The organism is Eubacterium sp. AM05-23, from assembly GCF_003477535.1.
GTDB lineage: Bacteria > Bacillota > Clostridia > Eubacteriales > Eubacteriaceae > Eubacterium > Eubacterium maltosivorans.
Genome location: NZ_QUDF01000015.1, coordinates 56,298 through 113,968 on the forward strand (window position 1 = coordinate 56,298; position 57,671 = coordinate 113,968).

The following is a 57,671-nucleotide window of genomic DNA, read 5'->3' on the forward strand; positions in this document are numbered from 1 at the left end:
CTCTATGTTAAAAAGAACAGCCCGTTGGTACAGACATTGCTGGGAGTGTACCGCGACATTACCGGTGACAGGACAGAGCCCATGGCTATCGGAGGCGGTACCTACGCCCGGGCCTTTAACAACGCTGTGGCCTTTGGAGTACTGTTCCCTGGTGAACCAGATATGTGCCATCAGGTGGATGAATACTGGAGTGTAAAGGATATGATGGTGAACCTTCAGATCATTGCTGGTGCGCTTGCGGCTCTTGGTGTATCGAAAAGAGGCATGTAATGAAGGATGAATCAGCATTTAAGCCCTTTATTCCTGCGGACCGAGTTATGCCGGAGTTTACAGCTACTTCCATTATCCTCGGCTTGATACTGGCAGTGGTTTTTGGAGCTGCCAATGCATACCTGGGTCTGCGCGTTGGCCTGACCATCTCGGCGTCTATTCCCGCGGCGGTTATCTCCATGGGGGTTATCCGCCTCATTCTCAAAAAAGATTCTATCCTGGAAAATAACATTGTGCAGACCATTGGGTCGGCTGGCGAATCAGTGGCTTCGGGCGCTATCTTTACGCTGCCCGCTTTGTTTATGTGGAGCCAGGAATGGGGAATCGCCAGTCCCTCTCTGGTTGAGATTGCCCTTATCGCTGTCTGCGGTGGCTTTCTGGGGATATTGTTTATGATTCCGCTGCGCAGGGCTTTGATTGTCAAAGAGCATGGCGTTCTGCCATACCCCGAAGGCACCGCCTGCGCCGAGGTATTACTGGCCGGTGAGGAGGGAGGCTCTAAAGCCTCCATTGTCTTTGCGGGTCTTGGCATCGCGGGCGTCTATAAATTTATCACAGATGGCCTGAAGCTGTTTCCCTCAGAAGTATCGTGGGAGATCAAAGGGTATAAGGGAGCGGCCTTTGGCTGTGACGTGCTGCCCGCGCTTTTGGGCGTCGGTTATATCTGCGGCCCGAAGATCGCGTCTTATATGTTTTCAGGCGGCGTTTTAAGCTGGCTGGTCATCATGCCCCTTATCAGTATGTTCGCCGGTGACGCGGTGATCTTCCCAGGGACTGTGCCAATTTCGACACTGGACTCCTTTGGTATCTGGAGCAATTATGTCCGTTATATCGGTGCTGGTGCGGTGGCAGCGGGAGGAATCATCAGCCTGGTGAAATCCCTGCCTCTCATCGTCAGCACTTTTAAGCAGGCCATGAAAAGCTATTCTGGAAACAGCGGTCCGGAGATGCAGATCCGAACAGATCGGGATTTAAATATGAAGCTGGTCGCAGCTATGGTTTTAGTGATCATTTTAGTAATCTGGCTGGTGCCCGCTATCCCGGTTGATATTTTTGGCGCGCTAATCATTACGGTTTTTGGCTTTTTCTTTGCAACGGTTGCTTCACGGATCGTTGGTCTGGTTGGCAGCAGCAACAATCCGGTTTCGGGGATGACCATTGCCACACTGCTTATCGCTACAGTTATCTTTAAAGCCATTGGGATGACCGGGCAGCCAGGGATGACTGGCGCCATTGCAGTAGGCTCGATCATTGCCATTATCGCAGCGATTTCCGGCGATACCTCGCAGGATTTAAAAACTGGCTATATTGTGGGATCGACCCCTCAGAAACAGCAGATCGGTGAGCTGCTGGGTGTGATCATTTCCGCGCTGGCCATCGGCGGGATTCTTTACCTGCTCAACGCAGCCTGGGGCTACGGTTCTGCCGAGCTTCCCGCGCCACAGGCCGTTTTGATGAAAATGGTCGTGGAAGGCGTTATGGATGGAAACCTCCCCTGGACCCTTGTCTTTATCGGCGCGGGCATCGCAGTGGTGGTTGAAATTCTTGGGATTCCTGTTCTGCCTTTTGCTGTTGGGCTGTACCTGCCGGTACATTTAAACACAGCCATTATGGTGGGTGGCCTGGTGCGTCTTTTCTTTGAAAAAAAGAGAAAGGTGACCGAGAATCAGCGAAAGGAATTTTTAAATAAAGGCCTGCTCTACACCTCGGGCATGATTGCCGGGGAAGGTCTTGTGGGAATTTTGCTGGCGGTCTTTGCAGTGATCCCATTCGGCGCCGGCTATTTTGGCGATGTCCTGAACATTTCTGACCGCTTCTCGCTGGGGAGCATGGGCTCCATCGCCTTTTTTATCCTCCTGATTTTATCTGTCTTTAAGTTCTCAATCTGGAATAAGGATAAGAAAGCATCACAATAAAAAATGGATTGGAGGTGTTTGAAATAAAACACAGATATTCACATAAAAAAGAAAATTATCTGGACTATGTTCCATCACACAACACCGTATATACCTATACTAAAAACAAACGCGGCCTTATAACCATCCGTGTGCCAAATACCGGATGGATCAACCAGATGGCGCAGTGGTTTTTTGGTATGCCGAAGGTCAGCTCTATCCAGCTGGATGCCTACGGCAGCTATATCTGGGAGCAGATAGACGGCAAGAGAGATGTGCTGGCACTGGCCTGCCTAATGAAAGAACGCTTCGGGCAAAAGGCCGAGCCGCTCTATGAACGGCTGATTCGATTTCTTGAAACACTCAGGGAAAATAAATACATCCACCTGAACAAAGGTGGAGAAGAAATACAGGAGGCAGGCCATGCGTCGAAGCGGTGCTGCCATGAAGCCTGACAGGAATGAAAAAGAGTTGTTTTAAACAGCTCTTTTTTTGAGCGTTGGAATAAAAAGTTTGGTATAATAACAGTATGCTAAAGAAACAAGGTGAGCCTTAATGAACAACTTAGTAATTCATACCATCGAACCCTTTTGTCCGCCAGACGCGCGGATATTGATCTTAGGCACTATCCCATCGCCTAAATCCAGAGAGTTTGGTTTTTATTACGGACATCCTCAAAACCGATTCTGGCGGGTTTTGTCCGATATTTTAAATCAGCCCAAGCCAGAGACTAACGAGGAAAAGAAAGCCTTTTTAAAAAGAAATAACATCGCCCTCTGGGATGTGCTGGCCGCCTGTAATATCGACGGAGCCAGTGACAGCAGCATCAAAAATCCTGTTCCCAATGATTTCACAGAGGTTTTGGGCAGGGGAACGATAAAAGCCGTTTTTACTACCGGGGCAAAGGCGACGGCGCTTTATAAAAAATACTGTTACCCCACAACAGGCGTGCCTTCTATTTTATTGCCATCGACCAGCCCAGCCAACTGCCGGCTTAAATATGAAGATTTAAAACAGGCCTATCGTGTGATTTTAAAGCCGCTGAGGGGAGAAGTCTGATGGATGAAATAATCGTACAAACCTTTGAGGGCGTATGCAGTGATACATTCGAATATCTGACAGCGCCTGGAAATGTGCGTTGCTACCAAAAGGGCGACCACCTTTTCAGAGACCGCGAGACAACCCCTTATGTGTTTGTGATCTTATCGGGAAAGGCATCCCTTTATAAAATTGGAGAGAACGGGCAGAAGAAGGTCGCTTTTATTTTGGGCCCGGGTGAACTGATCAATGAGGATATCCACCCTGAGACTACGTCCTCTGTGAGCTGTGAAGCCTTTGAGAATCTGGAAGCTCTGTGCATTGAAAAAGCAGAGCTCAGAGAGTGGATGAAGAAGGATTTTGGACTGACAGAGATCGTACTGAACGCAGCCAACAGAAAGGTGCGGCGACTGTACAGGCAGCTGAAAAATACGACCGGCGTACTGAAGGTGGAAAGACGCGTAGCCGCCAAGCTGTGGAAGCTGGCCAATGATTACGGCGTGGACAGCCCGTATGGCCGCACCATTGATCTGGATATCAGCATTACCTATCTGGCCGATTTGATGGGCTCGCCGAGAGAAACGATCTCAAGGGCATTAAAGCTCTTAAATACACAAAAGCTAATCCGGCAGGATAAAGGCCGGATTACAGTGGTGGATATGAACGCTCTATCCGATTATTTTAAGCAATAGATGGCAGGCTTTGGCCTGCCTTTGCTGTCTTTTGGACTAAAAATCTGTCTGTTGGGCACTCGTTATTGCTTTTGCGGGCAAAAGGACTTATAATGAAATTACATCGAAGGGAGAAGAATGCATCATGCTAAGGGTAGCCATTTGTGACGATGAAAAAGAAATGCGGGAGACAATCTGCGGATTTTTAAGAAAGTATTCCAGTGTGGAGGCCGTGGAGTGTTTTGATTGCGGCGAGGCTTTTCTTCAGAAGCGGGGCCACTTTGACCTTGTGTTTTTGGACATTGACATGGATGACATAGATGGAATCGAGACTGGCCGCAGAATTCGCAAATGGGATAAGCAGATATACATTGTTTACGTAACCCATCTGCCCGATTATCAGAAATATGCTATGGGTGTGCATGCCTTTGGCTATCTTGAAAAGCCAGTTCATAAAAGTGATATTGAGGCGGCTTTACAGGAGGTGGAGGCATACAAGCGAGAAACAGAGCAGCCTGTATTTCTTGAATTTAAGACAGAGGAAGGGATTCTGCGTTTTGATGTGAAAGATATTTTTTATTTCGAGTACATAAACCGTAGAATACACATGTGTACCCAAAGAGGCGTTTTTTATCTGCGGCAAAAGATGGGTGAGGTTGCCGAATTGATGAAGCCCTATGATTTCAGCCAGCCTCACAAGAGCTTCTGCGTGAATCTTTTTCACGTCAAAGCCATCAAGGGCTATGATATCCAGATGACGAACAGCGACGTGGTACCGCTGTCACAAAAGAAATCCGCAGCGTTCAGGGAACAGCTTAATGTTTATCTGGAGCATTTGATCGGATAGGAGGGGAAAATGAGTGGAACGAGTCTGCTGATTTATGGAGGCTTTACCGTTATTTTTAATCTGTTTTCAGTTTTTATGACCTATGATTTTATGCAGCAGTTTATCGGTACCTTTGAGAGAAAAAGGATACTGGCAGCGATACTTTTTTTCCTTGAGGAGTTCATACTGGTTATTGTAAGCTGTATGAGCTACCCTACTTACAAAGCGATCGCATTAGTAATTTGCAACAGCCTGCTCGCTATATTTTTGTATCGAAAACGGTCCAAAATGGTTTTTTATTATGTTCTTCTATTCTCGGTGGTGATAGCGCTTCTGGAATGCTTGCTTTACTATGTTTTATTTTATACAATCACTTTTTTAAATTTGATTATGCGTGGTAATCCCTGGCAAAATGGATTGCTTATTTTATTAAATTTAACAGTCCTTTTTGTTGCTTATCAATTATTTGTAAGACATGTGAAAAAGGATATCGTCGATGTGACAAAGGGCGTTCGTATTTTTTATTTTGTACTTATTCCAATATTCAGCATTTTAAACATTTATTTAATGCTTTTTGTCTCAGCCTATGCTTTTGAGGATATAATGTATTTGCTCATTATATGTGATGTTGTTTTAATTTTTATTTTAAATCTTTATCTTTTTTCTTTATTGAGCAAAGTATCTGAAAATGTTGAAATAAGGGGAAAATTAGCTCTTTACGACCAGGCGTCCGATCTTCAGTATCGTTACTACCAGGAGATGGAGACAAAATTAGAGGATTCCAGAAAAACAGTCCATGATATGAAAAATCACCTCCAAGCCATGGAGCGGCTGTACCAGACCGGTGAGGCGGAAAAGGGCAAACGATATGGCGAAGATTTAAGGCAACTCTTAAACAGCTTCAGCCAGGATTACTATACAGATAACCGTGTCCTGAATATTGTGATCAACGACAAAGCAGAGCGTGGCAAAATGTCAGGGGTCCTGGTGGACTGCGCCTTAAACCAGATCGATCTGTCGTTTATGAAAGAGATGGATATCACGACGATTTTTGCCAATCTGTTGGATAACGCCATCGAGGCAGCCTGTGAATGCAATGCGCCATGGACAAGGCTGAGAGCCGACCATGTACGGGATTTCATTGTGATTTCTGTCGAGAACAGCATGAAAGCCAGCGCGCTTTTAAATGGAACTCGGCTGAAATCGAGTAAAAAAGGCCATCAGGGCTATGGCCTTGAAAACGTGAAACGCGCTCTGGAAAAGTACAATGGGCATCTGCGTATCGAGGCAGGCGGTAATACCTTTAAGGTAAGCCTGTTCATTCCAGTTCAAACGGAGGTGAAAAATGATGGTTGATCCAGGGATTATTGCCAGCTTGATTGTATTGATTTTTTTATGCTTCGCCATTCCCATCGGAGGATTTATTTACCTGAGTGTCAAGAAGAAGCATGTCGCAAAGCCATTCTTTATTGGTATGCTGGTTTTCTTTGTTTTTCAGATGGTGATCCGTCTGCCGATCATACAACTGGTGCTGCCTCAGACTGTATGGTTTATAGCAATGAGCCGCAATCCCTGGCTTTACGGCCTTTTTATGGGCGGAACAGCTGCCATTATAGAGGAATTGGGGCGTTATATTGCCGTTCGGTTTTTATTAAAAAAGAATCGACGCTATGCGGATGGTATTGCCTATGGTCTGGGGCATGGCGGTATAGAGGCTATGCTGCTCATCGGTGTGAATAATATCGCCAATCTTTTTGTTGTATTGAGCGGAAGTTCCTATATGGCTGCGCTTATTGCCGTGCAACTCAATTATGCGACGATCTATATAACTCTGTTCGAGAGAATTTTAGCGATAATCGTACAAATCGGACTTTCTATACTGGTTTTTTATGCTGTGCGATCAGAGCAGCTTCGCTATTTAATCTTCACATTGGTTATTCACACAATGATAGATGCGGCGATCGTTATCCTGCCAACTGCTTTTGAGGTGTCAGTATACTGGACAGAGGCGGTCGTATTTTTAGCAGCAGTTATCTTAATGGCTTGGATGGTAAAAATAAGACCGAGATTTAATCAGGAAGGAGCCTTTTTATAATAAAAAGAAAAAGCATTCTACTTGTTTTCTTATTTTTAGCACTTGTAGTCATGCTTTGTGGGTGTTCAGAAAATGAAAATCTCCAGGGACTGAACCCGGCATTTGACAAGGAGCTTTTGAAACAAAAGGCAGAGCAAGTGGTTGATGACTGGAACCGTCAAAATTTCGAAGCCATTACCAGTCAATCGGATGATTCGATAAAAGATGACTTGACACCGGAACTGTTAAAACAGGGACAAGATTCGATTTTAGAAAAGCTTGGTGCTTTTAAAAAAATAGAGAAAACAAAAATTGTAGCCAGAGAAAATGGACAGGCAACCATAACCATTGTTGCAGAATATGAAAAGAGTAAACTTCAGCATCTGGTAACCTATAATACGCATATGAAAATCACTGGTTATTGGATTCGTTAAAATGGATTGAGTGTCTAGGAGAGGAGAATTTATGATGAAAAAGAAAATGATTGCTGTTGGTTTGGTTGTTTTAATGCTTTTGACGGTACTATCGGCTTGTTCAGGGGGATCAGCCTCCGATCAGAAGCTTGACCCGGCTTTTAATGAGGATACCTTAAAGCAGGAAGCGGAAAAGGTTATCGATGAATGGAACAATCAGGATTTTGATGCCATGGCGGCTGAAACAGCCGATAATGTTAGGGATAAACTGACTGCTGATGTCCTGAAGGACGCTTGGAATCAAGCAATGCCAAAACTGGGGGAATTCAGCAGCGTCAAACAGACGGAAATAGCACCGAATGGCAAAAGTGCTTTGGTAGTAGCCGTGACGGAGTACGAAAATGGCAAAGCCCAGTTTACAATCGGTTTTGATCAAAACATGAAAATTGACAATTTTTTTATCAAATAACAAAGTCAGAGGAGAAGCCTGTGAATCTGACTCACCTTTGATGAAAATGGGAATCGAAAATAGAGGTATAATTTAAGACATCGTGATCATTGTCACGGTGTCTTTTTTGATTTCGTTATAAAATTAACGTAAAGAACGAGTTGATCCAAAGGAGGCTAATATGGGTTATCAAATCAAAACAGAGGATTTTGATGCGGTTTTAAAAGACCTGTCTCAGAATTACCGGATTTTTGCGCCGCGACTGTATGTGGGAGCCGGAGCTTTTTCGGACACAGACCGTGTGGAGTACGGTGAGATTGGCAGTGTCGGGGACATTGAATTTGACAAAAAAAGTGATTTTTCATTTAAGGAAGTACTGTTTCCTCAGTCAGAGGTGTTGTTTTACTTTACAGAGGATGAGGTAAAAACAGCCAGCGAGGATTCAAAAGGGAACATTATTTTCCTGAGAAGCTGCGATCTTCACGCCGTGCGCCGGTTTGACGAAATCTATTTAAAGAACGGTTTTGAGGATATCTATTACGCAAGACTGCGTAAAAAGACAAAATTTATACTCATGGGCTGCCCGCAGAGCTTTGAAAACTGCTTCTGTGTGGATATGGGGACTAATACCTGCGATACCTATGACGCGTACGTGAAGGCAGACGAAGACTTCGTATTTGTGGACAGCAGTTGGGAAGAACTGAACGAAAGACTGGAGGGCAAATCCAGAGAGGTTTCGGTTACTCCGGAGTTCGCTCAGAAAAACCTCGTGCATGTAAAAATCCCGAAGGACATTGAATTAAAGAATGTGCTGGGACTGCCAATGTGGGAAGAATACAACAGCCGCTGTATTGCCTGCGGACGCTGTAACTTTGTCTGCCCAACCTGTACCTGCTTTACCATGCAGGACATCTTCTACCAGGAAAACGGCAAAGTCGGTGAACGCCGCCGTGTGTGGGCTTCCTGCCATGTGGACGGCTATACCGATATGGCCGGCGGACACTGCTTTAGAAACAGCAAGGCAGAGCGGATGCGCTTTAAGGTCATGCATAAGGTGAACGATTATAAAAAACGCTTTGGCTACCATATGTGTGTTGGCTGTGGACGCTGTGATGACATCTGCCCGGAATATATTTCGTTTTCGGGCTGCATCAACAAGCTAAGCGATGCGGTAAAAGAAAAGGAGGCCGGCAATGAAGAATGAGTATATCCCATTTTTATCAGAAATTGTAGAAGTGATTAAACACACCGAAATCGAATATACCTTTCGGATGCGCTATACCGGCGAGGTAAAGCCAGGCCAGTTTTTTGAGGTATCCCTTCCAAAATTTGGCGAAGCGCCCATTTCTGTCAGCGGTATTGGTGAAGACACCGTGGATTTAACGATCCGTAAGGTTGGGAAGGTCACTGGTGAGATTTTCAAAAACTATGTGGGCTCAAAACTCTTTTTAAGAGGCCCCTACGGAAACGGGTTTGACCTTGACGAATACCGAGGAAAGGATATCATTGTAGTCGCAGGGGGGACAGGTCTCTCACCTGTGCGCGGCGTGGTCGATTATTTTGCCGAACACCCCGGGGAAGCTGCCTCTGTAACGCTGATTGCAGGCTTTAAAACACCGTCGGATGTGCTTTTTAAGGATGATATTGAACGCTGGAAAAAGACCATCAACGTTGTGCTGACCGTAGACTGCGACAGTGACGACTACGTGTGTAATGTCGGTCTGGTCACGGAGTATATTCCTGGTCTTGTCCTTGGTGACAAGGACAACCTGGCGGTTATCGCGGTAGGGCCGCCGATTATGATGAAATTTACTGTGGCAGAATTTTTGAAGCGGGAAGTGCCTGAGGATAAAATCTGGATATCCCAGGAACGCAAGATGTGCTGCGGTCTGGGGAAATGCGGACACTGTAAGATTGACTCCACCTATATCTGCCTGGACGGTCCGGTTTTCAATTACAGTTTTGGCAAAAATCTTGTGGATTAGGAGGCTTTCATGGATATTAATACAAAAAAACTTAAAAAGAACGCTTTTCGCGTGTCAAAGCATCGCGGCGAAACCGCATCACGCGTGCGTGTGCCTGGCGGTTACCTGAATGCTGAGCTTCTTTCGCAGATTCAGGAGATTGCAGAGACCTACGGTAATGGGACTGTTCATCTGACCACCCGACAGGGCTTTGAGATTCCAGGGATTGACTTAAAGAATATGGATCAAGTCAATACCCTGCTCCAGCCGATTATTGAAAAGCTGGATATTAACCAGACAAATCCAGGGACTGGCTATCCATCTTCTGGAACACGTAATGTGTCGGCTTGCATCGGCAACAATGTTTGCCCATATGCCTGCTACAATACGACGAATTTTGCCAAAAAGATCGAGAAAGCTATTTTTCCAAACGATTTGCATTTCAAGGTTGCCCTGACAGGCTGCCCCAATGACTGCATGAAGGTACGCATGCACGACTTCGGGATTATGGGCATGACTGAGCCGCAGTACAATAAAGATAAATGTGTATCCTGTAACGCCTGTGTCAAGGCATGCGCCAGGAAATCCACGGGCGCGCTGCGCATGGAAAATTATAGGATCGTCCGTGACGAGAGCAAATGCATCGGCTGCGGTGAATGTGTGCTGGCCTGTCCCGTAGGCGCGTGGCGCAGAAGTGAAAAGAAATATTACCGCCTGACTATCATGGGCCGTACCGGCAAGAAAAATCCGCGCCTGGGCGAAGATTTTATTATCTGGGCCGATGAGGAAAGCATTATCAAGATTATTCTGAACACTTATGATTATGTGAAAGAATATATTGATCTGAACGCGCCGGGTGGAAAGGAACACATCGGCTATATCATCGACCGCACCGGGTTTGAGGAGTGGAAAAAGTGGGCCTTTAAGGATGTCGAGCTTCCTGAAAAAGCAGTGGTGCGTGACCGCGTATACTGGAATGGCGTAAAGTATGCCATTGATAATACAAAATAATCTAAAAAATTATGTGGTTTTGGGTGTAAATCTGTAAAAATGCTTTTCAAAAAGCGCAACAATCAATGGCTATGATGTAAGACCTTTTAACAGGCAATCATGGCCATTTTTTTGAAGAAATCGTCGTATAAAAGTATTAGATTAAAGAAAGTCTTATGACAGGTGTAAAAAGAAATGGGCGTTTTTACAATTATGAAAACAAGAGAAAAGTGGAGGTGACAGGAATTAGGAAAAGTTTAATCCTATGTTCTCTTATTGATCGATTTGGCAATATCCAATAAAAGCTCCTTTTGCTTGGAAGTCATTTTTTTATATTCTTCAGATAATTGAGCAATTAGGTAGTGGGGATTGTCTGAAGCGGCACCAGAGATTATAAAACCAATATCTAATTTTAAATAATCACAAATTTCTGCCAATACATCTAGAGTAGGATTCGCTTTACCATTTTCAATTTTTGATATGAATGGCACCGTAATCCCGATATCTTCACTCATTTTTTCTTGGGTAATTTTCAAATTTTTTCTCTGTGTCTTGATACGCTCACCAATATCAAAAAAATTAATGTTATTCATGATGGATACCTGCTTTCTATAAAAAGACTATATCTATTTCTATCCAAAAGGACTACTATGTTACAGATTAATGTTAAACTAAAAGCTGGTATTTTTTAGAGAATTATGTTATGATAAAGATAATTTTATAGCTCAAAGGAGGGACAAGAAATGGATGAAGAAAAGAAAGATATTAACGAGAATAAGGGGGTAAACGAAAACAGAGAATACTTAGATGAAAATGTTTTTCCAGATGATGGAAAAGAAAATTTAAAAGAACCTGTCCAAGAATTGAAAACAGTTAAACGATCAAAATCCAGAAAAAAGAACGGACTGCTCACAGCAACAGTTATTGGATTGATTGTTGTTTTGATTATTTTTATCTTTGCAGCAGTAGTTTCTTATGTCGGCGAGCAAGAGTTCCAGCAAAGGTACCAGCAGGTATACAATGAATCGTTGGAGAATGTAAATCAAGGAAAAAATCAGGAAGCCATTGACCAGATTTTAAATTTTATGAGTGATGAAAAAATTGAAAAAGATAAAACACTTATCACATTAAAAGAAAACATACAAAAATTACAGGAATGTAAAACAAAAACATCGGAACAGGCTGAAAAGATAAAGGATGAAAAAACCAGAGGAACGATCAAATTAGATTCTTTAGCAGAGATTATAGCAAATGAAGCATATTTATACAGTGAAACAGGCGTGGAAGCTATCAAAAATCAATTAATAAAATTGAGAGATGAAGGGATACTGCTGGCGGCGGAAGCTCCAAATTCCGTAAAAGGCGGAAGTATGTGTGAAAGCCTGAATGATTTTTATACTTTAATTAAAAAAGCCAGAGGAGCGCAGGAAGATAAAGTAAATGCATTTTTAAATCTGACACCATTTGACGAGGCAAAATGGAATGAAGTGAATGGTGAGGCTAAGGAAGAAGGAAAAGCGTTAAAGGAAGCGGCAGATAAAAAGAAAGCCGAGGAGGAAGCTGCAAAACAAGCCCAAAAAGCGCAGGAACTAGAAAACAAAAAAGCATCCGCTCAGGCGATTTCTTATGATGAATTAATGCGGAATCCGGCAAACTATAAAAATCAATTTGTCGTTATCAGTGGGAAGATTTTACAGGTGATTGACAGCGGATATGGTACAAAATCTTATCGAATAGCCATGAATGGCAGTTATGACCAGGTAGCGCTTGTGAGCTATTCGGGCAGTTACCCCAATGGAAATATTTTAGAGGATGATTATATTACTTTTTATGGAACCTATAAGGGAACGACCTCATACACTTCAGTATTGGGGGCTTCCATTACTGTTCCAAGCTTATCATCAAGTTTTTACGAATAAAAAAAGGAGAGAGACGTGAAAAAGAAAATTTTCACCACAGTCTTTTGTGTTTGTTTTCTAGCTGTAATTATTACTGGTTGTGGAAACAGTAGCACAGAACAGCCCGCGTTATCGGAAGGCGATTCACAGCAGAAAAGTACTGTCGCTGTGGAATCGGAACAAACAAATAAGATTTATGGACCAGGAGAAACGTGGACGGTTGACGGACAGTGGAATTTGACCTTTCAGTCAGCTGCTTTGACCGATAATCGAAATCAGTTTTCAGAACAAAACCCAGCACAAGTTGTAATTCTTACTTATAGTTACGAAAATTTGGGTTATCAGAATGACACAATGGATCTATTTATCAGTAGTGGAGATATGAAAGTCATAGATGCTAATAAAGAAATGGCGCAGACATATCCAGCAACAATTACAACCTATCCCAAACAGACGCCAGTGGGGGCAATATGTTCTAACGCTGAAGAGGCTTATGGGTTGAATGCGCCCAGTGATGAAATTACAATCAACATACAGAAATATGATTCAAATAATAATATACAGAAGGCTACATTTAAGTTGCCTGTTCAGTAATTAAATAAAGGAGATGCGGCAAAACGACGTATCTCCCTTTTTATTGCTTTGAAGGCGGCTGTTTTGGGTATAACTTTTTCTAGTTTAATGAAAGTTGTATTTTGCAATGAAAGGAGCAGACAATGCAAGCTAAAACAGCAACCAATCCAAAGCCTTTGCATTTCGGGCTGATCATGGTCATCTATCTGTGTGGTATTTTTATGGGCGCCATTGATACCAGCGTGGTGACACCAGCAAGAACTGTTATCCAGAACGGCCTGGGCGTAGGCGACCAGACAGGCATTTGGATGATCACGATTTATACGCTGGCTTACGCCTCCAGTATCCCCATTATGGGTAAACTGGCTGACCGGCTGGGGCGTAAAACCATCTATCTGATCTGTATTATTTTATTCGGAACCGGGTCCCTGCTGGCGGGCCTGTCCCAGTATATTGGCCACTTTGGATTCTTTTTAATGGCGCGTGCCATTCAGGCCATCGGCGGCGGCGGTATTATGCCAATCGCTTCGGCCGAGTTCGGAACAACCTTTCCTGAGGACAAGCGGGGTATGGCTCTGGGGATGGTCGGGGGCGTCTACGGGATCGCCACTGTTGTCGGCGGTTCTCTGGGAAGCGCTATTTTAGGCGCCTTTGGACTTCAGAACTGGGGTTTTATCTTTTTTATCAATATTCCTATATCCCTCTTTATCATTATCAGTGGCTTTATCTTTTTACCCAATACCAAGATTGACGATGTAAAACCAATTGACAAATGGGGCACATTGTTTTTGGTCATGATGATTTTATCCCTCTTATATGGGCTTCGTAATATTGATTTCTTTGACTTTGTCAAATCCTTTACCAGCACAGATGTCTATCCATTCCTGATTATTTTTATTGTGCTGCTGCCTTTTTTCATTTTTGCTGAAAAGAAGGCGGCCGATCCCATTATGAATCTTGACTATTTCAGGGAAGCGCCCATAGTTATAACACTGATCATTTCCTTTATTACCGGCGTTATCATGATGGGGATGGTTTTTGTGCCGCAGTTTGCCGAAAATGCGCTGCGTATGCAGCAGGGCAGCGGGGGATATTTTGTCATGGTGCTTGGGATTTTCGCAGGGGTTGGCGCACCGGTTTCAGGACGGCTCATTGACCGCTATGGACCAAAGCTGATTATGGGAGCGGGATTTTTGCTTTCTATTATCGGCTCGCTGTTTCTGGTGCTCGTTACCACCAGCTATCCAAACCTGCTGACAGTCGCCATTTGTCTGATTCTCATCGGTCTTGGCATGGGCTTTACTATGGGAACGCCGCTTAATTACATGATGCTTGACAACACTAAAAAAGCCGATTCCAACTCAGCGCTGGCTACCCTGTCGCTGATCCGCTCAGTGGGCACAGCCATCGCTCCGGCGGTCATGGTTGGGTTTATCGCCCATGCAGGTGTAACGGCAGAGGCAAATATTACCGCACAGCTGCCAAAGGAGCTGGTGCTGCCACCGCTGCCTTATGTTGAGCAGCTGGATGAGGAGACTGCGGCGCTGAAGGATTCAGATTTTGGAAAGGCCTATCTCTCATCTGTGCAATTTCCAGATTTTGAGGCCATGGAAAAAATCTCGCTTGACGCACATGGCAGTGTCAGCGATATGAAACTGCCCGCGAATCTGACAAAAGAGCTCTCAGACGCTGATGTCACGAATATCGACCAGGCAGTGGATAACATGGTGGCCTACATGGCAGACACCATGAAGCCCATGGTCACAGAAAAGGCAGAATCCGGTGTGCAAAGCGGTATTGACGGTCTTAACCGGCTGACGGCTTCACCAGAGGTTCCGGCTCAGGTAACGCAGGGAGTCAGCACGATGGTGTCACAGATGACAGCGCTGAAAAACGCGCTTCCTGACGCTGTAAGCCAGGGCTTCCAGAACTATCTGGGAGAAGTGAAAGCCATGGGTGCTCAGATTCAGAACATCTATCAGAAAACCATGGAAACCGGTTTTAAGCAGGTCTATATGACCACAGCCATCGCCTCGGCCTTTGCCCTTGTAGTGCTCTTGTTTTACAAGGACAGGCATGAGCGCGTAAAAAAAGAAAAAGGGATAAGATAAATTTAAAAAGCCTGCGCTTTATGAGTTAAAACGCAGGCTCTTTTGTGGTTTGGTGAGCAGTATAGGCAAGCTTTTGATTCATTTTCCGTCTTAAATAGGCATAACAGCCAATCAGCGCTCCGAGTGTGATGATCCAAGTGATGGGATAGGAATAATAAATGACTGACGGGGAGTGATACTGCGGTACCTGAAAGACTGTGGCGATCCACAGAAGCCGTAAGCCACAGGCGCCGATGAGACTGATAATCATGGGAACGACCGAGTAGCCGATTCCTCTCAGTGCGCCGACCATGACATCCATCATCCCGCAGATGGCATAGGCAGTACCAATGACCACAAGGCGCTGCATACCTGCCTGAATAACCTCAGGACTGGAGGAATAAATGCCGAGTAGGCTGTTTCCGAAGAATACCGCCAGGTTACCAAGAACAAGCCCAACCGCCAGAACACAAACCTCGCCAGTTATGACGATGCGGTCAAGCCGCTTGTACTGTCCCGCGCCCAGATTTTGACTGGTAAAAGAGATAGTAGCCTGGTGCAGAGCGTTCATGGCAATGTAGATAAAGCCCTCGATGTTGGCCGAGGCCGAGTTGCCAGCGACCACCACAGGCCCGAACAGGTTGATGGAGGACTGAATAACCACATTAGACAGCGAGAAGATCACACCCTGAAACCCGGCGGGAAGGCCAATCTGTAAAATCTTGATAAAGCTGCCGCGGTCAATCCGAAGGTTTTTCGGAATCAGGCGGATACCGCTCTGTTCACGCATGAGACAGCGGATTACCAGCGCTGCGGCGATACACTCAGCAATGGCGGTAGCCGCAGCAACGCCAGCGACATCCATTTTCAAACCAATGACGAAGATGAGATTTAACACAACATTGACAACACCGGCGCCCATCAGGTAATACAACGGCCGTTTGGTATCCCCGACGGCACGCAGGATTGCCGCGCCAAAGTTATAGAGCATGGTGCCGGTCATACCGATAAAATAGATGCGCAGATAAAGCACGGCAAGGTCCAGAACCTCCGCCGGGGTCTGCATCCAGATCAGAATCTGCTTTGCCCCGAATATGCCCAGAAAGGTCAGAATCACACCGCTTCCAATGCTGAGCACAATGGCAGTATGAACAGTTCTGGACAGATGGCACTGTTGCCCGGCGCCATAGTACCGGGCAACCAGTACATTCGCTCCGATAGACATGCCGAGAAAAAGATTGGTCAGAAGATTGATCAGCGAGGTGTTTGCGCCCACCGCAGCCAGCGAATTACTGCCGGCGAACTGACCAACTACCACGATATCCGCAGCATTAAAAAGCAGCTGTAACACCCCTGAGCACATTAAAGGCACTGCGAAAATGAGCATCTTTTTCAGGACAGAACCACTGCACATATCCATTTCATATTTTTGAGCTTTTTCTTTTTTCTTTTCCATTGTTTCCTAAAACCTCTTTTAAAAACTTTTCCCTAACAGATGTTTAACAAAAACGCTAAACGCCACAATTTATAAGCATACCGATTTCGAAGTGTAATGTCAAGAGGTTCGGCGAGGTTTGATCTTCGGAAAAGTTTTTATCATCCCTTTTAGAGAAAAGCTGCCAGAAGTTGAGTGACAGCCTTTTTGCCAAAGAGATAAGCCAGGCCGGGAGGAATATCCTTCCGGCCTGGCTGTTTTTATGGTTACATGGTTCAGAGGACTTTGAAACACAAGGTCAGAGCCCCCGGAACATCTTTAAAGGTATCAATGCCGAAATCTTTATAGGCCACAGCATTGATTTCATTAAAACCAAGGCGCAGAATCTGTTTGAGGGAGCGGCTGCTGGTACATTCGGAAATGGCAGTCTCAAAACCAAGGGCAACAGCGCGATCCAGAAGGTTTTGAGTCAGCGTGAGGGACAGGTTATGCCCTGTATAATCAGAATGAACACCAGCGTACATGAGGGTAAAACACTTTTGGGGATTATAGCCTTCAAGGGTTTCAAGTGGCTTTAAAAGAATATCAAATACATGACTGGTGTCGGCCATGGCCTCAAGAAGGCGTGGGTTCAGCCTGGATACCACCGATGGATCATTGGCGATATCTTCCTTGAAAGAAGAGGTAAAGCCCACAATTTTGTTTGTGTCTGCATCAATCGCCAGGCAGGTAAGTGCATCTTTGATGGATTCAGGAAAGATGACCCGACAATAATCCATGGCTTCGCTTTCCGTTAACTTCAGATGAGCGGTCATAGGATCGCGGTGAACAAAGGTCTCGATAAACAGTTGACCTAGTTCATCGAGATCCTTCATTTGTGCGGGACGGTATATTAGATTCATATGTTTCTCCTTAAAGTTTAATGTTTAGCATTGTAATATCGTCCGCCTGGGGAGCGGATGCGGCAAAGGCGTCGATATCGGCCGAGATGGCAGACAGCAGTGCTTTTGAAGTAAGGCTTTTATCTGCATTGAGCCTTTGGATCAGGCGCGCTTCGCCGTAAAAGCAGCCTTCGGAATTTTGAGCTTCGGTAACGCCGTCTGTGTATAGAAACAGACCGGCTCCAGGCGACAGCTGGCAAGTGTATTCGGTATAGCTTTGATTCCCCATAACCGCGAGCACTAAATCTGGCGGTGCGTCAAGCCAGACGTAATCGGAATCAGCGGCAGGGCGTATGAGCGGCGGGTTGTGTCCTGCGTTTACATAGCATAGCTTATGGGTGTTCAGGTCCAGAATACCGGTGAAAACAGTTACGAACATACCACCGCAGTCGTTTTGACAAAAGTAGTCGTTAGACATTTCCAAAGCCTTTGCGAGGGAAACGCCGCTGGTGATGGTGAACTTGAGCACAGTTTTAGACAAAGCCATGAACAGTGCCGCCGGAATACCTTTTCCAGAAACATCGGCGATGGTGAGTACCAGACGGTGGTCGTCAAGGTAGTAAAAATCATAGTAGTCACCGCCTATTCGGATGGCAGAATTCATGGTGGCAAATAGGTCCAGATCCTTTGGAAAATCCGTTGGCAGCATACTGTGCTGAACAATTTCTGCGGTTTGCATTTCTCCCATAAGCCACTGCTTTTGTTTTTCGATCTCCATTTGTTGTTGAATTGTGGCGATTAAACTGCTGCCCATTTTGTCAAGCTGTTTGGACAAGCCTTCAATTTCATCGCCAGTATGGACATTCAGCGCAGACAGGGCATGATTTTGCGGAGAAGCTGTCAGTAAATCCGTATTTTCAAACTGTTCGGCAGCATTGGTCATCTTTAACAGGGGACGGGTAACGCTTTTTCGCATATAGAAAAAGAAAAGCAGAGTGGTTACAAGCATCACCGGCAAGGCAACGATGAGGATGGAGCTCACAAAGGCAAGTCGCTGATAGCGGTAGCCGCTTCCCTGGATCACAAGGCCTACAAGGCCAACAGCGTTCCCCGCTTCGTCGGTAAGGGGAATGCAAAGGCTGGGATATTTTTTGCCAGATTCAAGGGTGACTTCTGGTCCGGGAGGCAGTGATTCGGCCTCCTCTGTGATATAAGTCTCGGTCTCAAAGTCAACCCTGGGCAGGGCGGTCAGGTAGTCGGCCAGGGCTTCTTTTGAGACCGAGGAATGAGAGTCCTGAAGCCAGTGCAGCTGTCCCCCAGCAAAAATAAAAACAGCGCTGTCAGGAACATCGATGGCATGGGTTAGATTGGTTAGCTTTTGAGATTCCTTTTGGTAATCCAGGCTGCTGTCAGGCTGAGCCAGTGCGGCAGCATCGACATCGTCCAGGGCTTTTAGTGAAATGCTCTGAACAATGGTGAGGTAATTGGACTCCACTTGCTTTTTATAGGTTTTAAAGGCAATCCATACGATCAGAGAACATAAGAGAGCAGATAATGCCAGCATGATCGCGAGGATGCGTATTTCTAATTTTTTCTTCAAAATTTGAATCCTTTCAAGACATTTAAAGCTGTTCGCAGCCGCTGATGCAGTAATCTGGCAGGGTCTGGTATTCGGTAAAGGCGTAATCGTGGCGGTTGACTTGCTGTTTTACCTGAATGGGCGCGGTCATTATGATTTCAAATTGATTAAGAGGAAGCTGAAAGCCCAGTCCCACAGCTTTCATAAAGCTCTCCTTTAAGGTCCAGAGCCGGTAGAAGCCCAGTGTACGCTGGGCTTCTGGCAGAGCCATAAGGTAGGTATATTCTCCCTTGAAAAAGTATTGCCGGGCGATGTCAAGGGGAACTGGGCTGATTTTTTCAATGTCTACGCCAACTGGAGCATCTCCCACACCCAGAATGGCGAAAGCCTCGGAGTGGGAGATGCTAAAGTGGAAGTCAGGATGCTTTGTGAGCCTGGGTTTCTTGCCTTCGGTGGCATCAAATTCAGCAGTGACGGGATCAATTCCACTTTCTCTGAGTGCCTGATTGAGTAAAAGCCCTGCGCCAAGGCTTAAAGCCCGGTCTTTGGCGAGACGGTAGCCTCGCGCCTTGGTTGCCCGGACCTCCGGCAGCTCCTTAATGCGTGTTTCAAAAATATCCAAGATCCTTAAGGGTTCGGTATTTATGGTATATAGCTTCATACGTCAAAGAAGCCAAGGGCTTCAAGCTCCTGAATCGCCCGTTTGATGTAGGCATTGTCGGTGATGGGCCATTTCTGGTAAAGACGGCACAGCACCTCAGAGGTAAAGCAATTGTTGCAGTCAATGGGAATCTGCACGTTTTCCGTATCACTGCTCAGATAGGCAATGAGGCCAGCTACCTTATCGGCTTTATCGGGATCGGCCATGGCCTGACGAAGGGTTGCTTCGTAGGTGGCGGCATCGGTGACTTTAATGTCAAAGCCGCACTGGTTCATGACCTCCACCACATCGGACATAAAGACCGTATGGTTGTTGTAAGGGTGGAAAACCGTAAAAATATCACCGGTTTCGGCAAGGGCCAAAATAGTTTGGGCGGTAACATCAATGGGGGAAAATTCCACCGGCAGATTCATACTCTCCACGGGGTATTGGTGCAGGGTGGCATAGCCCTTAAGCTGGCGCATAAAGCCATTGGTGATAAAATTTATCTGGAATTCGCCATCGGCCGCGCGGCTCATAAGATTGCCCACTCGCATGATTTTGGCCCGCAAACCTCTCGTCGAAGCCTCAAGGACGGCCTGCTCTGCTAAAAACTTGCTTTCGATGTACTGATTGGTGATGGTCTGACCAAAATAAAGATCATTTTCCATGATTTTTCGATCACTGGGAATACTGTTGTTCAAGTTGTCACCGGCAATGCTGACGGTTGAAATTTGGACAAGCTTGCGCCTTGTTTTTTCACAGAGACTGATGAGGTGTTTGACACCTTCGGTGTTAATACGTTTTAAGCTGTTGTCTGCCGCGAAATGCTTAACGCTGGCCGCACAGTTAATCAGAATAGAGAAGGGAACATTGCTAAGAGCATTGACCTGGTCAGCGTCGGTGATATCGCCTTCAATAAGAAACAGTCGTGTACCGAAAGCTTCGTCAAAGGTGTCATCAAAGTAGTACATAAGCATGGTGCGCATACGTTCTTCCAGGCTGTCCGCGTCTCCCTTGCGAATAAGGCACCATACTTTGCCGGTGTATTTTGTCAGAAAAGCCTGGAGCACATGGATGCCCAAAAAGCCTGTTGCGCCGGTAATGAGAATATCGCCCAATGGTTCCTTGTTAAGCAGCGAAAGATTATCAATGGCATTCTTTTCTAAAAGTTTGCCGATGGCCTGATAGTCATAATCGGCGATCAGGTCAGTCTCAACAGCGGCAGGGGCTGTATCACTTTTGTTTTGTGAGAAGGCGGCCAGACCCTGAGGGGTGGAATACTTAAAAATATCCTGATACACGAAGTTAATCCCTCTATTAGCGGCCAGCATAGCAAGGCGGGAGGCGCTGAGAGAAGTACCGCCAATTTCAAAGAAATCATCGGTGGCGCCAACCTTGTCACATTTAAGAACTTCGGCCATCATACTGCAGATGGCGGCTTCTGCTTCATTTTGCGGCGCGATGTACTCATGCTCTGCGGCGCTGTAAGTAATCTCAGGCAAGGCTTTTTTGTTGATTTTACCATTGGAGGTTAAAGGCATCTTATCCAGCTGCACAAGAACGCCAGGCACCATATAGTGGGTCAGGGTACTCTTTAAATGAGCAGTGAGACTGTTAATGTCAACTGTGTGATCCGCGGTAAAAAAGCCACAGAGAAACTGGCCGTCATCCTTTCCGCGAACCTGAACAATACTGGATTTAACCCCTTCGTAGCTGTTGATGGCAGCTTCAACCTCATCTAGCTCCACCCTGAGTCCCCTCAGTTTGACTTGATTGTCCAGCCGTCCAAAGAAGGGAAGTTTGCCATCAATATCCCAGGCAGCTAAATCGCCGGAGTGATAGGCTTTCAGGCTGCCAATGCGGAAAAAGCTTTTTTCTGTGAGGTCTGGGCGTCCAACGTAACCGCGTCCAACACCATCACCGGCAATAATGAGCTCGCCGGGAACGCCAATGGGCATTTCCTGTCCATAGCGATTGTAAATATAGCATTTGATATTGCTCATAGGACGGCCGATCGTGACGTTTTCACCAGTCATTTCAATAAAAGTACAGCCGATGGTGGTTTCCGACGGTCCGTAGCCGTTATAAATGTGGGCTTCTGGACTGACAGCCCGCAGTTTGTCGTAAAGGGGCAGGGGGAAGTTTTCCGCGCCGACGTTAAAGCTGCGAATCTGGGACAGCGCATCCGTCATTTCTGGAATATCCACGATGTTGCCAAGGTAGGACGGGGTTGCTGTAAAGGTATCTACTTTGTTTTCTATGAGCAGATCCCGCATGGCCAGCGGATTATGAATTTCATTTTCATTGGCCATACACACCGTGATCCCCTGGGTAAGCGGAACATATTCCTCAAGAATTGACACATCAAAGGTCAGAGCAGCAAAGGACAGAGAAACCGTGCTGTGTTCGATGTAGGACATAATCTCTGGATTTTTTGGATTAGCGTGACAGTAATGGCGCAGATTGCGGTGCTCAATCATGACGCCTTTGGGTGTGCCAGTAGATCCAGAGGTATAAATACAATAGCATAAATTTGAGGGTTTAAGGTCAATCTGTGGAAAACAGGTGTTAGCCTCCTCAAGCAAGTCCTCAATGCAGAGTAAAGTACAAGCTGTATTTTCACAGACTGCCTGTCGTTTTTCGGCAAGGGCTTTCGTCGTAATGAGGAATTTAGCCTGGCTGTCCTCAAGGGTAAAACGGATACGGTCATCAGGATATTCAGGATCTGTGCATAAAAAGGCACCGCCGGATTTTAAGATACCCTGTCGCGCCATGTAGGCATACTTGGTGCGGGTGAGAAGGACCGCTACAATGTCTTCTGGCTCGACGCCCAGCTTAATAAGCGCGTTGGCAATTCGGTTGGTGGCATCATTCAGTTCTTTGAAAGTTAAGCGCTCACCACAGCTGATGAGGGCCGTTTTATTAGGATTGGCATCGGCAACGGCCTGCAGCTGTTCTGGGATAAGAGGGGTATCAATGGGGATTTCAGTGTCATTAAACACCGCGATTCTATTTTTATCCTCATCGCTGATCAGACGAATATCCTTAAAAGTTTCGGCGGTCAGCAAGCTTTTACAGACTTCTTCATAGGCCTTTAAAAATCGGGATATTGTTATGCTTTCATACAGATCATGGCGGTACTCTGCCTTTATAATGTATCCCGGATCAGCATCATAGATATCTACTGAAAGAGGCGCTTTAGTTTCAGAAAGAGCCAATGGAACAATGGGAACACTTTCGGCATCCAGAGTAAAGGTGTTGAAGTCACTTCCCTGATACGCAAAAAGAATATCAGCTGAAATACCAAGCTCCCGGCTGATTTCCCCAAAGGAATAAATATCATGATCCATGAGTGCAAGGAGATGTTTCTTAACAGCTTTCAGGTAACTTTCCACAGTATTGGGCGTTTCCAGATTACAATAAACCGGCATGGTTTTGACCAGCATACCGACTGATTCTGCGGTGCGGGAGTCACTGCGGCCATTGTAAATGGTGCAAAAGGCAGATTCTGTCTGGTTTTTAAATTGAGCCAGGGTGAAGCCAAAGGCACCGGTAAAAAAGACATTGGGAGTAATCCGGTGTTTTATACAGTAGGACTGGACTTCATCTCTTAAAAGAGTACCCATATCAATGTCAAAGGCATCGGTTTCTGGGGTGTTGTTTTCGGGTTTATCATAATCCAGGCGGGCGTTTGTTTCCATGGCGCCAAAAATGTTGTGATAAAAGTCTCTGGCTTCGCTGTAGGCTGTACCTTCCCGTTCCTGCTTTTCATCCAGCGCTAAATCAAAGGAAGTGTAGGATTCACCAGCGGGGTCTTTTCCGGTGTAAGCCCGATTGATTTCCTGAAGCAGCACCATGGCGGAGGTTCCGTCAAAAATCAGATGATGCACGTCGATGAAAAGACTGACGCTTTCTTCGGTTTCGATAATTTCCGAACGATAGAGGCCGTGTTCAAAATTAAAGGGTTTTACCAGCTGACTGCAATAATCCTCAAGTTCTGAAGCCTTCATCCGAGTACGTTTTACCAGGGCAGGGTCGCTGTCCCGGCGCTTCAGTAAAATGTCCTCGCCAGTAATCTGGAGACGAGTTTTAAGGTAGGGATGCGCATCGATGGCGCGGGTCAGCGCGTCGCCTAAACGTTGTGCGTCAATTGCTTTTGAAAAGGTGCAGAACAGCGGAATGTTATAGACGCAGGAATCTGGATTTTTCAGGCATTCCAGATAAATGCCCATCTGTGTTTGAGTCAGCGGATAGGCTTCAAGCTTTTTATGAGCCTTTTGACTGGACTGTATGCTTCCAGCGATGTCGATGTAGGTTTCCAGTTTTGCGACGGTATTGTATTTTTTGAAATCCTGTGTGTTCATTTTAAGACCAAAGGTCTTGGAGAACAGAACACCGAGCTTAACCGCGCCGATGGAAGTAAGGCCTGCCTTGTAAATGTCTGTGTCAATGCCAAAGCCAGAATCGCCGATGACTTCTGCCAAAATGGCGTGAATTTTTTCCTGCGTTGGCGTTTGGGGCAGGACAATCTCGTCAAAGCTGCGAACCGGTTTGGGCAGGGCTTTTTTATCCACCTTTAAATTTGGGGTCAGAGGGATGGCGTCAATCTGCATGATTACCGCAGGAACCATGTAATCCGGTTTTTCCGCTGATATGAAGGCGTTAAGATCCTCAATATCGATGGTTTCGTCTGAAACGACGTAGGCGGCCACATATTTTCCGCCATTTTCTTCGTCACAGGCAATGAGCGTGGCATCTTTAATGCCTTGATATTCTCTTATTTTTTGTTCGATTTCAGTCAGCTCAATCCGAAAACCACGGATTTTCACCTGACCATCCTCTCGGCCGACAAAGAGGATACGGCCGTCCTCCAGCCACTTGACCACATCTCCGGTACGGTACATACGGCTGTAAGCAGGATCATCGTCGAAGGGATTTTGAATAAACTTTTCTGCCGACAGGCTTTCGCGGCCCAGATAACCTCTGGAGACAGGCGCTCCAGCGATGCACAGCTCGCCTGGTACACCGATGGGTACTCTGTGAAGCTTGGCGTCTACAACATAAAGCTTGGTGTTGTCTATCGGACCGCCAATGGGGACAGATTTTTCATATAGACGGTCAACAAGGCCTGCGGTGCAAAGAATGGTACATTCTGTGGGACCATAGACATTGTGAAGGGAGTAGGATTCTGGCGGCTCGCAGGGGACTAGGGTTTCACCGCCGACGCTTAAATTACGCAGGCTGGTTTCTTCAATACAGGTGGCAAACTGGCGGCCTACCTGGGTAGTTATGAAGGCGTTGGTAATGTCATTTGCTACAAAATAGTCGTTAAGGGACAGCAGATCCAGTCGAATTTCCTCGGGGATGATATACATGGCAGCGCCGCGTGTAAGGGCAGGCCAGGTGTCCATCATGGATGCGTCAAAGCCGAAGCTGGCATAGGCGGCCACCCGATCTTTCTCGGTGAGATTATAGTAGCGGTGGTACCAGCGGCAGAAATTGGCAATATTTTCATGGGTGAGCATACAGCCTTTAGGGGTGCCGGTGGAGCCAGAGGTATAGAGGAGTATGAATAGATTCTCGTGTGTTGGCTCTTTGGGCAGGGGCAAATCCTCAGTCAGTGTGGGAATATCATGGATACATAGCGTATCGCCCTGGTATTTCGGTACTTTTTTAAGCAGATCGGCATCGGCGATAAGAAGTTTTACACTGGCGTCAGCCATCATAAAGGAAAGTCTTTCCTCTGGATAGTCAGGGTCGAGGGGCTGGTAGGCGCAGCCGGCCTTTAATACTCCAAGTGAAGCAATGGCCATATACTCACACCGGGGAATGAGGATGGATACGATGTCTCCGGTGCCAAGGTTTTTGGCCGCGATGGCACGGGCAAGGTTGTCCGAAAGATGGTCGACTTCGGCGTAGGAATAATGCCAATTCATATAAACGACGCACTCCGCCTCGGGGGTTTTCCGGGCTTGGGCTCTAAAAAGATCGACCACGGTTTTTGTGGAGTCATAAGAGACTTTGGTGTTGTTAAAGCGGTCGAGACGGGCAATTTCGTCGGCATCAGCCACAACGGAGTGATCCTCCACAGGCAAAAGAGCCTTGGGATCGATGGTAATATCCTTAAAGGGCCAGTCGGCATGGTCTACGAGGTTTTTGATCAAGGACATCAGCGCTTCACCCATTTTTGTGATGGCTTCTTTAGTGTAGCAAGCGGTCTGGTATTCAAAGGCGAAGCACTTAAAGGTATCATGTCCCAATACATCTGGGTTGATACGGATGGTAAGGGCACGGTCACAGGATTCTGCGGCAATGGATTTTGTAAGGTGACTGTCGGGATTGTTGGAGTTTGCCACAATGGAGACGGAAGAAATGTTCTCTAGATCAATGCCGGACTCTGCCATATCCTGTACCAGAAGATCATATGGGTATTTACTGTGGGACAAAGCTTCTTTAAAGGTATTTTTAGTCTTTTTAAGTAAAGCCATAAAGGTATCCTCTGCGTCAAAAGTCAGTTTTAAGGGTACAAGGCTTACAAACATACCTGTGGTTTCAGAAAAGCTTTCAAGGTGGCGGCGGCCACTTTCGCCAAGGTTTATCAGTATGCCGTTTTTATGGTTGCGTTTAGCGAGAAAAAGGCTTGCTGCGGTCAGCGCCAGAAGGAATGATGAGATATGCTCATCCTGCGCGGCGGAAAAGGCGCGTATTTTATTTTTAAGGATATGGGAAAGATTGAAGCGTTGGTAACCCAACGTAAAGTCAGAGCTGCTTTTGGGTTCACAGTCAAAGTCAGCGGTATCTTTCAGCTTGGATGACCAATAGCTTTTGTCTGTTTCAAAAGCTTTGGATTTCAGATAATCCATTTCGCAGGCAGCGTATTCCTCATAGGGACGGTCGTTTAAACCTTTACTGACGCCATCGTGATAATGACTCCAGACCTTTTGAGCGAACAAGTCCAGACCAGTGCCATCACATAACGCGTGATGAAAGGACATACGCAAAGAGTCGCCTTCGGGTGTGTGGGCAATAAGAAAATGATAAAGTGCGGTATTTTCCAGACTGTTAAAATGATGAATCGAAATAGCGCAGTCACCGCATTCTTCGATTTTAACCTCTGTGATCTCCCGATAAAAGCTTAGTTCGCCATTTTCCTCCATATGGAATCGGAGAAAAAAGTTAGGAGTTTCGCTCATGGCAGATCGCACAGCGGCTTTAATGCGTTCTGTGTTACCCTCTGTAAAGAGCATGGTTCCTACAAAATTGTAGCTGCCTGGGGTGTTATTGATTAGCTCGGTGTATAAAATACGTTTTTGAGGATGTGTGATGGGGTATTGTTTTATCATGTTAACCTCTTTTCTATGATAATCTGGTTTTGTTTATTGTTGTATTCATATTTCAATTTGTCGGCCAGAGACTTGATCATAAAAATGCCAAGGCCGCCGACAGGCCGTTCTTCAATGAATTCCGAAAGTTTAGGATCGTCGGAGTCAAGAGGGTTGAAGGGCCTCCCGGCATCCGAAAGGGTAAGCTTCAGAACAGTGCCGTCATTGAGTAATTCGAGGGACAGAGCAATCTTCCCCGGTATTTCATCATAAGCGTAGCTGACAATATTAGCTGCAAGCTCCTCCACAATAATCAAAACGTCATATTGCGTTTCTGGTCTGATACTGGCATCTGAAAGCCAGGCTTCAGTAAAAGATAAAAGCGTTTGCAATCCTGAAGGTGTAGCGGTGACATTACAGCGATTCATTGCATTATTCCACACAAAAAATGCTGTCGAGTTTTGTCATTTTTAACACAGACAGAACGCTGTTGTTTAGATTTTGAAGCTTCATGCTTCCCTTTTTTGCAGCCATTTTTTTGTGGAGACTCAGCATAGCTCGGATACCCGCGCTGGAAACATAGTCGATTTTTTCTAAATTTAAAACTAAAGTATCTATATTGTCAATAGCTCCTGAAAGCTCCTGCTCCAATTGTGGGCCGCTGAAGGTATCGATTCTGCCTTCAAGGGCGGCGTATAGCGTTTTTTCCTGTGTGGTGGTTGTTATGGTCATGATAAATCCTCCGTTTTAATATGCAGATAGTATTATATATATTTTATCACCATGAGTGATTAACGGACAAGGAAATATTAAAAGTTTGATAAAATCTTGATGAAATTACAGATTTTCAGGCAGTTAATATAGAAAAAGAAAGAATGAAAACAAAATATCTGAAAAACCCTTAAGAAATCTCGTTTTTCTTCACAAGTGTTGCATATGCAACATACATTTTTGCGCTAGGTGGGTATACTGGATAACAACATAAAGAAACAAGAAATCAAGGAGGATTCTATTATGTCATTTTTTTGTTTTCAATGCGAACAGACTGCTTTAGGAAAGGGCTGTACCAAACACCAGGGGGTTTGCGGCAAAAAGGACCACACCGCACATCTGCAGGATGAACTGACAGGCGCTATGATCGGTCTGGCGCGGGTGATGGAAAGGGAAGAAGCACCCAATGATGAAGTCAGCAAGCTGGTGATGAAAGGATTATTCACCACTGTGACCAATGTTAATTTTAATGATCCCACCATTAAAAAACAGGTGGACGACCTGCACAATCTGCAAAAAGCCATTGGCGGCGAAATCCGTGATTTTGATATGCAGGAGCTTTGGGATGCCAATGAAGATATCCGTTCTTTAAAATCTCTGATCCTGTTTGGTCTGCGCGGTATAGCAGCCTACGCCTATCACGCCGATGTACTGGGATATCACAATGAGGATGTCAACGCTTTTTTCCTGACCGCTTTGCGGGCCATTGGCGGCGAAGAGGACATGGATACCCTGCTGGCACTGGTCATGGATACCGGTAATGTTAACCTGCAGTGCATGGCCATGCTGGATAAAGCCAACACAGAAACCTACGGAACACCTGAGCCGACAGAGGTTTCCATGACCGTTGAGAAGGGGCCGTTCATCATCATCACAGGCCATGACCTGCACGACCTTTATCTGCTTCTGGAACAGACAAAGGACAAGGGAATCAATATTTATACTCACGGTGAAATGCTCCCTACCCATGCATATCCAAAACTCAAGGCTTACCCACACCTTAAGGGAAACTTTGGCACCGCATGGCAGAACCAGCAAAAGGAATTTGACGGGGTGCCGGCGCCCATACTCTACACCACCAACTGTCTGATGCCCGTTAAGGATTCTTACAGTGACCGTGTTTTCACCACCGAAGTGGTCTCATACCCTGAAATGGTGCATATCGGTCCAGACAAAGATTTTACACCTGTTATCGAAAAAGCTCTGGAGCTGGGCGGTTATCCGGAAGATCATAAGATGACCGGCATCAATGGGGGGGCCGTATTGACGACGGGCTTTGCGAGAGGAACCGTACTTTCTGTGGCCGACAAGGTCGTAGAGGCTGTAAAGGGCGGCGACATTTCTCATTTCTTCCTGGTTGGCGGCTGTGACGGCGCGAAACCGGGACGGAACTACTACACTGAATTTGTCAAGCAGACTCCAGACGATTCCATTGTTTTGACACTGGCTTGCGGAAAATACCGGTTCAACGATTTAGACCTTGGCACCATCGGTGGTCTGCCGAGAATCATGGATGTCGGACAATGTAATGATGCTTACTCTGCCATCCAGATCGCACTTGCCCTGGCGGACGCCTTTGACTGCACCGTCAATGAGCTTCCTCTCACACTGGTATTGTCCTGGTACGAACAGAAAGCCGTCTGCGTATTGCTGACATTGCTGTCTCTTGGCATCAAAAATATCTACCTTGGACCAACACTGCCGGCTTTTGTATCTCCGAATGTATTAAATGTGCTCGTTGAGCGTTTTGGCCTGACACCCATCTCCACTCCAGAGGAAGACCTGAAAAAGATTCTTGAAAAATAAACAGCATGGCTAGCCCGGATAATTCTCCGGGCTTTCTTTTAAGGGGCAGCAATGTCATAACATATGGACATTTTATAAAAAATGCGCTATACTAGATGGTAATGACATAGGAAAGGCGATTATAATATGGAATTATTTGATCATCAACTCGATAAAAATATACCGGTGCCGCTCTATTACCAGCTCAAAACACTGCTGGAGGAGTACATTGAAAAAGAGCACACTAATTATGAAGAACCCATCCCAACGGAAATGGAGATCAGTGAGGCTTTTGGAATCAGCCGTCCGACAGTACGCCAGGCGATCAACTCGCTGGTGGTGGAGGGAAAGCTCTACCGCAAAAAGAGCAAGGGTACCTTTGTGAACCGTCCAAAGATTCACCAGAATTTCCTGGAATCGATCCAGAGTTTTAACGAGGAAATGAAGGAAAAAGGACTGACGCCTAAAACCGAAGTGCTGGGCCTGGAGGTAGTGGCCTGTGACGAAGAGGTGGGACGCGCCCTGCAGCTTGAGATGGGGACAGAGGTCGTGCGGCTTGAGCGTCTGCGCTATGCAGACGGAGAGCCCATTGTCCACGTGGTCAGCCATCTGCCGTACAGCCTGTGCGGTGAAATGCTGGAAAAGGATTTTACCCGAGTCTCCATGTATCATGTGATGGAGGCCGAGCTGGGTATGACCATTGACTATGCCACCAGACGCCTGGAGGCCATATTGGCAGACAGCTCGACCGCTAAAATCCTGGGGATCAGCAAGGGTTCCGCAATCCAGTATATTCAGACCATCGCCTACCTGACCGACGAGACGGCAGTGGAATACTCTAAAGCCTATTATCGAGGGGACAGGAGCCATTTCACCTTTAAATTAAAACGGAATTAACCTTAAAAAGGGCCGGCATTTGCCGGTTTTTTCTTTTTGTGCTTGACACTCATACAATGTGATGTTATTATGTAAATACATAAGAACAATAATTGAAGTGAGGATTTATATGAAAACATTAACTGTTAAAGAACTGGCAGGTTATTTTGACCATACGCTTTTAAAGGCCTTTGTCACGGATGAGGATTTTAAGAAGCTGTGTGATGATGCCGATAAGTACGGCTTTAAGATGGTTGCCATCAATTCGGCCCCGGTAGCACTGTGTAAGGAGTACCTGAAGGATTCACCTGTGCATGTGGGCGCAGCCATCAGCTTTCCCCTCGGTCAGACAACCATTGAAACCAAGGTTTTTGAGACTGAAAATGCCATTGCAAACGGCGCGGACGAAATCGATTATGTCATCAACATCGTGGAGCTGAAAAATAAGAATTATGACTATATCAAACGTGAAATGGAAGCCATTGTGGCAGTCTGCCGTGAAAACGGCGTGCTGTCAAAGGTTATTTTTGAAAATTGCTATCTGACAAAGGATGAGATTGTAAAGACTGCTGAGATCGCCAGAGAGGTGAAGCCGGACTTTATCAAAACCTCAACAGGTTTTGGTACAGGCGGGGCGACCGTGGAGGATGTAAGGCTTATGAAATCCGTTGTCGGCGATGCTGTAAAGGTCAAGGCCGCCGGCGGTATCCGAGACCTTGAGACCTGCCTGGCGATGATCGAAGCTGGTGCAGAACGGATTGGCAGCAGCAGCAGTATTGAAATTACAGAAGCTTACGCTAAAACATTATAATAATCATTTTTGAGGAGAGGTTAAAATGAAAAAATACTTACTGGCACATGATTTGGGAACATCCGGAAACAAGGCGACTCTGTACAGCACAGAAGGGGAACTGGTCAAAAGCTGTGTTCACAGCTACGACATGCTTGTCAGCAATAATAACTGGGTTGAACAGTGCCCCGAGGATTTCTGGAACGCTGTCTGCATATCCACAAAAGAGCTGGTGCAGGATATCGATGTGAACGACATTGCCGCCATATCCTTCAGCGGCCAGATGATGGGGTGCATCTGCGTGGATAAAGAGGGCAAGGCGCTTAGAAACGCTTTGATCTGGGCAGACATGCGCGCCACAAAGGAAGAGGAAATGATTCGCGAGCGCATCAGCGAGGAAGATTTTTATCATCTCACAGGCCATAAAATCAGCCCGTCCTACGGCGGCCAAAAGCTGATGTGGGTGAAAAACAACGAACCGGAAATCTATGAAAATACCTATAAAATGCTTAACTGTAAGGATTATATTATCCTCAAGCTAACCGGGAAATTTGTTACCGAGTATACGGACGCTTCCTCCACCAACCTGTTGGATTTAAACAAGCTGGAATGGTCCGACCGCCTTCTGGATGTCATGGGGATTGACCGTGAAAAAATGCCAACGCTGTTAAAATCCACAGACGTTGCGGGAACCGTCACAGATGAAGCGGCCGAAGCCTGTGGGCTGGCTTCAGGCATTCCTGTTGTCTGTGGCGGCGGCGACGGCGTCTGCGCGGCTGTTGGCACCGGCTGTACAAAGGAAGGCATTGCCCACAGCTGTATGGGTACATCCTCATGGATTTCGATCACGACTGAAAAGCCAATCTATGATGAAGAAATGCGCACCTTTACCTGGGCGCACATTGTGCCGGGCTATGTATTGCCAACTGGGACCATGCAGTGCGGCGGTGGCTCTTACAGCTGGTTTACAAAGGAGCTGTGCAAGTACGAGAGCCTGCTGGGTGAACAGCAGGGCGTCAGCAAATATGACCTTCTGGAACAAGAGATCGGCGATTCCAAGCCAGGAGCCAACGGACTGCTGTTTCTGCCATACCTGATCGGCGAGAGAAGCCCGCGCTGGAATCCGAAGGCAAAGGGCGCCTTTATCGGTCTTAAAATGGAAACTGAAAAGAAGGACATGGTGCGCGTGGTGCAGGAAGGCGTTGCCTTTAATCTGGGCGTGGTCATGGATGTTTTTAAGGGGAAGGGCGTTGTGATTGACGATATGATCGTCATTGGGGGCGGCGCCCAGAGTGACGCCTGGCTTCAGATTTTAGCGGATGTTTACAATATCAATATCCAGAAACCAAACTACCTGGAAGAAGCGACCTCCATGGGCGCGGCCATTACTGCAGGTGTGGGCGTTGGCGTCTTTGAAAATTTTGACGTCATTGACAAATTCCTGAAAATTGAGGAAACAAAGGTGCCAAACAGCGATAATCAGCCGGTTTACAGCGCTATGAAACCAATTTTTGACGAAGCTTATTTTGCGCTGACCGGCGTGTTTGACAAGCTTTCAGAATTTACAAAATAAATAAAAAGAGCCCAGGGACAGCGCGGACGATAAAGCCGCGCTGTTTTTTATGTGCCGTGCGGTGATAGCGCTTGCATTTGCGGTAAATTCGCGGTAAACTGGTAAGGTATCATATAAGGTAAGGATTGGAGTGAAAAAATGGCAGTAGATAAGGTAAAGGCATATTTTAAACAGTACGGTATGGAGGATCAGGTTAAAGAGCTGACAGCTTCGACCGCCACCGTTGAGCTGGCTGCAGAAGCTGTAGGTGTGATTCCGGCCCGTATCGCAAAAACACTGTCTTTTAAACGTTATGACGAGTGTATTCTTGTTGTGGCAGCAGGCGATACAAAAATTGATAATCGTAAATTCAAGGAAGAGTTTGGCATTAAGGCAAAAATGCTGTCGCCGGATGAGGTTTTGGAATTTACAGGCCACGCGGTTGGTGGTGTGTGCCCCTTTGGCATTGAAAACCCGGATGTAGAGGTTTACCTGGATGCCTCTCTCAAGCGCTTTGACACGGTGTTTCCGGCGGCTGGCAGCAGTAATTCCATGATCGAGCTTTCCTGTGACGATCTGTTTCAGTATTCCGGCGCGCTGAGCTGGGTGGATGTGTGCAGGCTTAAGGAGTAAGCAGTATGAAAGAAAATAAATACGATGATGACGTATTTTTTAAAAAATACAGCGAAATGAGCCGCTCCCGCCAGGGCTTGGCAGGCGCAGGGGAATGGTCTGAGCTGCAAAAGCTTTTGCCGGATTTTAAGGACAAGCGCGTACTGGACTTAGGCTGCGGCTATGGCTGGCACTGTCTGTACGCGGCAGAGCATGGCGCGGCCAGCGTGCTGGGGGTGGACATATCTGAAAAAATGCTGAAAACAGCGCGGGAGAAAAACAGTCACGAAAGAATCTGTTATCAGCAGTGCGCCATGGAAGACCTGGATTTTAAAGAGGACGCCTTTGATGTGGTGATCAGTTCGCTGGCGTTTCACTATATACAAGATTTTTCCGCTCTGGTAGAAAAAATAAGCCGTTTTACCGCCATTGGCGGCGATTTTGTCTTTTCAGTGGAGCATCCTGTGTTCACCGCCTATGGCACGCAGGACTGGTATTACGATGACGCGGGTGAGATTCTGCATTTTCCCGTAGACAATTATTATTATGAAGGTAAAAGAAAGGCTGTTTTTCTGGGAGAGGAAGTGACCAAGTACCACCGGACACTTACGACCTATCTCGATACACTGCTTAAAAACGGTTTTGAGCTTCATCGCATCGTTGAGCCCCAGCCTCCCGCGGAAATGCTCGATTTACCTGGGATGAAGGATGAAATGCGACGGCCCATGATGCTGCTGGTTTCCGCAACAAAGAAATAAAAAGCTTTGGAAGTATATGGTTTTAAAAAGAGAGAGGAGCGATGGCTTTGATGACGATAATGCCACTTTTAATGCTGCTGTGGTATATTTTGATTTTGGCAGCGGGCTGGAAGATGTTCGAGAAGGCTGGCGAACCAGGCTGGAAGTCCTTTATTCCTTTCTATAATGAGTACACCGTGTACAAATTTTCGTGGAATACAATGCTCTTCTGGGTTAATCTTATTTGTGTGGTGCTGAGCAGATGGCTCGGCGGCAGCGATATGGGCATTCTTACCTTAATTGCCGGCGTCATGAGCCTTGTGTCAGTGGTCTTATACATTGGCATCAGCTATAAGCTGGCGCAGTCCTTCGGGCAGGGCGTGAGCTTTACTATAGGCCTGATGATACTGCGGCCGGTTTTTATTTTGATTCTCGGCTTTGGCAGTGCGGATTATATCGGCCCAGAGGGAAACCGTTTTTTACATTGATTTGGGCATTTGCCCAAAAAGTAGTTAACAAAAGCTGAAAGATATGTTATAATAAGGCTCAAATGAGTTTAGCCATTGCCGTCAGGAAGCTCTTTCTGACGGCGATGTCATTTTATAAGATTTTTGTTTGAAGGAGTGAATGAAATGGTTGATGAAGAAAACTGCACCCATGACTGCAGCACCTGCGGCTCAGACTGTGACGAGCGTGAAGGCGGCGCACCAGACTTTTCAGTCAAGGCGCATCCCTGGAGTCAGGTTAAAAAAGTAATTGGCGTTGTCAGTGGAAAGGGCGGCGTTGGTAAATCCCTCGTAACCTCTACACTGGCGGTACTGCTCAGACGCAAGGGCTTATCTACCGGTATTCTCGATGCCGATATTACAGGCCCCTCCATCCCCAAGGCTTTTGGGATTACCCAGAAGGCCCAGGGAAGCGATAAGGGCATTTACCCGGTTAAGACAAAGACCGGCATTGATTTAATGTCCATGAACCTGCTTTTGGAAAACGACACCGATCCTGTTGTCTGGAGAGGCCCGGTAATCGCCGGCGCGGTAAAGCAGTTCTGGAGCGATGTTATCTGGGAATACGAGGACTATCTGTTTGTGGATATGCCGCCGGGAACCGGTGACGTGCCGCTCACCGTATTCCAGTCACTGCCCATCAACGGGATTATCATCGTGACCTCTCCTCAGGAGCTGGTATCCATGATCGTTGAAAAGGCTGTAAACATGGCAAACATGATGAACATTCCTATTTTGGGCGTTGTTGAAAACATGAGCTATGTAGAATGCCCGGACTGTGGTAAAAAGATTGCTGTATTTGGCGAAAGCCATATTGACGAAGTCGCAGCGGAAAAGGGCCTGAAGGTTCTGGCCAAGCTGCCGATCGACCCGGAAACCGCCTCACTGGTGGATGCCGGCAAAATCGAAGACTTTAAGGGAGACTGGCTGGACGGCGCGGCAGACGTTGTCGCGAGCTTATAAAATTGAGAATGCAGGATTGAGAATGGAGAATTACAGGAGCAAAATGCATTGGCATTTTGTATTTAGACAGCGGCCAATGGCCGCTGCTCTATTCGTTTTTGCCGCAGGCAGGAGCGTCCCATAATTCTCCGTTTTTCATTTTCAATGCTTCATTAAAAAGAATTTTGCGGAGGGCATATGAAAAAAACACTTGAAAGCGCATTCGTCACCACCCTTCCGGTCCTGTTTGGCTACCTGTTTACCGGCATTGCCTTTGGGCTGCTTTTAAGCAAAGCCGGCTATGGCGTGTTGTGGGCAGCGCTCATCAGCACGGTGGTGTACGCGGGCTCCATGCAGTTTGTACTGGTAACCTTTTTTGACGGCGGGCTGAGCCTGTTCACCATGGCCATGATGACCTTTGCCATCAATATCCGCCATTCCTTTTACGGGCTTTCCTTTATTCAGAAGTTTAAGGAAATGGGAAAGCGGCGCCTGTACATGATCTTTTCACTGACCGATGAAACCTATTCGCTGCTTTGCTCGGCAAAGACACCGAAGGGGGTGGATGAAAAGCAGTACTATATGGCCATCGCCCTGATGGACCAGATTTACTGGATAATCGGCAGTGTGCTCGGTTCGGTGGCGGGCGCGCTTATCACCTTTGATACCACAGGCATCGACTTTGCCATGACAGCCCTGTTCATTGTTATTTTTGTTGAGCAGTGGCTGGAGGCAGAAAACCATCTGCCCGCCCTGGTCGGCCTGGCCGCTGGGATCGTCTGCCTTTTGATCTTTGGTCCTGGCAGCTTTATTCTGCCATCCCTTTTGAGCTCAGTGCTTTTGCTGATGCTTCTTAAGGCGCGGCTGGACGTGACAGAAAAAGCCCATAATGCGGCTGAAGAACAGGAGGATGCGCAATGATTGGAGGTTCACAGGCTTTTTTAATTGTGGCGGTGGTGGCAGTCTGCACCTTTATCACCAGAGTGCTGCCCTTTGCGCTTTTTGGGCGTAAGGATCCGCCGGAGTGGGTGCTGTACCTTGGCAGGATTCTGCCCCCGGCGGTCATTGCGATTCTGGTGGTATACTGTTACCGCAATGTGGCCCTGAATGCCTGGCCCTTTGGCCTGCCGGAGTTTATTGCCATGGCAGCTGTGGTGGCGCTTCATGTCTGGAAGCGGAATAATCTTATCAGCATTGGGGTGGGAACCGTATTGTATATGGTTTTAATTCAGGTTGTTTTTGTATAATAAGGAAAACAGCGATAAGGGGTAGTATCAATGAGAAAATTTGTCGAATTTAACGATGTCTATAAACGTTATAAAATGGGCGAGGTGACCATCAACGCTGCCAACGGCATTTCCTTTGGCATTGAGGAGGGTGAGTTCGCCATTGTGGTTGGGCCCAGCGGCGCCGGAAAGACAACCGTGCTCAACATACTGGGCGGCATGTCCGGATGTGACGAGGGACAGGTGTTTGTGGGCGATAAGGAGGTCTCATCGCTGAACGCCAGAGAGCTGGCAACCTACAGGCGCTATGATACCGGCTTTGTCTTTCAGTTTTATAACCTGATCCAGAACCTGACCGCCGTGGAAAATGTCGAGCTGGCGACTCAGATCTGCAAGGACCCTATGGATGCCAGAGAAACCTTGGCGAGTGTGGGGCTTGAGGATCGTATGGACAACTTTCCATCCCAGCTCTCCGGCGGGGAACAGCAGCGTGTGGCCATCGCGAGAGCGCTGGCGAAACGGCCAAAGCTGCTGCTCTGTGACGAGCCCACTGGTGCCCTGGATTACAGCACCGGTAAAAATATTTTGAAGCTTTTGCAGGATACCTGCCGGCGGGAAAAAATGACGGTTGCCCTCATCACCCACAACCAGGCCATCACCCCCATGGCGGACCGGGTTATTAAGATGAAGAACGGCAAGGTTGAGGATATGTACCTGAACGCCGAGCCCATGCCAGTCGAATTGATCGAGTGGTAGGGGGATACGTCGTTTCGACGTACCCCAATGGAGAGGCTTATGAATATAGAGACAGAACAAATCCGAAGCCATCGGCTGAGAGCACATCATCTGGATAAAAAACAGCTCATGACAGGCATGACTACCGCCGCTGGCGCCTGCGGCTTTCAAAATTCACCGCCAGGCGCCTGGGAAACCGCATTGTTTAACCGGCTGGAGGGCTGCACACTGCAGGCGGCGCAGAACGCCCTGTATCTGGAAAAAAGTTTGATACAGGCCTGGAGCTTTCGCGGCGCGCCTGTGGTTTTTCCAACAGAGCAAAGCGCAGTCTTTCTGACCGCGCTGAGGGCACAGGAGGGGGAAACGCCGTGGATATACACACGAGGAATCACCGCCGCCCTTGATTTTTTGCAGATGTCTTTTAAGGATTTACTAAAGCGGACAAAGAAAGCCGCAGAGTGTCTGGACAATCGTGTCATCAAAAGCAAGGAAGCCCTGGACAGAACACTGGCGGAGGTCATTGAGCGCGAACTGCCCGAGGAAAAGCGGGCGCTCTGGCGCGCGCCGTCCATGTACGGCAGCCCTGACCGGCAGACTGTTGGGGGAGCGGCGGTTTCTTTCCTGCTGCGCCCCTGTTCCTTTGCGTCACTGGTGGTCTTTGGCAAGCGGCAGGGCATCTGCCCAACCTTTACCTCGTTTAAAAACTGGACAGGCGGCCTGCCGGAGCATACACCGGACGCCGAAAAGACCTTGGTGCGTAAATTTCTGCATTGCTATGGGCCGTCCACGAAGGAGGGCCTGATGGCCTGGCTGGGCTGTTGCCCCCGGCAGGCAGAACGCCTGTGGAACACTGTAGCGGATGAAATGGAGCCCGTGGTGGCGGGGAAAAAAGCGGCCAGCATATTGTCGGCGGACCGGGACAGCCTGCTGCGCTCAGAAAAGAGCGGTGACCGGCTGATTCTGCTCGGCCCGCATGATCCTTATCTTGACATTAAGGACAGGCAGGTTCTTTTAGAGGATAAGGGACTCCAGAAGCTGGTGTGGAAAACCGTCGGAAATCCGGGCGTTGTGCTGAAGGGCGGCCGGGCAGCCGGTATATGGAAAGCAAAAACACAGAAGGACAAGGTGGAGATTTCAATACGTTTGTTTGAGGCCTTTCGGGCTGCAGAAAAGAAGGCGGTCGAGGAACTGGCCGGAGAATACGCAGATTTCAGAGGGCTTGGTATGAACAGCTTTTGCATAGAATAAACCGGACAGATAAAAGAGGTACGTCGAAACGACGTACCTCTTTTTTAGTCTTCCTCTGTATTCTTAATGTCGATGGCCTTTTGCACCTCAGTCACAAAATCCTCAATGAAGCTCATATGGGTGAGCATGGCCCGGGCGGCGGCATCGGGGTCATGCTTGCGGATACTGGCGACGATGTCGCGGTGCTGCTTATTGATGGCTGAGGCACTGGTTTCCTCCATGAGGATCAGGGTGCGCATGTCCTTGATCAGCTCCTCAATCAGGGTGGAGGCCGAGTTTAAGACATCCTTGATGAGCTTGTTGCGGGAGTACAGCGCGATGGAGTCGTGGAGCTTTTTATCCAGCTCGGCGCTTTTGGCTTCATTGTGCTCACTCTCGATGGCGGCGCAGATTTCCTCAAGACGCAGAATGTCCTCCCTGGTGGCGTGAATGGCAGCCAGCTTGGCCGCCTCGGTCTCCAGGGAACGCCTGAGCTCGTGGATTTCTGTGACCTTGCCGTCGTTCAGCCAGAACATAATGGATAAGGGCTGGGTGAGGGTGTTGTCAAAATCTTCAGTAATGAAATTGCCCTCGCCCTGGCGGCAGTGTACCAGGCCGATCATTTCCAGAGCGCGGATGGCCTCCCGCACGGTTGCGCGGGAAACACCCAGCTGTTCGGACAGCTGGCGCTCGGAGGGGAGTCGGTCGCCACTCTTTAACTGCTTGGTGACAATGTTATATTTAATCTGCTCTAAAATCTGCAAATATATTTTTTTTTGTGGTATTTCAGTATACATCATTCATTCTCCTAAGTTTATCAATTAATTTTATCACAGGAGAACTTATTTTACAAATAATAAAAGAAAATAAAAATGCCTGAAAACGGCTAAATCATGCGGATTTTTGTGATTTTATTTCGTAAAAACAAAAGATTGTTAAAAAATAAACATGAAAACGAGTAAAAAGTCCTTGACATTCCTTTACAAAGATTCTATAATGAAATCAACTTAAGTGGTCAGACCACTTACCATTGAAAGTTTAAAAAGGAGTAATTAAGGAGTCATTATGAAATCTTTAGTGTGTATCAAACAGGTACCGGGTACTTCCAATGTCGAAGTCGATCCGGAAACAGGTGTATTAATCCGTGATGGTATAGAATCAAAAATGAATCCCTATGATTTGTACGCTTTGGAAACAGCGCTGCGTCTGCGTGAAGACCTTGGGGGGACAATCACCACATTGTCTATGGGGCCCATGCAGACAAAGGAAGTGATTTATGAATCCTTCTACATGGGCGCCGATGACGGCTGTCTTTTGTCAGACCGTAAATTTGGCGGCGCCGATGTGGTAGCCACCAGCTATACACTGGCTCAGGGAGCCAAGAAGCTGGGCGATTTTGACCTGATCATCTGCGGTAAGCAGACAACCGACGGCGACACCGCACAGGTTGGCCCGGAAATGGCTGAGTTTTTGAGCATTCCACATGTTACAAACGTTGGTAAAATACTGCAGGCCGATGAAAAGGGCCTGACGGTTCAGATGAACATGGAGGACACAGTTGAAATCCAGCATGTGCCTTATCCCTGTCTGATCACCGTTGACAAAGACATTTATACACCAAGACTGCCCTCCTACAAGCGCAAACTTGACCTTGAAAAAACACAGGAAATTAAGGTTCTGACCCTTAAAGATATGTATGACACCGATGAAAAGAACTATGGCTTGAACGGCTCCGCCACACAGGTCGAACGGATTTTTCCACCGGAAAGCAATGTGGAAAAAACCACCTATGAGGGCAGCGGAAAAGAAGTTGCCCAGGCGCTGTACGGCATTTTGGCTGAAAAGAAATATGTATAAAAGGGGAGAGATAAAATGGCTGGAATTAAAGTAATCAATGAAAACTGCGGACAGGAGATCTTCGATCAGTTTAATGAAATTTGTCCGTTCGGGGCCTTTACTTTTGAAAATGATAAGATGGAAGTAACCGCTGCCTGTAAGATGTGCAAGCTGTGCCTGAAAAAAGGCCCTGAAGGCTATGTAGAACTGGAAGAGGATGAAAAGGAAGCGGTTGACAAGAGCAAATACCGCGGCGTTACCGTCTATGTAGACCATGTGGAAGGGAAGATCCATCCGGTAACACTCGAACTGATCGGAAAGGCAAAGGAGCTGGCTTCCGTCATCGATCACCCGGTATATGCCCTGTTCATCGGCCACAACATTGGTGACAAGGCCAAAGAACTGCTGCACTACGGCGTCGATAAGGTTTTTGTCTATGACGACGCCCGCCTGGCGCATTTCTCCATCGAGCCTTATACTAACGCCTTTGAAGACTTTATCCGCAAGGAAAACCCATCCTCCATCCTGGTGGGTGCGACCAACGTGGGCCGTTCGCTGGCACCGCGTGTGGCGGCCCGCTTCCGCACCGGCTTAACTGCAGACTGCACCATCCTGGAAATGAAGGAAAACACCGATTTAGTCCAGATTCGTCCGGCTTTTGGTGGGAACATCATGGCTCAGATCGTCACCGAAAACAACCGCCCGCAGTTCTGCACAGTGCGCTACAAGATTTTCTCAGCGCCGGAACGTTCTGAAGAGGCCAAGGGTGAGATTGTGAATATGAAATTAGAAGAAAAACGTTTTGCCTCCGCCATCGAGGTTCTTGAAATCATCAAGAAGGAAAAAGGCTTTGACATTTCTGAGGCCGATGTCATCGTTGCGGTTGGCCGTGGGGTCAAGAGTGAAAAAGACCTGCCAATGGTCCAGGAATTCGCGGACGCCATCGGGGCGAAAATGGCCTGTACCCGCCCGAATATCGAAAATGGCTGGTTCGACCCGCGTCTGCAGATTGGCCTGAGCGGGCGTACGGTTAAGCCTAAGCTGATCATCGCTGTGGGTGTGTCCGGCTCAGTCCAGTTCGCCGCTGGTATGCAGAACTCCGAATACATTGTGGCCATTAATAATGATAAGAACGCATCCATCTTTAACATTGCCCACTGTGGTATTGTTGGGGATTTGTACGAAGTCATCCCTGAGCTGATGGAAGAAATACGAAACAATAAAAATGTGAACGAAACCCTGGAAAGTGAGGCTGTATAACCATGGATTACAAAAAAGTTGATGAAAAGGACGTTGAATATTTAAGAACCCTGGTGGATGCGGACCGCATCCTGGTAGGGGATGAAATCTCTGAGGATTACAGCCATGACGAGCTGGGCACTGTTGCTAATTATCCGGAAGTGCTGATGCGCGTGCTCTCCACCGAGGAGGTTTCCGCCATCATGAAATATGCCTATGAACAGAACATTCCTGTGGTGGTCAGAGGCTCGGGCACAGGTCTGGTGGGCGCATGTGTGCCCATCTATGGCGGCATCATGCTGGAAACCACACTGATGAACAATATCCTTGAGCTGGATACTGAAAACCTGACAGTGACCGTGGAACCCGGCGTGCTGCTCATGGAGCTTTCCAAATTTGTGGAAGAAAACGACCTGTTCTATCCACCGGACCCAGGTGAAAAATCAGCGACCATCGCGGGCAATATCTCCACCAACGCCGGCGGTATGCGCGCGGTAAAATACGGCGTCACCCGTGACTATGTCCGCGGTCTTACCGTGGTCATGCCAAATGGGGAAGTGCTAGAGCTTGGCGGAAAGATCGTTAAAAACAGCTCCGGCTACAGCTTAAAGGATCTGGTCATCGGCTCGGAGGGAACTCTGTGCGTGATTACAAAGGCTGTACTCAAGCTGCTGCCCCTGCCTAAAAAAACCCTGAGCCTTCTGGTGCCCTTTGATACCTTTACAGAAGCGGCTGCCGTGGTGCCAAAGATCATCAAATCCAAGGCCATTCCCACCGCCATCGAGTTCATGGAACGCCAGACCATCCTCTTTGCCGAAGATTTCTTAGGTAAGAAATTCCCGGATACCAAGAGCAATGCCTACATCCTGCTCACCTTTGACGGTAACACCAAAGAACAGGTGGAAGCAGAGTATGAAGTGGTGGCAGATCTCTGTCTGAGTGAAGGGGCAAAGGATGTGTATATTGTCGATACTGACGAGCGTAAGGACTCTGTCTGGAGCGCCCGCGGCGCTTTCCTGGAAGCCATCAAGGCATCTACCACTGAAATGGACGAATGTGACGTGGTGGTCCCGAGAAACCGTGTGGCAGAATTCATCAACTACACCCACGACCTTGAAAAGGAACTGAACATCCGAATTCCGAGCTTTGGCCATGCCGGCGACGGCAACCTGCACCTTTACATCTGCCGTGATGAGCTGGGTGAAAAGGAATGGGAAGAAATGCTGGACACCGCCATGGATAAGCTTTACGCCAAATCCCTTGAGTTTGACGGGCTGGTTTCCGGCGAGCACGGCATCGGCTATGCCAAACGAAAATACCTCTTTAACGACTATGGCGAATATGAAATGGGTCTGATGGACGGCATCAAGCATGCTTTTGACCCGAAGAATATTCTGAACCCTAAAAAAGTCTGCCAGATGTAAGGGGGTATGGAGATGGACAACATTTATGTTCTTTTCATATTGGCGCTCATCCCCATCATTTGGTTGATTGTTTCACTGGGTGTGATGAAAATACCAGGGCATAAGGCCTGCCCCGTGGCCCTGGTGATCACCCTGGTTCTCAGTATACTGGTCTGGAAAATGCCAGCGCTTGACAGCTTTACCGGTGCCCTTGAGGGCATTGTCATGGGGCTTTGGCCCATTGTCTACATCATCATCGCGGCGGTGTTTACCTACAACCTTACCACTTATTCGGGTAGCATGGAAACCATTAAAAACATGATGACTGGCGTGTCCTCAGATAAACGCATCCTCGTACTCATACTGGCCTGGGGCTTCGGCGGTTTTCTGGAAGCCATCGCGGGTTTCGGTACCGCGGTGGCCATCCCGGCTGGCATCATGGCCTCTCTCGGCTTTAACCCCATCTCGGCAGCGGTCATGTGCCTGATCGCGAACACCACGCCGACAGCCTTTGGGGCCATTGGCCTGCCCGTCACCACGCTGGCCCAGGTAACGGACCTGAATGTAATGCAGCTGTCCTATACGGTTTCCATCCAGCTTTTTGTGCTCATTCTCATTATTCCGTTTGTACTGGTCATGCTTACTGGCGGGGGATTCAAGGCCATTAAGGGTGTGTTCGGCATCACGCTGATCTCCGGTCTGTCCTTTGCGGTTCCTCAGATTTTTGTGGCGAAGTTCCTTGGAGCAGAGCTTCCCGCCATTGTGGGGTCACTGATCTGTATGGGCGTGACCGTTCTGGTCGCCAAGAAGCTTTATAACAAAGAGGAAGCTGCCGGGGCTGTGAAGGTTCCCCTAAAAACTGCCTTTATGGCCTGGCTGCCCTTTATTCTGGTTTTTGTTTTTATCATTCTCTGCTCATCGCTGTTCCCGTTTATAAACGGGCTGCTGGGCAGCATCAAAACCTCAATCCCCATTTATACCGGAGAGGGCGCGAAGCCCTACACCTTTGCGTGGATCGCCTGTCCGGGAACCCTGATCATCCTTGCCACCTACCTGGGCGGGCTTTTGCAGGGGCTAAAGTTCAGAGAAATTTCTGTTGTGTTTGGTAAGACCATCAAACAGATGGGAAAAACAGCGATCACAGTTTGTTCCATTGTAGGCCTGGCCAAGGTTATGGGCTACAGCGGAATGATCACTTCCATCGCCATGGTACTGGTGGCCGTTACAGGCGGCTTTTATCCCCTTATCGCGCCCATCATCGGTGCGCTCGGTACCTTTGTGACAGGAAGCGATACCTCGGCCAACGTCCTTTTTGGCGAGCTGCAGGTACAGGCGGCTGGCTCCATCGGGGCAGACCCCTTCTGGATCGCGGCAGCCAATATGGCTGGCGCTACAGCCGGAAAAATGATTTCACCCCAGAGTATCGCTGTTGCGACAGCGGCCACTGGGTTAATTGGTCAGGAAGGCAAGATCCTAACCTCGACCATGAAGTTCTGCGCGGTGTATGTCGTGATTATCGGCATCGTAGTATTCTTCGGAGGCCCGCTTTTAGGCTTCTGATAAAATCGTATGACAAATTTTACCTGAGAGAAGGAACCGCCCAGCGCAACGGACGGTTCCTTTTCTTTTTATGTGTTTTTTACGCGGCGTCTCTGCTTTTTAATCCCATCTTTACAGAAAAGAACCTATAATAAGAGACAACAAAAATCTTATCAAAGTGAGGAAGTATCAAGTTGAAAACAAGCGTAAAGAAAACTGCTGTCATTGTGGGATGCAGCCAAATGGGCGCCCGCCTGGCAATGTCTTTATCGAATAAGGGCTATAAGGTTGTGATCATGGACAAGGATTATCACGCCTTTGAAAGGATCGACCGGCATTTTCTGGGAACTGAGTTCCTTGGTGATGGACAGGATTTGACAGCACTTCGTTCTTTAGGGGTTGACAATATCAAGCTTTTCGTGGCAGCGACCGGAAACGATGCCGATAACCTTACCCTGTCACGCAAGGCTGAAAAGCTTTATCACCTGAGCCGCGTCTACGCGAGGCTGAGCGGAAGCCGCAGCCGTGAACAGCTGAAACGCTGTGCCACAGGTCATGCTCCGGCAGTATAGCCCGCTGGAGGATAAGAGAAAAAACCATGAAAACTAAGATTTTTAAAGGTGTGGCCACCGCGCTGGTGACCCCGATGAAGCACGACGGGTCCATTTCTTACGACACCCTGTCGGGACTGATCGACTACCAGCTGAAGCATCACGCCGACGCGGTGGTTATCGGCGGCACCACAGGCGAGTCAGCATCGCTTTCGGAAAAGGAACTGCTTGAGCTGACAGCTTTTGCCGTTAAGGCTGTGAGAGGGCATGTCCCTGTCATTGCTAATATGGGCAGCAACAATACCGCTCACAGCGCAGAGTTGGCCGGCAAAATGGAAAAGCTTGGGGCCGACGCCCTGCTTTCAGTAACACCCTACTATAACAAGGCGTCACAACAGGGACTGTATGAGCATTTTAAGGCAGGGGCAGCGGCTACTGGACTGCCCATTATTCTGTATAATGTACCCTCCCGCACTGGGGTCAATATCGCTGTGGATACCTATAAGCGTTTGTCTGAGATCGACAATATTGCAGCGGTTAAGGAGGCCAGCGGCAATTTCAGCCAGATGGCGCAGATTGCCGCCGAATGCGGTGATGCGCTGAGCATTTACTCGGGCAATGACGACCAGATCGTTCCAGCGTTGGCACTGGGGGCAGAGGGTGTCATCTCGGTGCTGTCCAACCTGATTCCCGGGCAGATCCACCAAATCTGCGCCAGCTATTTTGAGGGTAACATAGGCAAAAGCCGTTATTTCCAGCTTTACTATCTGGAGCTGGCAGAGGCGCTGTTTTCAGACATCAACCCCATTCCTGTCAAGCAGGCCCTCAATGATATGGGGCTGGATGTGGGAAGCTGCCGCCTGCCACTGTGCGATATGGCCCCCGCCGAGGCGGGCAGGCTGCTAAAGTGCTTACAGAAGTATGGGCTCTGCCATTTTTCAGAGAAGCCTGAGGAAAAGCAGTTCCATGCAAAGCGGCAGTTATCTCTGATATCAGGAGTGTAGGGAAGAACACAAAAAAATAAGATAAAAACCTCCCGCTGTTGTGAAAGCAGCGGGAGGTTTTAACGTTTATAAACATATTTTAGAAAGGTCCGGGGTGGTGGGAATTGATTGAAAAAGACTCGCAGACTATTCATGGTCTGCGAAGATGTGACTCAAAAGAACGTAGTTACTATATTTCATGGAAAGCTGACCATTTTTTTGACCATATCAGTTAAAGAGAAAATTCTAAAGCTAAAAGTAAAAAACTAAGTAATTTAGCCGTTTTTTATGTGTTTTTGACCAGATTTCAGACCAAATTCATGCTTATACAATTAGGAAAATTTGTTTGACGAAAAATTAATTTATTGGTAAAATATAGTTATAAATTGATTTTAAGGAAAAATATTTAATCTTTTTAAAAAAGTTGATGCTTTTTTCATTAGGCAATGTTATAATAGGTAACGCAGTTAAATTATAAAAGAATTTAGGAGTCAAAAAGACTCGCAGACCATGAATAGTCTGCGAAGAATAAAGGAGCTAAAAATGAAAGCCGGATACGCCATCACGACGTACAAAATACAGCTGAATTACAAGCATTTAGACTGGTTTAAAAAGACCCAGTCCCTTTTTGACGCTGTCCTGGCATTCTACTACAAGCTGCTCGAGAAGCAGCCCGAAGCCCTTGAATTGTCCAACCAGAATTTACTGCGGCATTTAGAGCTACAGACAATAAAACAAAGAAATGGCACCCCGCCCGAAACGCCCCTGCCCTTTGAGAAAATCCCCCTGTACTTTCGACGCGCCGCCATCAACGCGGCCATCAGCATGTACCGAAGCTACACAAGCAAGCTCAGGGACTGGGAAACATCAATGGAAAATGAAAGACCAGAATCGCAAAGCGATTCTGATTCCAGTCAAATCGTCCAAGCCGATTTGCACCTTAACCTTCCACTTTCCACTTTCAACCTTCCACCTGAGTCAGCGAAAAAGGGCCGCCCAAGCCGCCCAAAGAATCTGCACATGTCCATGCTGTATTACAAGGGAATGTATAAGGATTTCGCCGACGGCCAAATCCTACTCAAGCTCTACACCGGAAAAGCCTGGTCCTGGGTCAAGCACCGTTATACCGGCAGACCCTTTCCAGAAAACGCCGAGCGCATGAGCCCGACCATTGTCATCAAAAAGAAAAAAGTCATGCTCCACATCCCCGTTAAAGAGGTCGTGAAAGACAGCCGAACCGCCAAAGAGCGCGTAAAACAAAACGAAAGCTTTGTCGCCGTCGCCTTGACCGGCTCCGACACCCTCGCCGTTTGTACCACCATCCAAGCTGACGGTCGCGCCACCGCCCCATATTTCATCAAGGGCGGAAAAGCACTGGCCCACCGTAGGAAGCAGCTGATAGGGTATACCAAACGAAACACTGCTGGGAACAAGGCTCCCAGGCTTATAACGCAACCTGTAGGGAACGACGCCCTCGGGGTCTGCCCCCGAGGCTTGTCGTCTTATGGACAAGCCGAAGCGGGTATCGTTCCGCAAGACCACCAACCAGGTCGCCCCAATGCAAAATATTATGACAAAATCACCCGCGTCACCGATCACTACGCCCACGAGGTTAGCCGAAAAATTGTCGACTACGCCCTCGGCCAGGGCGCCAAAATCATTGTTATGCCCGCCTATGGTAATAGCTTCGCCAAAGGCACACTGCCATACCTTAAAACAAACATCATGGACTTCATCGGCCGCCGGATCATCCGTTACACCAGCTATAAAGCATGGCAGGCCGGCATTGTCGTCACCTTTAACAGCGTGGGGAACGCCAAAAAAGAATGCAGCCACTGCGGCAGCGTGATCTATAAATACAATACCGAATACCAACCGCCCAGCCAGAACTTCTACGGCGGAAAAAACTTCCGATGTAAGGAAGGCCATAAAGGCAGTACCGCCCTGAACACCGCCAGAAATATCGGAAAAAGTTTTTATGGCACTTTTTATGAAAAGGCTGGTTGATGGTCTTATCTATATAAAGAGATGAGTAATGTTTTAATAATGAAAATTTAGTTGTTGTTTAAATCCTGTGGAGAAATCTACAGGTGTGCTTGTCGCCTATAAGGCCAAAAGTACAGGCTTAGCACCGCCTGTTTTTATTTCGCATCGCATTGTGGTTGTTTTCTTCCTTATTTATTAAAGAAAGCAACCGTAATGCGATGAAAGTAAGGATTAAAGGATTTTTTTGATCATGAGTGCTACGAGTTTTAAATAATTGAATGTAATTAATATAGGGAAATGAACTGTAGAGAACGGTGCCCTCACCGTTTCAAAAAAAGGAACTACCATGGAAAAACAAGAAAAAATCTACCTCGCCTCCCCGCACATGGGCGGCGAAGAAATGAAATACATACAGGAAGCCTTTGACACGAACTGGATCGCCCCCCTGGGCAAAAACGTCAACCAGTTCGAAAAAGAAATGGCAGACTATGTGGGACTTAAAGCAGGAGCAGCCTTATCCGCCGGCACAGCCGCCCTGCATCTCGGTTTAAAAGCACTGGGAGTAGGGGAAGGCGATGTAGTCTTCTGCTCCAGCCTGACCTTTTCAGCCAGCGCCAACCCCATTATCTACCTGGGTGCAAAGCCCATTTTCATCGACAGCGAGCCCGAGACCTGGAACATGAGCCCGGCAGCCCTAGAAAAAGCCTACGAAAAATACCCCCATCCCAAAGCCGTGGTTATTGTAGACTTATACGGCCAGTCCGCCGACTATAAAAGACTTTTAGCCATCTGTAAAGCACACCACACACCCGTGCTAGAAGACGCCGCCGAAGCCTTAGGTGCAACCTACCAGGGACAGAAATGCGGTACCCTAGGCGATCTGTCCGTTCTATCCTTTAACGGCAACAAGATCATCACCACCTCCGGCGGCGGCATGCTCCTCGGCAACGACGAAGCCCTCATCCAGAAAGTCCGCTTCTGGTCCACCCAGTCCAGAGAGAATGAACGGCATTACGAGCACAAAGAATTAGGCTACAACTACCGCATGAGCAACATCGTTGCCGGTATCGGAAGAGGACAGTTAAAAGTCCTTGATGAAAGAGTCGCGAAGAAAAAGCAAATCTTTGAGGCCTATCGAGAAGCTTTTAAGAGCATCGACGCTATCGAAATGATGCCCATTTCCGATAAAGGCAAACCCAATTGCTGGCTCAGTTGTATGACCTTAAAAGAAAGCAGTGCAGTCAAACCCTTGGATATCATGCTGGCTCTGGAAAAAGAAAACATCGAATCCCGGCCCATCTGGAAACCCATGCACCTGCAGCCGTACTTTAAAAAATACCCTTTCTTCAGCCATTGCGACAGAGAGAATGAACAAAGCATTGCAGAAGACATCTTTAACCGGGGCGTCTGTCTGCCAAGCGATACTAAAATGACCGAGGCCGACCAGCAGCGCATTATCAACATGATTAAAACACTCTTTTAAAAAGCCAAACACAGAGGTTCAAAATGATCTATCAGAAATACATCAAACGCATACTCGACATCACCCTGTCCGGCGCAGCCATCATCGTGCTGTCACCCGTGATGGGCGTCACCGCCATTTTGGTTAAAAAGAAACTGGGGAGCCCGGTCATCTTCAAACAGAAGCGGCCCGGCAAGGATGAAAAGATTTTTACGATGTACAAATTCAGAACGATGCTGGATGCAAAAGATAGCAAGGGAAATAATTTGACAGATGAGGAGCGTTTAAAAAGAATTGCATCTCAAAAGAAAGAACAGGTAAATATCTCAAAAGATGAAAATCGTATAACACCATTTGGAAAGAAAATGCGAGCAATGAGTTTAGATGAGTTACCAGAGCTGTTTAATATCTTTAAAGGAGATATGAGTTTTGTTGGGCCGCGGCCTTTAGTTACAATTTATTTGCCTTATTATAATGAAAATGAAAAGAAAAGGCATAACGTACGGCCTGGATTAACAGGTTTAGCGCAAGTTAACGGAAGAAATGGATTATCATGGAAAGAAAAATTTTATTATGACACACAGTATGTAGAAAATGTAACCTTTATAAAAGATTTAAAAATACTTTTAAAAACAGTTCGTGTTGTCCTTTCCCACAGTGATATTGGGCAAGGAGAAGAGAAACCGGAAGCATTTCATATCATTAGACAAAAAGAACTTAATGATAAATTATAGTAATCGAGAAAAGAGGAATTTTTATGAAAAAAATAATTATTTTTGGTGCTTCAGGCAATGTAGGATCTTATTTTACCAAATATGCAGCTAAATTTTTTAAGGATTCAGATTTTGAAATTATTGCTTCTGGGAGAAGAAAGACAAATGTTTTTGAGCAGTTTGGCGTGAAATATGTTGATGTGGATGTTACAAAAACAAGTGATTTTGACAAACTTCCAAAGGATGATGTTTATGCAGTTATTATGCTGGCAGCCGTGATTCCTTCATATATGAATAAATATAATGCTAAAGCTTATTTAGATACAAATATTATGGGCACGTACAATGTTTTAGAATATTGTCGTAAAAATAATGTGGATAGAATTTTATTTAGTACGACTGTTTTTGATATTTCATTATACGCTGAAGAAGGCATGACATTAAAACCGGATATGCCCAAGAATTTTAGCTACAAAGGAGATCATGCTGTTTATGTCATTTCGAAAAATACATCCATTGAGTTAATTGAACATTATCATCAGGAGTACGGTATTAAAAAGTTTATTTTTAGATTTCCGACAATTTATGGATACAGCCCTTATCAGTACTATTTCCCAAATGGTGTAAAAACACTGCGTCCCCTATATAAAACCATAAATAACGCAATGGAAGGTAAACCAATAGAAATATGGGGAGATCCAAATTATGCAAAAGATATGGTTCATGTTTATGATTGCGCGCAGATGATGTGTAAAGCGATAAACGTCGATCGGGATGAAGGACTCTATAATGTAGGGACAGGCATTCCAGTTACATTACAGGAACAATGTGAAACGATTATTGACGTGTTCTCTCCTAAAGATAAACCATCTGAAATTATTTATCATCCCGAAGTATCCAATGGCGGTGGCTTTTTGATGGATATCGAGAACGCAAAAGAGGAGTTAGGTTACGAACCCAAGTATGACTGTAAAAAACTGTTTGAAGATTACAAAAAAGAAATGAAACTTAATCGCTTTTTGGAACTAAGAAAACAAGATTAAAAATATGAAAAAGGAAATCGGCAGTGAATTTTGGACCGTCGAACAGACAGTAGAGAAACAGCGTTTATTCAATGCTTTTAAAAGAAACAAATGCTTTTTTTTATCCGGCCGAACAGCCTTGGATTTTCTAATAAAAAATATAAAAGCAAAGAAGCCCATAAAGAAAGCATACCTTCCATCTTACTGCTGTTACAGCATGATCCAGCCTTTTTTAGATAATGATATCCAGCTAATCTTTTATGATGTTCTCCTCGAAGAGAACAAATTGATGATAAAAGTGGATCCCAATGAAGAATTTGATCTTTTTTATAGCATTCAATACTTTGGCTTTAACGATGAACAATTAAATGAGTTTGTAAAAAAAGTCAAGCCTCAGGGAAAACTAATCGTTGAAGATGCTACGCACTCCTTATTCACAGCTAAAGCATTTCACACAGAAGCCGATTATGCTTTTGCAAGTCTGCGCAAATGGACAGGGTTGCCTGGCGGTGCCGTGGTATGGTCAAATGAAACACTTTGTGATCCAGCATCAAAGATAGATCCCAACAAAGCATATATTAAAAAGCGGGAAGCTGCCTATCGATTAAAACGTCGATACATTGAGGGCGAACCCATTGAAAAAAACATCTTTTTAACTTTATTCGATGAAGCCGAGCAAATCTTAGACAAGGATTATCGCGGCTACGGCTGTGATCAGGAAATAAAAGAACAAATCGAGCATTTAAATATTGCAAAAATTAAAAAGAAACGGCAAGAAAATGCAGCTTTTCTCTGTGAAAAATTGAGATTTTGTAAAGACATTGAATTGCTTTACAAAGCAGTAAAACAGGATACTTGCCCCTTATTCGTCCCGATTATTGTAAAAAAACATCAGAGAGATCCACTGAGAGCATTTTTAATCCAGCAGAATATTTATTGTCCGATCCACTGGCCGATCTCATCAGTACACCAGTTAAATGCGGCTACCGAAGAGGTGTATCAAAATATGCTCAGTTTAGTGTGTGATCAACGATACGACACAGAGGATATGACATCAATTGTCGACGCAATCATACAATTTTTTGAAAGGAAATAAAATGAGTCAATTAGAAATCATTACAAGCAATCAAGCAGAAGAATGGAATAAAATTGTCAAATCATTTAAAGATCATGACGTTTATTATCTCATTGATTATGTAAAAGCCTTTCAAATCCATGGAGATGGGGAACCTATTCTTAACTTTTATCACGATCATGACTTTAAAGCAATGAATGTGACCATGAAACGAGACATAGGATGCTCACCTAATTTGGTCAATAAAATTCCTATTGACACATATTATGACTTTACAACCCCTTATGGTTACGGTGGCTTTTTAGTTGAAGGTGCTCAGACAAAAGAAAACATGGAAAAGTTTAATACTGCATACTGTGAGTATTGTAGCAAACATAATATTGTTTGTGAGTTTGTCCGCTTTCATCCTGTTTTGGAAAATGCCAGATCGCTGACCGATTTTTATGAAGTGACAGAATTGGGTGAAACCATTCTGATGGATCTAAGTAACCAGGAAGTAATTTGGAAAAACATCACCAGCAAAAACAGAAACATGATCCGCAAAGCCCAAAAATCCGGTGTCAAGATTTATTGGGGACGAAGTCCGGAACTATTTGAAGTTTTTGCCGATATTTATACTGAAACAATGGACAAAGACAAGGCAGATTCCTATTACTATTTTAAACCAAGTTTTTACAAAAGCGTTCTTAACGATTTAAAAGATAACAGTCTGATTTTTTATGCACAACAAAAAAATGAGATCATTGCAATGTCAATTATTCTGTTCTGCAATCAACAGATGCACTATCATTTGTCCGCTTCAAGACAAGCTTACTTAAAATATGCGCCGACCAACCTTCTTCTTTATGAAGCGGCCTGTTGGGGGGCAGAGAATGGCTTTAAAACCCTGCATCTAGGCGGAGGTTTAGGGTCTTGCGAGGACAATTTGTATAAATTTAAGAGTGCTTTTAACCGAAATTCAGATGTGAGGTTTTCAATTGGTAAGAAAATCTTTGTAAATAAGATTTATGAGGAATTGAAACAATTGAATATCTTCAAAAATAATGAGAATTTTTTTCCTGAATATAGAGGATAAGGTTTTGAGAAGATAAGCATTTCAGCTATTAGGAGTACGAGATGAAAAAGGTTTTATTTTTAGCGAATAACGATGTGGGTTTATATAACTTTCGAAAAGAGCTTATTAAAATACTGTTATCTCAAAATTGTCAAGTTTTTCTATCTCTACCTGTTGGAAAAAAAATAAAATACTTGGAAGAAATGGGATGCACGTTTATCAAAACCCCCATCGACCGCCGTGGCACTAATCCCATCACCGATATGAAGCTCCTTCAGAAATACAAAAAGATTATGAGGGAATACAACCCCGATATCGTTCTAACCTACACCATCAAACCTACCATCTATGGCGGCATGGCCTGTCAGAAATTAGGCATTCCCTACATTGCCAACATCACCGGACTAGGCACAGCCGTTGAACAAGGCGGATTGAAGCAAAAACTGATTCTGACGCTTTACAAAAAAGCCTTTAAAAAAGTTAACATGGTCTTTTTCCAAAACCAGAAGAATCAAAGCTTTTTTAAAGAACAGGGCCTTTCAATTCCAAATCAGAGACTTTTGCCCGGATCCGGCGTCAACCTGAATGCCCATTGCTATGAGCCTTACCCAAAGAAGGATGACACCGTCCGATTCCTCTTTATTGGCCGCATGATGAAAGACAAAGGCATTGATGAGTTACTGGTCGCGGCCCAGAGGATTACAGAAAAATATAGCCATGTTTTTTTTGATTTCATTGGTTTTTGTGAAGCAGACTACAAAGGAAAAGCCCAGCTGGAATTTTTACACAGGCAGAAAATCATCAACTATATGGGCCACCAGGATGTCATTCACGAACATATCAAAGCTCATCACGCTTTGATCCATCCATCCTACCATGAAGGCATGGCTAACGTCCTTCTAGAAGCCGCCGCCTGCGGCCGCCCTGTGCTGGCCTCCAACATCCCCGGCTGTCAGGAAGCCTTTGATGAAGGCATCACCGGCTTTGGCTTTGAACCAAAAAACGTCGACGACCTCGTCCGAGCCATTGAAAAGTTTATCGCGTTGCCTTATGAAAAAAAGAAAGCAATGGGAATCGCCGGGCGAAAAAAGATGGAGCGGGAGTTTGACCGCCAGATCGTCGTGGACGTCTACATGGAAGAGATTGAAAACATATTAAAAAACAAACATAAATAAATAATTAGATTCGATTCTGGAGAAAAAATGGATTTATATCAAGCACTCAAAAATAGACAAGAAAAACTGTCCCTCATCGGCCTCGGCTACGTGGGCATGCCCATCGCTGTTGCCTTCTCAGAAAAGCTCGACGTTATCGGCTTTGACGTCAACGCTGAAAAAGTCCGGCTTTATCAAAAAGGCGTTGACCCCACCAAAGAGGTAGGGGATGAAGCCATCAAAAGCTGTAGCGTGGATTTTACAAGCGACGAGACAAAACTTCGAGAAGCCAAGTTTCACATCGTGGCCGTTCCAACCCCAGTGAGCGACGATAAAACCCCCGATCTGACCCCCGTGGAAGGCGCCAGCCATACCCTGGGAAGAAACCTGACCAAAGGTTCCATCGTTGTCTATGAAAGTACCGTTTATCCCGGCGTTACCGAGGAAGTCTGTATCCCCATCTTAGAAAAAGAATCCGGTTTAAAATGCGGTGAGGATTTTAAAGTCGGCTATTCCCCAGAGCGCATCAACCCCGGCGACAAAGTCCACCGCCTCGAGACCATTGTCAAGATCGTCTCCGGCATGGACGAAGAAACCCTGGACACCATTGCCAAGGTTTACGAGCTCGTCGTCGACGCCGGTGTCCACCGGGCCGAGAGCATCAAAGTCGCCGAAGCCGCCAAAGTCATTGAGAACAGCCAGCGGGATATCAACATCGCCTTTATGAACGAACTGTCCATCATTTTTAACAAGATGGGCATCGACACCCAGGCCGTTTTAAAAGCAGCCGGCACCAAGTGGAACTTCCTGAACTTTTTCCCCGGCCTCGTCGGCGGGCACTGCATCGGCGTCGATCCCTACTACCTGACCTACAAAGCCGAACAGTTAGGATACCATTCTCAGATCATCCTGTCCGGGCGGCGCATCAACGACGACATGGGCAAATATGTGGCCGAGAACATCGTCAAGCAACTGTTAAAAAAAGACATCTCCGTTAAAAACGCAAGAGTCGCCATTCTGGGCTTTACCTTCAAAGAAGACTGCCCCGATACCCGAAACACAAAAGTCATCGACATCGTCAAAGAGCTCAGAGACTACGGCATCGAGCCCATCCTCTGCGACCCCGAGGCCGATGCCCAAGAAGCAAAAAGGGAATATGACATCGAGTTTACAGATTATAAAGATCTGAAAAACCTAGACTTAATCGTCATCGCCGTCGCCCATCAAAGCTTTAAAGACAAAACCCTCGAGGACTTCGACAAGCTCTATCAAAATCCAGAAGCCAAAATCCTCATAGATTTAAAAGGCATCCTGAATAAACAAACCTGTGAAAAGCAAAACTACACCTACTGGAGGCTATAAAAATGGGATATGAAAACATCACCTTCCCCCAAGAAACCAAATTTCTGATCACCGGCGGCGCAGGCTTTATCGGCTCCAACCTCTGCGAAGCCCTGCTAAAACGCGGTCATTTCGTGCGATGTCTGGACGATTTGTCCACCGGAAAAGAAGAAAACATCCAGCCCTTTTTAGAAAACCCAAATTTCGAATTCATCAAAGGCGATATCCGAGACCTCGATACCTGCATGAACGCCTGCAAGAATATCGACTACGTCTCCCACCAGGCCGCCTGGGGAAGCGTGCCCCGAAGCATCGAGATGCCCCTGGTCTACGAAGAAATCAATATCAAAGGCACCCTGAACATGCTCGAAGCCGCCAGACAGAACAACGTGAAAAAGTTCGTCTACGCCTCATCCTCATCCGTTTACGGCGTTGAGCCGACCCTGCCCAAAAAGGAAGGCAGAGAAGGAAACTTACTCTCCCCTTATGCCCTGACCAAAAGAACCAATGAAGAATACGCCGCACTTTACACCAAACTCTACGGCCTGGAAACCATCGGCTTTCGCTACTTCAACGTCTTTGGCAGAAGACAGGACCCCGACGGCGCCTACGCTGCCGTTATCCCAAAGTTTGTCAAAAACTTATTAGAAAATGAAGCGCCAACGATCAACGGAGACGGTAGCCAGTCCAGAGATTTTACCTATATTGAAAATGTCATCGAAGCCAATCTGAAAGGCATGCAGGCCCCCAGGGAAGCCGCCGGGGAAGCCTTCAACATTGCCTACGGCGGGCAGGTTAACCTCAATGAACTTTACCAAAAACTGAGCGAACTGCTGAACAAAAAGATCGAACCCGTCTATGGCCCCGAGCGGGCAGGGGATATCAAACACTCCAATGCGGATATTGGCAAAGCAAGAAAACTTCTAAAGTATGCGCCGGATTATAGTTTTGAGCGGGGGATTGAACGGACGATTGAGTGGTATCAGGAAGAATTTTCATGAAAAAAGTATGCTTTTTTACAGTTTATGGAAAGAACGGTGCATCTTCTAATTACCGTATACTACAATTTGAAAAAGAATTAAACAAGGAATTTGAAACAAAATATTTTTCGTTTTGGAATGATAGATATATAAATAAATATATAAAAGACAAAAAGAAATATGCCTTATGCATAGCGATTTCTTATGTTTTTTGCTTATGCAGGAGGGGTTATCAATTAATAGCTGTAGCGCCAAAATACGATATTGTTTTTTTTCAAAAAAAGATAATTCCTAAAAGCAGAATTAACTTTTTAATGTATTTAAAAAGAAGAAATACAAAGATTATTTTTGATGTTGATGATGCTATTTATATAGATGAAAAACCACGAGGTTTTTCTAGTTATGTCGCGTCAAAATCAGATGCAGTTATAGTTGGCAATGATGAACTGGAAAAGTATTATTCTTTTTTTTCAAATACAGTAATACAGATACCTACAGTAGAGTATACTCCGGCATATTTGCCATATAAAAAGAATACTTATGAAAAAAAAATTATTGGTTGGA

The 57,671-nt window shown here is 46.3% G+C and carries 53 protein-coding genes (2 of these 53 cut by a window edge); 44 read left to right on the top strand and 9 right to left on the bottom strand.

From position 1 onward, the window contains the following. The 13 genes from DW091_RS17425 to asrC form a co-directional block, all read left to right on the top strand. Nucleotides 1–270: the final stretch of a Sapep family Mn(2+)-dependent dipeptidase gene (locus DW091_RS17425; protein ID WP_118518812.1), read on the top strand. Its footprint begins 1,011 nt before the window's first position; 270 of the gene's 1,281 nt are visible here — the last part of the coding sequence; the start codon falls outside the window, past its left edge; the stop codon is at nucleotides 268–270. After that, on the top strand, nucleotides 270–2,186 hold the full coding sequence (locus DW091_RS17430; RefSeq protein ID WP_058694856.1) for an oligopeptide transporter, OPT family: 1,917 nt from the start codon (nucleotides 270–272) through the stop codon (nucleotides 2,184–2,186). The genes DW091_RS17425 and DW091_RS17430 overlap by 1 nt, the downstream gene beginning before the upstream one ends. A 14-nt stretch (nucleotides 2,187–2,200) precedes the next feature. After that, the gene (locus tag DW091_RS17435; protein WP_224168839.1) at nucleotides 2,201–2,620 is read left to right on the top strand and encodes a PqqD family protein; all 420 of its coding nucleotides are present in this window, start codon (nucleotides 2,201–2,203) and stop codon (nucleotides 2,618–2,620) included. A gap of 100 nt (nucleotides 2,621–2,720) precedes the next feature. Further along, nucleotides 2,721–3,224, top strand: a complete 504-nt coding sequence (locus tag DW091_RS17440) for a DNA-deoxyinosine glycosylase (protein WP_118518814.1) — start codon at nucleotides 2,721–2,723, stop codon at nucleotides 3,222–3,224. Next, nucleotides 3,224–3,895, top strand: coding sequence for a Crp/Fnr family transcriptional regulator (locus DW091_RS17445; RefSeq protein WP_118518815.1), 672 nt, complete (start codon nucleotides 3,224–3,226; stop codon nucleotides 3,893–3,895). The genes DW091_RS17440 and DW091_RS17445 overlap by 1 nt, the downstream gene beginning before the upstream one ends. Nucleotides 3,896–4,019: 124 nt before the next feature. Beyond that, a complete protein-coding gene (locus tag DW091_RS17450; protein ID WP_058694853.1) occupies nucleotides 4,020–4,721 on the top strand; it encodes a LytTR family DNA-binding domain-containing protein in 702 nt (233 codons plus the stop codon). 9 nt (nucleotides 4,722–4,730) lie between these two features. Next, entirely contained in the window at nucleotides 4,731–6,056 is a 1,326-nt protein-coding gene (locus tag DW091_RS17455) for a sensor histidine kinase (RefSeq protein WP_074616018.1), read from the top strand. Beyond that, nucleotides 6,046–6,795, top strand: coding sequence for a YhfC family glutamic-type intramembrane protease (locus DW091_RS17460; RefSeq protein ID WP_118518816.1), 750 nt, complete (start codon nucleotides 6,046–6,048; stop codon nucleotides 6,793–6,795). The genes DW091_RS17455 and DW091_RS17460 overlap by 11 nt, the downstream gene beginning before the upstream one ends. A gap of 116 nt (nucleotides 6,796–6,911) precedes the next feature. Then, nucleotides 6,912–7,208, top strand: a complete 297-nt coding sequence (locus DW091_RS17465) for a DUF3887 domain-containing protein (protein WP_158577933.1) — start codon at nucleotides 6,912–6,914, stop codon at nucleotides 7,206–7,208. Nucleotides 7,209–7,239: 31 nt separating this feature from the next. Then, nucleotides 7,240–7,656, top strand: coding sequence for a DUF3887 domain-containing protein (locus DW091_RS17470; protein WP_118518818.1), 417 nt, complete (start codon nucleotides 7,240–7,242; stop codon nucleotides 7,654–7,656). A gap of 160 nt (nucleotides 7,657–7,816) precedes the next feature. Beyond that, entirely contained in the window at nucleotides 7,817–8,839 is a 1,023-nt protein-coding gene (gene asrA / locus DW091_RS17475) for an anaerobic sulfite reductase subunit AsrA (protein ID WP_058694847.1), read from the top strand. Continuing rightward, the gene (gene asrB, locus DW091_RS17480) at nucleotides 8,829–9,620 is read left to right on the top strand and encodes an anaerobic sulfite reductase subunit AsrB (RefSeq protein ID WP_058694846.1); all 792 of its coding nucleotides are present in this window, start codon (nucleotides 8,829–8,831) and stop codon (nucleotides 9,618–9,620) included. The genes asrA and asrB overlap by 11 nt, the downstream gene beginning before the upstream one ends. A gap of 9 nt (nucleotides 9,621–9,629) precedes the next feature. Next, on the top strand, nucleotides 9,630–10,610 hold the full coding sequence (asrC, locus tag DW091_RS17485) for a sulfite reductase subunit C (RefSeq protein ID WP_118518819.1): 981 nt from the start codon (nucleotides 9,630–9,632) through the stop codon (nucleotides 10,608–10,610). A 242-nt stretch (nucleotides 10,611–10,852) separates the two neighbouring features. Here asrC and DW091_RS17490 read toward each other — a convergent pair whose 3' ends face one another. Then, nucleotides 10,853–11,182: a helix-turn-helix transcriptional regulator gene (locus DW091_RS17490; RefSeq protein ID WP_058694844.1), complete on the bottom strand. Its 330-nt coding sequence runs from the start codon at nucleotides 11,180–11,182 to the stop codon at nucleotides 10,853–10,855. Between the two features lie 150 nt (nucleotides 11,183–11,332). Between DW091_RS17490 and DW091_RS17495 the strand changes: the two genes are divergently transcribed. The 3 genes from DW091_RS17495 (at nucleotide 11,333) to DW091_RS17505 (ending at nucleotide 15,171) form a co-directional block, all read left to right on the top strand. Continuing rightward, entirely contained in the window at nucleotides 11,333–12,508 is a 1,176-nt protein-coding gene (locus DW091_RS17495) for a tetraspanin family protein (protein WP_058694843.1), read from the top strand. A gap of 15 nt (nucleotides 12,509–12,523) precedes the next feature. Beyond that, the gene (locus tag DW091_RS17500; protein ID WP_058694842.1) at nucleotides 12,524–13,081 is read left to right on the top strand and encodes a hypothetical protein; all 558 of its coding nucleotides are present in this window, start codon (nucleotides 12,524–12,526) and stop codon (nucleotides 13,079–13,081) included. Nucleotides 13,082–13,203: 122 nt separating this feature from the next. Further along, the gene (locus DW091_RS17505) at nucleotides 13,204–15,171 is read left to right on the top strand and encodes an MFS transporter (RefSeq protein ID WP_118518820.1); all 1,968 of its coding nucleotides are present in this window, start codon (nucleotides 13,204–13,206) and stop codon (nucleotides 15,169–15,171) included. 25 nt (nucleotides 15,172–15,196) lie between these two features. Here the strand turns inward: DW091_RS17505 and DW091_RS17510 are convergent, their stop codons facing one another. The 7 genes from DW091_RS17510 to DW091_RS17540 form a co-directional block, all read right to left on the bottom strand. Further along, nucleotides 15,197–16,606 (bottom strand): MATE family efflux transporter, encoded by a 1,410-nt coding sequence (locus DW091_RS17510; RefSeq protein ID WP_118518821.1) that lies wholly within the window; start codon nucleotides 16,604–16,606, stop codon nucleotides 15,197–15,199. Nucleotides 16,607–16,860: 254 nt separating this feature from the next. Then, nucleotides 16,861–17,487, bottom strand: coding sequence for a hypothetical protein (locus DW091_RS17515; RefSeq protein ID WP_133067075.1), 627 nt, complete (start codon nucleotides 17,485–17,487; stop codon nucleotides 16,861–16,863). Between the two features lie 10 nt (nucleotides 17,488–17,497). After that, complete coding sequence (locus DW091_RS17520) at nucleotides 17,498–19,066, bottom strand: PP2C family protein-serine/threonine phosphatase (protein WP_118518822.1); 1,569 nt, start codon at nucleotides 19,064–19,066, stop codon at nucleotides 17,498–17,500. A 22-nt stretch (nucleotides 19,067–19,088) separates the two neighbouring features. Further along, the gene (locus tag DW091_RS17525) at nucleotides 19,089–19,706 is read right to left on the bottom strand and encodes a 4'-phosphopantetheinyl transferase superfamily protein (protein ID WP_118518823.1); all 618 of its coding nucleotides are present in this window, start codon (nucleotides 19,704–19,706) and stop codon (nucleotides 19,089–19,091) included. Beyond that, complete coding sequence (locus DW091_RS17530; RefSeq protein ID WP_118518824.1) at nucleotides 19,703–27,031, bottom strand: non-ribosomal peptide synthetase; 7,329 nt, start codon at nucleotides 27,029–27,031, stop codon at nucleotides 19,703–19,705. Before DW091_RS17530 ends, DW091_RS17525 begins: the two co-directional genes overlap by 4 nt. Further along, the gene (locus DW091_RS17535) at nucleotides 27,028–27,438 is read right to left on the bottom strand and encodes an ATP-binding protein (protein ID WP_118518825.1); all 411 of its coding nucleotides are present in this window, start codon (nucleotides 27,436–27,438) and stop codon (nucleotides 27,028–27,030) included. The genes DW091_RS17530 and DW091_RS17535 overlap by 4 nt, the downstream gene beginning before the upstream one ends. Before the next feature lie 4 nt (nucleotides 27,439–27,442). Next, a complete protein-coding gene (locus DW091_RS17540; RefSeq protein ID WP_074616006.1) occupies nucleotides 27,443–27,742 on the bottom strand; it encodes an STAS domain-containing protein in 300 nt (99 codons plus the stop codon). 279 nt (nucleotides 27,743–28,021) lie between these two features. Here DW091_RS17540 and hcp point away from each other — a divergent pair, with 279 nt between their 5' ends. The 12 genes from hcp (at nucleotide 28,022) to DW091_RS17600 (ending at nucleotide 38,790) form a co-directional block, all read left to right on the top strand. Then, nucleotides 28,022–29,587, top strand: coding sequence for a hydroxylamine reductase (hcp, locus tag DW091_RS17545; protein ID WP_187368482.1), 1,566 nt, complete (start codon nucleotides 28,022–28,024; stop codon nucleotides 29,585–29,587). 126 nt (nucleotides 29,588–29,713) lie between these two features. After that, nucleotides 29,714–30,463 carry a GntR family transcriptional regulator gene (locus DW091_RS17550; protein WP_074616005.1) on the top strand — a complete coding sequence of 250 codons (750 nt, stop codon included), beginning with the start codon at nucleotides 29,714–29,716 and terminating at the stop codon, nucleotides 30,461–30,463. Between the two features lie 109 nt (nucleotides 30,464–30,572). After that, entirely contained in the window at nucleotides 30,573–31,253 is a 681-nt protein-coding gene (deoC, locus tag DW091_RS17555) for a deoxyribose-phosphate aldolase (RefSeq protein ID WP_058694786.1), read from the top strand. 25 nt (nucleotides 31,254–31,278) lie between these two features. Next, nucleotides 31,279–32,805, top strand: a complete 1,527-nt coding sequence (xylB, locus tag DW091_RS17560) for a xylulokinase (protein ID WP_118518827.1) — start codon at nucleotides 31,279–31,281, stop codon at nucleotides 32,803–32,805. 138 nt (nucleotides 32,806–32,943) lie between these two features. Continuing rightward, complete coding sequence (locus tag DW091_RS17565; protein ID WP_118518828.1) at nucleotides 32,944–33,417, top strand: YbaK/EbsC family protein; 474 nt, start codon at nucleotides 32,944–32,946, stop codon at nucleotides 33,415–33,417. A gap of 5 nt (nucleotides 33,418–33,422) precedes the next feature. Beyond that, nucleotides 33,423–34,154 (top strand): class I SAM-dependent methyltransferase, encoded by a 732-nt coding sequence (locus tag DW091_RS17570; RefSeq protein ID WP_118518829.1) that lies wholly within the window; start codon nucleotides 33,423–33,425, stop codon nucleotides 34,152–34,154. 50 nt (nucleotides 34,155–34,204) lie between these two features. After that, nucleotides 34,205–34,621: a DUF5684 domain-containing protein gene (locus tag DW091_RS17575; protein ID WP_224168840.1), complete on the top strand. Its 417-nt coding sequence runs from the start codon at nucleotides 34,205–34,207 to the stop codon at nucleotides 34,619–34,621. A gap of 144 nt (nucleotides 34,622–34,765) precedes the next feature. Continuing rightward, on the top strand, nucleotides 34,766–35,602 hold the full coding sequence (locus tag DW091_RS17580; protein ID WP_058694781.1) for an Mrp/NBP35 family ATP-binding protein: 837 nt from the start codon (nucleotides 34,766–34,768) through the stop codon (nucleotides 35,600–35,602). A 177-nt stretch (nucleotides 35,603–35,779) separates the two neighbouring features. Then, nucleotides 35,780–36,502, top strand: coding sequence for an AzlC family ABC transporter permease (locus tag DW091_RS17585; protein ID WP_058694780.1), 723 nt, complete (start codon nucleotides 35,780–35,782; stop codon nucleotides 36,500–36,502). Next, nucleotides 36,499–36,828, top strand: a complete 330-nt coding sequence (locus tag DW091_RS17590; RefSeq protein ID WP_074616000.1) for a branched-chain amino acid transporter permease — start codon at nucleotides 36,499–36,501, stop codon at nucleotides 36,826–36,828. The genes DW091_RS17585 and DW091_RS17590 overlap by 4 nt, the downstream gene beginning before the upstream one ends. 30 nt (nucleotides 36,829–36,858) lie before the next feature. Continuing rightward, entirely contained in the window at nucleotides 36,859–37,563 is a 705-nt protein-coding gene (locus tag DW091_RS17595) for an ABC transporter ATP-binding protein (RefSeq protein WP_058694778.1), read from the top strand. A 39-nt stretch (nucleotides 37,564–37,602) separates the two neighbouring features. Next, nucleotides 37,603–38,790: a winged helix DNA-binding domain-containing protein gene (locus DW091_RS17600; protein WP_118518831.1), complete on the top strand. Its 1,188-nt coding sequence runs from the start codon at nucleotides 37,603–37,605 to the stop codon at nucleotides 38,788–38,790. Nucleotides 38,791–38,834: 44 nt separating this feature from the next. Here DW091_RS17600 and DW091_RS17605 read toward each other — a convergent pair whose 3' ends face one another. Beyond that, on the bottom strand, nucleotides 38,835–39,569 hold the full coding sequence (locus DW091_RS17605; RefSeq protein ID WP_118518832.1) for a FadR/GntR family transcriptional regulator: 735 nt from the start codon (nucleotides 39,567–39,569) through the stop codon (nucleotides 38,835–38,837). Between the two features lie 265 nt (nucleotides 39,570–39,834). Here DW091_RS17605 and lctB point away from each other — a divergent pair, with 265 nt between their 5' ends. The 16 genes from lctB to DW091_RS17685 form a co-directional block, all read left to right on the top strand. After that, nucleotides 39,835–40,626: a lactate dehydrogenase subunit LctB gene (gene lctB / locus DW091_RS17610; RefSeq protein WP_118518833.1), complete on the top strand. Its 792-nt coding sequence runs from the start codon at nucleotides 39,835–39,837 to the stop codon at nucleotides 40,624–40,626. A gap of 15 nt (nucleotides 40,627–40,641) precedes the next feature. After that, nucleotides 40,642–41,865 carry a lactate dehydrogenase subunit LctC gene (gene lctC, locus DW091_RS17615; protein ID WP_096919544.1) on the top strand — a complete coding sequence of 408 codons (1,224 nt, stop codon included), beginning with the start codon at nucleotides 40,642–40,644 and terminating at the stop codon, nucleotides 41,863–41,865. A gap of 2 nt (nucleotides 41,866–41,867) precedes the next feature. Beyond that, nucleotides 41,868–43,268, top strand: a complete 1,401-nt coding sequence (gene lctD, locus DW091_RS17620) for a lactate dehydrogenase subunit LctD (RefSeq protein WP_058694773.1) — start codon at nucleotides 41,868–41,870, stop codon at nucleotides 43,266–43,268. 12 nt (nucleotides 43,269–43,280) lie between these two features. After that, nucleotides 43,281–44,807 (top strand): L-lactate permease, encoded by a 1,527-nt coding sequence (locus DW091_RS17625; RefSeq protein ID WP_118518834.1) that lies wholly within the window; start codon nucleotides 43,281–43,283, stop codon nucleotides 44,805–44,807. Nucleotides 44,808–44,980: 173 nt separating this feature from the next. Further along, nucleotides 44,981–45,358: an NAD-binding protein gene (locus DW091_RS17630; protein ID WP_058694771.1), complete on the top strand. Its 378-nt coding sequence runs from the start codon at nucleotides 44,981–44,983 to the stop codon at nucleotides 45,356–45,358. A gap of 26 nt (nucleotides 45,359–45,384) precedes the next feature. Continuing rightward, nucleotides 45,385–46,341, top strand: coding sequence for a 4-hydroxy-tetrahydrodipicolinate synthase (dapA, locus tag DW091_RS17635; protein WP_118518835.1), 957 nt, complete (start codon nucleotides 45,385–45,387; stop codon nucleotides 46,339–46,341). 522 nt (nucleotides 46,342–46,863) lie between these two features. After that, nucleotides 46,864–48,327: a hypothetical protein gene (locus DW091_RS17640; protein ID WP_118518836.1), complete on the top strand. Its 1,464-nt coding sequence runs from the start codon at nucleotides 46,864–46,866 to the stop codon at nucleotides 48,325–48,327. A 325-nt stretch (nucleotides 48,328–48,652) separates the two neighbouring features. After that, nucleotides 48,653–49,789: a DegT/DnrJ/EryC1/StrS family aminotransferase gene (locus tag DW091_RS17645; protein ID WP_118518837.1), complete on the top strand. Its 1,137-nt coding sequence runs from the start codon at nucleotides 48,653–48,655 to the stop codon at nucleotides 49,787–49,789. 23 nt (nucleotides 49,790–49,812) lie between these two features. Continuing rightward, nucleotides 49,813–50,502, top strand: a complete 690-nt coding sequence (locus DW091_RS17650) for a sugar transferase (RefSeq protein ID WP_118518838.1) — start codon at nucleotides 49,813–49,815, stop codon at nucleotides 50,500–50,502. Nucleotides 50,503–50,525: 23 nt separating this feature from the next. After that, nucleotides 50,526–51,524, top strand: a complete 999-nt coding sequence (locus DW091_RS17655; RefSeq protein WP_118518839.1) for an NAD(P)-dependent oxidoreductase — start codon at nucleotides 50,526–50,528, stop codon at nucleotides 51,522–51,524. A gap of 4 nt (nucleotides 51,525–51,528) precedes the next feature. After that, nucleotides 51,529–52,599 carry a hypothetical protein gene (locus DW091_RS17660; protein WP_118518840.1) on the top strand — a complete coding sequence of 357 codons (1,071 nt, stop codon included), beginning with the start codon at nucleotides 51,529–51,531 and terminating at the stop codon, nucleotides 52,597–52,599. Between the two features lies 1 nt (nucleotide 52,600). Further along, nucleotides 52,601–53,653: a GNAT family N-acetyltransferase gene (locus DW091_RS17665; protein WP_118518841.1), complete on the top strand. Its 1,053-nt coding sequence runs from the start codon at nucleotides 52,601–52,603 to the stop codon at nucleotides 53,651–53,653. 41 nt (nucleotides 53,654–53,694) lie between these two features. Next, complete coding sequence (locus tag DW091_RS17670; protein ID WP_118518842.1) at nucleotides 53,695–54,807, top strand: glycosyltransferase family 4 protein; 1,113 nt, start codon at nucleotides 53,695–53,697, stop codon at nucleotides 54,805–54,807. 27 nt (nucleotides 54,808–54,834) lie between these two features. After that, the gene (locus DW091_RS17675; RefSeq protein ID WP_118518843.1) at nucleotides 54,835–56,148 is read left to right on the top strand and encodes a nucleotide sugar dehydrogenase; all 1,314 of its coding nucleotides are present in this window, start codon (nucleotides 54,835–54,837) and stop codon (nucleotides 56,146–56,148) included. 2 nt (nucleotides 56,149–56,150) lie between these two features. Then, on the top strand, nucleotides 56,151–57,128 hold the full coding sequence (locus DW091_RS17680; RefSeq protein ID WP_118518844.1) for an SDR family oxidoreductase: 978 nt from the start codon (nucleotides 56,151–56,153) through the stop codon (nucleotides 57,126–57,128). After that, nucleotides 57,125–57,671 carry the 5' portion of a glycosyltransferase gene (locus DW091_RS17685; RefSeq protein WP_118518845.1) on the top strand. It continues 491 nt past the right edge of the window, so the window shows 547 of its 1,038 coding nt (coding positions 1–547); it begins with the start codon at nucleotides 57,125–57,127; its stop codon lies off the right edge, out of view. Before DW091_RS17680 ends, DW091_RS17685 begins: the two co-directional genes overlap by 4 nt.

Excerpts from the sequence above, each read along its gene's own strand:
- xylB (WP_118518827.1), top strand. The coding sequence starts at position 31,279 with ATGAAAAAATACTTACTGGCACATGATTTGGGAACATCCGGAAACAAG.
- DW091_RS17550 (WP_074616005.1), top strand. The coding sequence starts at position 29,714 with ATGGAATTATTTGATCATCAACTCGATAAAAATATACCGGTGCCGCTC.
- DW091_RS17655 (WP_118518839.1), top strand. The coding sequence starts at position 50,526 with ATGAAAAAAATAATTATTTTTGGTGCTTCAGGCAATGTAGGATCTTAT.
- DW091_RS17565 (WP_118518828.1), top strand. The coding sequence starts at position 32,944 with ATGGCAGTAGATAAGGTAAAGGCATATTTTAAACAGTACGGTATGGAG.
- DW091_RS17530 (WP_118518824.1), bottom strand. The coding sequence starts at position 27,031 with ATGATAAAACAATACCCCATCACACATCCTCAAAAACGTATTTTATAC.
- DW091_RS17625 (WP_118518834.1), top strand. The coding sequence starts at position 43,281 with ATGGACAACATTTATGTTCTTTTCATATTGGCGCTCATCCCCATCATT.
- DW091_RS17580 (WP_058694781.1), top strand. The coding sequence starts at position 34,766 with ATGGTTGATGAAGAAAACTGCACCCATGACTGCAGCACCTGCGGCTCA.
- DW091_RS17665 (WP_118518841.1), top strand. The coding sequence starts at position 52,601 with ATGAGTCAATTAGAAATCATTACAAGCAATCAAGCAGAAGAATGGAAT.
- DW091_RS17590 (WP_074616000.1), top strand. The coding sequence starts at position 36,499 with ATGATTGGAGGTTCACAGGCTTTTTTAATTGTGGCGGTGGTGGCAGTC.
- DW091_RS17660 (WP_118518840.1), top strand. The coding sequence starts at position 51,529 with ATGAAAAAGGAAATCGGCAGTGAATTTTGGACCGTCGAACAGACAGTA.
- asrC (WP_118518819.1), top strand. The coding sequence starts at position 9,630 with ATGGATATTAATACAAAAAAACTTAAAAAGAACGCTTTTCGCGTGTCA.
- DW091_RS17450 (WP_058694853.1), top strand. The coding sequence starts at position 4,020 with ATGCTAAGGGTAGCCATTTGTGACGATGAAAAAGAAATGCGGGAGACA.
- DW091_RS17670 (WP_118518842.1), top strand. The coding sequence starts at position 53,695 with ATGAAAAAGGTTTTATTTTTAGCGAATAACGATGTGGGTTTATATAAC.
- DW091_RS17675 (WP_118518843.1), top strand. The coding sequence starts at position 54,835 with ATGGATTTATATCAAGCACTCAAAAATAGACAAGAAAAACTGTCCCTC.
- DW091_RS17515 (WP_133067075.1), bottom strand. The coding sequence starts at position 17,487 with ATGAATCTAATATACCGTCCCGCACAAATGAAGGATCTCGATGAACTA.
- asrA (WP_058694847.1), top strand. The coding sequence starts at position 7,817 with ATGGGTTATCAAATCAAAACAGAGGATTTTGATGCGGTTTTAAAAGAC.
- DW091_RS17605 (WP_118518832.1), bottom strand. The coding sequence starts at position 39,569 with ATGATGTATACTGAAATACCACAAAAAAAAATATATTTGCAGATTTTA.
- DW091_RS17570 (WP_118518829.1), top strand. The coding sequence starts at position 33,423 with ATGAAAGAAAATAAATACGATGATGACGTATTTTTTAAAAAATACAGC.
- DW091_RS17470 (WP_118518818.1), top strand. The coding sequence starts at position 7,240 with ATGATGAAAAAGAAAATGATTGCTGTTGGTTTGGTTGTTTTAATGCTT.
- DW091_RS17495 (WP_058694843.1), top strand. The coding sequence starts at position 11,333 with ATGGATGAAGAAAAGAAAGATATTAACGAGAATAAGGGGGTAAACGAA.
- DW091_RS17540 (WP_074616006.1), bottom strand. The coding sequence starts at position 27,742 with ATGACCATAACAACCACCACACAGGAAAAAACGCTATACGCCGCCCTT.
- DW091_RS17600 (WP_118518831.1), top strand. The coding sequence starts at position 37,603 with ATGAATATAGAGACAGAACAAATCCGAAGCCATCGGCTGAGAGCACAT.
- DW091_RS17460 (WP_118518816.1), top strand. The coding sequence starts at position 6,046 with ATGATGGTTGATCCAGGGATTATTGCCAGCTTGATTGTATTGATTTTT.
- lctB (WP_118518833.1), top strand. The coding sequence starts at position 39,835 with ATGAAATCTTTAGTGTGTATCAAACAGGTACCGGGTACTTCCAATGTC.
- DW091_RS17535 (WP_118518825.1), bottom strand. The coding sequence starts at position 27,438 with ATGAATCGCTGTAATGTCACCGCTACACCTTCAGGATTGCAAACGCTT.
- DW091_RS17640 (WP_118518836.1), top strand. The coding sequence starts at position 46,864 with ATGAAAGCCGGATACGCCATCACGACGTACAAAATACAGCTGAATTAC.
- DW091_RS17650 (WP_118518838.1), top strand. The coding sequence starts at position 49,813 with ATGATCTATCAGAAATACATCAAACGCATACTCGACATCACCCTGTCC.
- dapA (WP_118518835.1), top strand. The coding sequence starts at position 45,385 with ATGAAAACTAAGATTTTTAAAGGTGTGGCCACCGCGCTGGTGACCCCG.
- DW091_RS17585 (WP_058694780.1), top strand. The coding sequence starts at position 35,780 with ATGAAAAAAACACTTGAAAGCGCATTCGTCACCACCCTTCCGGTCCTG.
- DW091_RS17525 (WP_118518823.1), bottom strand. The coding sequence starts at position 19,706 with ATGAAGCTATATACCATAAATACCGAACCCTTAAGGATCTTGGATATT.
- DW091_RS17645 (WP_118518837.1), top strand. The coding sequence starts at position 48,653 with ATGGAAAAACAAGAAAAAATCTACCTCGCCTCCCCGCACATGGGCGGC.
- DW091_RS17575 (WP_224168840.1), top strand. The coding sequence starts at position 34,205 with ATGACGATAATGCCACTTTTAATGCTGCTGTGGTATATTTTGATTTTG.
- DW091_RS17440 (WP_118518814.1), top strand. The coding sequence starts at position 2,721 with ATGAACAACTTAGTAATTCATACCATCGAACCCTTTTGTCCGCCAGAC.
- lctD (WP_058694773.1), top strand. The coding sequence starts at position 41,868 with ATGGATTACAAAAAAGTTGATGAAAAGGACGTTGAATATTTAAGAACC.
- DW091_RS17505 (WP_118518820.1), top strand. The coding sequence starts at position 13,204 with ATGCAAGCTAAAACAGCAACCAATCCAAAGCCTTTGCATTTCGGGCTG.
- DW091_RS17455 (WP_074616018.1), top strand. The coding sequence starts at position 4,731 with ATGAGTGGAACGAGTCTGCTGATTTATGGAGGCTTTACCGTTATTTTT.
- deoC (WP_058694786.1), top strand. The coding sequence starts at position 30,573 with ATGAAAACATTAACTGTTAAAGAACTGGCAGGTTATTTTGACCATACG.
- DW091_RS17595 (WP_058694778.1), top strand. The coding sequence starts at position 36,859 with ATGAGAAAATTTGTCGAATTTAACGATGTCTATAAACGTTATAAAATG.
- DW091_RS17680 (WP_118518844.1), top strand. The coding sequence starts at position 56,151 with ATGGGATATGAAAACATCACCTTCCCCCAAGAAACCAAATTTCTGATC.
- lctC (WP_096919544.1), top strand. The coding sequence starts at position 40,642 with ATGGCTGGAATTAAAGTAATCAATGAAAACTGCGGACAGGAGATCTTC.
- asrB (WP_058694846.1), top strand. The coding sequence starts at position 8,829 with ATGAAGAATGAGTATATCCCATTTTTATCAGAAATTGTAGAAGTGATT.
- DW091_RS17430 (WP_058694856.1), top strand. The coding sequence starts at position 270 with ATGAAGGATGAATCAGCATTTAAGCCCTTTATTCCTGCGGACCGAGTT.
- DW091_RS17445 (WP_118518815.1), top strand. The coding sequence starts at position 3,224 with ATGGATGAAATAATCGTACAAACCTTTGAGGGCGTATGCAGTGATACA.
- DW091_RS17490 (WP_058694844.1), bottom strand. The coding sequence starts at position 11,182 with ATGAATAACATTAATTTTTTTGATATTGGTGAGCGTATCAAGACACAG.
- DW091_RS17510 (WP_118518821.1), bottom strand. The coding sequence starts at position 16,606 with ATGGAAAAGAAAAAAGAAAAAGCTCAAAAATATGAAATGGATATGTGC.